At 67.2% G+C, this 54308-nt stretch carries 47 protein-coding genes, 2 tRNA genes and 1 other RNA gene; 30 read left to right on the top strand and 20 right to left on the bottom strand.

All coding sequences use genetic code 11. The features are described from left to right. From pgi to pyk, 3 genes are all read right to left on the bottom strand, one after another. On the bottom strand, nucleotides 1–1281 hold a 1281-nt coding region (gene pgi / locus OP498_RS15790; protein ID WP_280554337.1), incomplete at its 3' end, for a glucose-6-phosphate isomerase. Nucleotides 1282–1333: 52 nt separating this feature from the next. Next, nucleotides 1334–1810: a methylglyoxal synthase gene (locus OP498_RS15785; RefSeq protein ID WP_280554336.1), complete on the bottom strand. Its 477-nt coding sequence runs from the start codon at nucleotides 1808–1810 to the stop codon at nucleotides 1334–1336. Then, on the bottom strand, nucleotides 1803–3275 hold the full coding sequence (gene pyk, locus OP498_RS15780; protein ID WP_280554335.1) for a pyruvate kinase: 1473 nt from the start codon (nucleotides 3273–3275) through the stop codon (nucleotides 1803–1805). The genes OP498_RS15785 and pyk overlap by 8 nt, the downstream gene beginning before the upstream one ends. A gap of 379 nt (nucleotides 3276–3654) precedes the next feature. Here pyk and gap point away from each other — a divergent pair, with 379 nt between their 5' ends. Together gap and OP498_RS15770 are read left to right on the top strand one after the other, a co-directional pair. Then, on the top strand, nucleotides 3655–4677 hold the full coding sequence (gene gap, locus OP498_RS15775) for a type I glyceraldehyde-3-phosphate dehydrogenase (protein WP_280554333.1): 1023 nt from the start codon (nucleotides 3655–3657) through the stop codon (nucleotides 4675–4677). 113 nt (nucleotides 4678–4790) lie between these two features. Next, nucleotides 4791–5537 carry a sulfite exporter TauE/SafE family protein gene (locus OP498_RS15770; RefSeq protein WP_280548819.1) on the top strand — a complete coding sequence of 249 codons (747 nt, stop codon included), beginning with the start codon at nucleotides 4791–4793 and terminating at the stop codon, nucleotides 5535–5537. Between the two features lie 3 nt (nucleotides 5538–5540). Here OP498_RS15770 and OP498_RS15765 read toward each other — a convergent pair whose 3' ends face one another. The 5 genes from OP498_RS15765 to smpB form a co-directional block, all read right to left on the bottom strand. Then, the gene (locus OP498_RS15765; RefSeq protein ID WP_280554331.1) at nucleotides 5541–6836 is read right to left on the bottom strand and encodes an aspartate kinase; all 1296 of its coding nucleotides are present in this window, start codon (nucleotides 6834–6836) and stop codon (nucleotides 5541–5543) included. A gap of 13 nt (nucleotides 6837–6849) precedes the next feature. Further along, nucleotides 6850–8022 carry a carboxynorspermidine decarboxylase gene (gene nspC, locus OP498_RS15760; protein WP_280554329.1) on the bottom strand — a complete coding sequence of 391 codons (1173 nt, stop codon included), beginning with the start codon at nucleotides 8020–8022 and terminating at the stop codon, nucleotides 6850–6852. A 7-nt stretch (nucleotides 8023–8029) separates the two neighbouring features. Next, the gene (locus OP498_RS15755; RefSeq protein WP_280554328.1) at nucleotides 8030–9229 is read right to left on the bottom strand and encodes a saccharopine dehydrogenase family protein; all 1200 of its coding nucleotides are present in this window, start codon (nucleotides 9227–9229) and stop codon (nucleotides 8030–8032) included. Between the two features lie 310 nt (nucleotides 9230–9539). Continuing rightward, nucleotides 9540–9919: a transfer-messenger RNA gene (gene ssrA, locus OP498_RS15750) on the bottom strand. 40 nt (nucleotides 9920–9959) lie between these two features. Further along, entirely contained in the window at nucleotides 9960–10451 is a 492-nt protein-coding gene (gene smpB / locus OP498_RS15745) for an SsrA-binding protein SmpB (RefSeq protein WP_280548827.1), read from the bottom strand. Nucleotides 10452–10579: 128 nt separating this feature from the next. Between smpB and OP498_RS15740 the strand changes: the two genes are divergently transcribed. Together OP498_RS15740 and OP498_RS15735 are read left to right on the top strand one after the other, a co-directional pair. Beyond that, complete coding sequence (locus OP498_RS15740; protein WP_280548829.1) at nucleotides 10580–11014, top strand: type II toxin-antitoxin system RatA family toxin; 435 nt, start codon at nucleotides 10580–10582, stop codon at nucleotides 11012–11014. Beyond that, nucleotides 11004–11318 (top strand): RnfH family protein, encoded by a 315-nt coding sequence (locus OP498_RS15735; protein WP_280548831.1) that lies wholly within the window; start codon nucleotides 11004–11006, stop codon nucleotides 11316–11318. Before OP498_RS15740 ends, OP498_RS15735 begins: the two co-directional genes overlap by 11 nt. Nucleotides 11319–11375: 57 nt before the next feature. On the opposite strand, the gene OP498_RS15730 is transcribed toward OP498_RS15735, so the two are convergent. Next, nucleotides 11376–11804, bottom strand: coding sequence for an outer membrane protein assembly factor BamE (locus tag OP498_RS15730; RefSeq protein WP_280554325.1), 429 nt, complete (start codon nucleotides 11802–11804; stop codon nucleotides 11376–11378). A 72-nt stretch (nucleotides 11805–11876) separates the two neighbouring features. Here OP498_RS15730 and fur point away from each other — a divergent pair, with 72 nt between their 5' ends. After that, nucleotides 11877–12323, top strand: a complete 447-nt coding sequence (fur, locus tag OP498_RS15725; protein ID WP_280548834.1) for a ferric iron uptake transcriptional regulator — start codon at nucleotides 11877–11879, stop codon at nucleotides 12321–12323. Between the two features lie 110 nt (nucleotides 12324–12433). Here the strand turns inward: fur and recN are convergent, their stop codons facing one another. After that, complete coding sequence (recN, locus tag OP498_RS15720; protein WP_280548836.1) at nucleotides 12434–14107, bottom strand: DNA repair protein RecN; 1674 nt, start codon at nucleotides 14105–14107, stop codon at nucleotides 12434–12436. 283 nt (nucleotides 14108–14390) lie between these two features. On the opposite strand from recN, the gene grpE reads away from it, so the two are divergent. From grpE to dnaJ, 3 genes are all read left to right on the top strand, one after another. Continuing rightward, a complete protein-coding gene (gene grpE, locus OP498_RS15715) occupies nucleotides 14391–15032 on the top strand; it encodes a nucleotide exchange factor GrpE (RefSeq protein ID WP_280554324.1) in 642 nt (213 codons plus the stop codon). A 121-nt stretch (nucleotides 15033–15153) separates the two neighbouring features. Further along, nucleotides 15154–17085 (top strand): molecular chaperone DnaK, encoded by a 1932-nt coding sequence (dnaK, locus tag OP498_RS15710; protein ID WP_280548840.1) that lies wholly within the window; start codon nucleotides 15154–15156, stop codon nucleotides 17083–17085. A gap of 92 nt (nucleotides 17086–17177) precedes the next feature. Then, nucleotides 17178–18329, top strand: coding sequence for a molecular chaperone DnaJ (dnaJ, locus tag OP498_RS15705; protein ID WP_280554323.1), 1152 nt, complete (start codon nucleotides 17178–17180; stop codon nucleotides 18327–18329). Between the two features lie 146 nt (nucleotides 18330–18475). On the opposite strand, the gene corA is transcribed toward dnaJ, so the two are convergent. Then, nucleotides 18476–19441 carry a magnesium/cobalt transporter CorA gene (corA, locus tag OP498_RS15700; protein ID WP_280554321.1) on the bottom strand — a complete coding sequence of 322 codons (966 nt, stop codon included), beginning with the start codon at nucleotides 19439–19441 and terminating at the stop codon, nucleotides 18476–18478. Nucleotides 19442–19623: 182 nt separating this feature from the next. Between corA and OP498_RS15695 the strand changes: the two genes are divergently transcribed. The 7 genes from OP498_RS15695 to greA all read left to right on the top strand — a co-directional run bounded on the left by OP498_RS15695 (nucleotide 19624) and on the right by greA (nucleotide 27478). Next, nucleotides 19624–19902 (top strand): DUF2218 domain-containing protein, encoded by a 279-nt coding sequence (locus OP498_RS15695; protein ID WP_280554320.1) that lies wholly within the window; start codon nucleotides 19624–19626, stop codon nucleotides 19900–19902. Then, on the top strand, nucleotides 19899–20804 hold the full coding sequence (locus tag OP498_RS15690) for an EamA family transporter (RefSeq protein ID WP_280554319.1): 906 nt from the start codon (nucleotides 19899–19901) through the stop codon (nucleotides 20802–20804). Before OP498_RS15695 ends, OP498_RS15690 begins: the two co-directional genes overlap by 4 nt. 135 nt (nucleotides 20805–20939) lie before the next feature. Next, complete coding sequence (locus OP498_RS15685) at nucleotides 20940–21242, top strand: HigA family addiction module antitoxin (protein ID WP_280548859.1); 303 nt, start codon at nucleotides 20940–20942, stop codon at nucleotides 21240–21242. 56 nt (nucleotides 21243–21298) lie between these two features. Then, nucleotides 21299–22102, top strand: coding sequence for a 4-hydroxy-tetrahydrodipicolinate reductase (gene dapB, locus OP498_RS15680; RefSeq protein ID WP_280548861.1), 804 nt, complete (start codon nucleotides 21299–21301; stop codon nucleotides 22100–22102). A gap of 462 nt (nucleotides 22103–22564) precedes the next feature. After that, nucleotides 22565–23722, top strand: a complete 1158-nt coding sequence (carA, locus tag OP498_RS15675; protein ID WP_280554318.1) for a glutamine-hydrolyzing carbamoyl-phosphate synthase small subunit — start codon at nucleotides 22565–22567, stop codon at nucleotides 23720–23722. Nucleotides 23723–23774: 52 nt separating this feature from the next. Next, nucleotides 23775–27005 carry a carbamoyl-phosphate synthase large subunit gene (gene carB, locus OP498_RS15670; protein WP_280554317.1) on the top strand — a complete coding sequence of 1077 codons (3231 nt, stop codon included), beginning with the start codon at nucleotides 23775–23777 and terminating at the stop codon, nucleotides 27003–27005. Next, nucleotides 27002–27478, top strand: a complete 477-nt coding sequence (greA, locus tag OP498_RS15665) for a transcription elongation factor GreA (RefSeq protein WP_280548867.1) — start codon at nucleotides 27002–27004, stop codon at nucleotides 27476–27478. Before carB ends, greA begins: the two co-directional genes overlap by 4 nt. A gap of 129 nt (nucleotides 27479–27607) precedes the next feature. Here greA and yhbY read toward each other — a convergent pair whose 3' ends face one another. After that, the gene (gene yhbY, locus OP498_RS15660) at nucleotides 27608–27934 is read right to left on the bottom strand and encodes a ribosome assembly RNA-binding protein YhbY (RefSeq protein ID WP_280554316.1); all 327 of its coding nucleotides are present in this window, start codon (nucleotides 27932–27934) and stop codon (nucleotides 27608–27610) included. Nucleotides 27935–28127: 193 nt separating this feature from the next. Here yhbY and rlmE point away from each other — a divergent pair, with 193 nt between their 5' ends. The 15 genes from rlmE (at nucleotide 28128) to pnp (ending at nucleotide 43484) form a co-directional block, all read left to right on the top strand. After that, nucleotides 28128–28793, top strand: coding sequence for a 23S rRNA (uridine(2552)-2'-O)-methyltransferase RlmE (rlmE, locus tag OP498_RS15655; protein ID WP_280554315.1), 666 nt, complete (start codon nucleotides 28128–28130; stop codon nucleotides 28791–28793). A 199-nt stretch (nucleotides 28794–28992) separates the two neighbouring features. Continuing rightward, a complete protein-coding gene (ftsH, locus tag OP498_RS15650; RefSeq protein ID WP_280548873.1) occupies nucleotides 28993–30957 on the top strand; it encodes an ATP-dependent zinc metalloprotease FtsH in 1965 nt (654 codons plus the stop codon). A 134-nt stretch (nucleotides 30958–31091) separates the two neighbouring features. Next, nucleotides 31092–31886, top strand: a complete 795-nt coding sequence (folP, locus tag OP498_RS15645) for a dihydropteroate synthase (RefSeq protein WP_280548942.1) — start codon at nucleotides 31092–31094, stop codon at nucleotides 31884–31886. Further along, a complete protein-coding gene (gene glmM, locus OP498_RS15640; RefSeq protein WP_280548876.1) occupies nucleotides 31879–33228 on the top strand; it encodes a phosphoglucosamine mutase in 1350 nt (449 codons plus the stop codon). Before folP ends, glmM begins: the two co-directional genes overlap by 8 nt. Nucleotides 33229–33309: 81 nt before the next feature. Continuing rightward, complete coding sequence (gene tpiA, locus OP498_RS15635) at nucleotides 33310–34059, top strand: triose-phosphate isomerase (RefSeq protein ID WP_280548878.1); 750 nt, start codon at nucleotides 33310–33312, stop codon at nucleotides 34057–34059. Nucleotides 34060–34063: 4 nt separating this feature from the next. After that, the gene (secG, locus tag OP498_RS15630) at nucleotides 34064–34423 is read left to right on the top strand and encodes a preprotein translocase subunit SecG (protein WP_280554314.1); all 360 of its coding nucleotides are present in this window, start codon (nucleotides 34064–34066) and stop codon (nucleotides 34421–34423) included. 23 nt (nucleotides 34424–34446) lie between these two features. Then, a tRNA-Leu gene (locus tag OP498_RS15625) sits at nucleotides 34447–34533 on the top strand. A gap of 111 nt (nucleotides 34534–34644) precedes the next feature. Beyond that, nucleotides 34645–34721: transfer RNA gene (locus OP498_RS15620), tRNA-Met, on the top strand. A 216-nt stretch (nucleotides 34722–34937) separates the two neighbouring features. Next, entirely contained in the window at nucleotides 34938–35396 is a 459-nt protein-coding gene (rimP, locus tag OP498_RS15615) for a ribosome maturation factor RimP (protein ID WP_280548882.1), read from the top strand. Between the two features lie 43 nt (nucleotides 35397–35439). Continuing rightward, nucleotides 35440–36933: a transcription termination factor NusA gene (gene nusA / locus OP498_RS15610; protein ID WP_280548884.1), complete on the top strand. Its 1494-nt coding sequence runs from the start codon at nucleotides 35440–35442 to the stop codon at nucleotides 36931–36933. Nucleotides 36934–36960: 27 nt separating this feature from the next. Further along, complete coding sequence (gene infB, locus OP498_RS15605; protein ID WP_280548886.1) at nucleotides 36961–39489, top strand: translation initiation factor IF-2; 2529 nt, start codon at nucleotides 36961–36963, stop codon at nucleotides 39487–39489. 18 nt (nucleotides 39490–39507) lie between these two features. After that, nucleotides 39508–39924 carry a 30S ribosome-binding factor RbfA gene (gene rbfA / locus OP498_RS15600; protein ID WP_280548888.1) on the top strand — a complete coding sequence of 139 codons (417 nt, stop codon included), beginning with the start codon at nucleotides 39508–39510 and terminating at the stop codon, nucleotides 39922–39924. After that, nucleotides 39924–40841: a tRNA pseudouridine(55) synthase TruB gene (truB, locus tag OP498_RS15595; RefSeq protein WP_280554312.1), complete on the top strand. Its 918-nt coding sequence runs from the start codon at nucleotides 39924–39926 to the stop codon at nucleotides 40839–40841. Before rbfA ends, truB begins: the two co-directional genes overlap by 1 nt. A 79-nt stretch (nucleotides 40842–40920) precedes the next feature. After that, nucleotides 40921–41190, top strand: a complete 270-nt coding sequence (gene rpsO, locus OP498_RS15590) for a 30S ribosomal protein S15 (RefSeq protein WP_280554310.1) — start codon at nucleotides 40921–40923, stop codon at nucleotides 41188–41190. A gap of 161 nt (nucleotides 41191–41351) precedes the next feature. Further along, entirely contained in the window at nucleotides 41352–43484 is a 2133-nt protein-coding gene (gene pnp, locus OP498_RS15585; protein ID WP_280554308.1) for a polyribonucleotide nucleotidyltransferase, read from the top strand. A gap of 168 nt (nucleotides 43485–43652) precedes the next feature. Here the strand turns inward: pnp and OP498_RS15580 are convergent, their stop codons facing one another. From OP498_RS15580 to OP498_RS15545, 8 genes are all read right to left on the bottom strand, one after another. Beyond that, nucleotides 43653–44834, bottom strand: a complete 1182-nt coding sequence (locus tag OP498_RS15580) for an acetyl-CoA C-acetyltransferase (protein WP_280548896.1) — start codon at nucleotides 44832–44834, stop codon at nucleotides 43653–43655. Between the two features lie 209 nt (nucleotides 44835–45043). Beyond that, nucleotides 45044–45424 (bottom strand): aspartate 1-decarboxylase, encoded by a 381-nt coding sequence (panD, locus tag OP498_RS15575; protein WP_280548898.1) that lies wholly within the window; start codon nucleotides 45422–45424, stop codon nucleotides 45044–45046. A 36-nt stretch (nucleotides 45425–45460) separates the two neighbouring features. Continuing rightward, on the bottom strand, nucleotides 45461–46309 hold the full coding sequence (gene panC / locus OP498_RS15570) for a pantoate--beta-alanine ligase (RefSeq protein ID WP_280554307.1): 849 nt from the start codon (nucleotides 46307–46309) through the stop codon (nucleotides 45461–45463). A gap of 25 nt (nucleotides 46310–46334) precedes the next feature. After that, entirely contained in the window at nucleotides 46335–47126 is a 792-nt protein-coding gene (panB, locus tag OP498_RS15565; protein WP_280554306.1) for a 3-methyl-2-oxobutanoate hydroxymethyltransferase, read from the bottom strand. 115 nt (nucleotides 47127–47241) lie between these two features. Beyond that, nucleotides 47242–47739 (bottom strand): 2-amino-4-hydroxy-6-hydroxymethyldihydropteridine diphosphokinase, encoded by a 498-nt coding sequence (folK, locus tag OP498_RS15560; protein WP_280554304.1) that lies wholly within the window; start codon nucleotides 47737–47739, stop codon nucleotides 47242–47244. Continuing rightward, nucleotides 47736–49133, bottom strand: a complete 1398-nt coding sequence (gene pcnB / locus OP498_RS15555) for a polynucleotide adenylyltransferase PcnB (RefSeq protein ID WP_280554303.1) — start codon at nucleotides 49131–49133, stop codon at nucleotides 47736–47738. Before pcnB ends, folK begins: the two co-directional genes overlap by 4 nt. 827 nt (nucleotides 49134–49960) lie before the next feature. Then, nucleotides 49961–51349, bottom strand: a complete 1389-nt coding sequence (locus tag OP498_RS15550; RefSeq protein ID WP_280548909.1) for a sigma-54 dependent transcriptional regulator — start codon at nucleotides 51347–51349, stop codon at nucleotides 49961–49963. After that, nucleotides 51327–54062 (bottom strand): ATP-binding protein, encoded by a 2736-nt coding sequence (locus tag OP498_RS15545; protein ID WP_280554302.1) that lies wholly within the window; start codon nucleotides 54060–54062, stop codon nucleotides 51327–51329. Before OP498_RS15545 ends, OP498_RS15550 begins: the two co-directional genes overlap by 23 nt. Nucleotides 54063–54308 lie beyond the last annotated feature (246 nt).

Below are 54308 nucleotides of genomic sequence, written 5' to 3'. Positions count from 1 at the left end.
GTTGGCCTGGGCCAGCATGTTGGTGAGCAGCGCGAAGTGGTGCTCCTCCATGCCCGGCTCGGGCTTGAGCGAGGCGATGAAGTCGAGGGGCACGTAGCGGGTGCCCTGGTGAAGCAGCTGGAAGAAGGCGTGCTGGCCGTTGGAGCCGGTCTGGCCCCAGACGATGGGCCCGGTCTTGTAGTCCACCGGGTGGCCGAAGATGTCCACCGACTTGCCGTTGGACTCCATGTCGAGCTGCTGCAGGAAGGCCGGCAGCTGATGCAGCGCCTGATCATAGGGCACGATGGCCTGGGTCTCGGCGCCCTGGAAGTTGATGTGCCAGATGCCGATCAGCGCCATCAGCACCGGCATGTTCTCGGCGAAGGGCGCCGACAGGAAGTGCTGGTCCATGGCGTAGGCGCCCTCGAGCATCTCCATGAAGCCCTCGAAGCCGATGGACAGCGCGATGGGCAGGCCGATGGACGACCACATCGAGTAGCGTCCGCCGACCCAGGCCCAGAACTCGAAGACGTTCTCCTCGCGGATGCCGAAGGCCATGGCCGCCGCCTTGTTGGTGGAGGCGGCGATGAAGTGCGCCCCCACGTCGGCGTCCGGGCCGGCGTTGTCCAGGAACCAGCGGCGCGCGGTATGGGCGTTGAGCAGCGTCTCCTGGGTGGAGAAGGTCTTGGTGGAGACGATGAACAGGGTGGTGGCCGGGTCGAGGCGGCTGAGCACCTTCTGGATATGGGCGCCGTCGACGTTGGAGACGAAGTGGAAGCCGAGATCCGGATGGCGGTGCTTGAGCAGCGCCCGGCAGGCCATGTTGGGCCCCAGGTCCGAGCCGCCGATGCCGATGTTGACCACATCGGTGATGCGCTGGCCGCTGTAACCCGTCCACTCGCCGCTGCGCACCGCCTCGGAGAAGGTGCGGATCTGCTCGCGGGTGCGCTGGATCTCCGGCATCACGTCCTGGCCGTCGACCTTGAGCGGCCCCTTGCCGAGGTTGCGCAGGGCGGTATGGAGAACGGGCCGGTTCTCGGTGACGTTGATGATGTCGCCGGAGAACATCTGGGCGCGGCGCTGGACCAGCGCCGAGTGCTCGGCGAGCTCGATCAGCTTGGCCAGTACCGCCTCGGAGACCGGCTGCTTGGAGTAGTCGAGGAACAGCCCGCCGACGCGCAGGCTCATCTTCTCGAAGCGCTCGGGGTCGGCGGCGAAGTAGTCGCGGATGCGGTCGTTGGCGGTGGTCTCCTGCAGGCCCTTGAGGGCCTGCCAGGTGACGCTGCGGGTGAGCTGGAACATGGTCGACCTCTTGTGGGTTGGTATCGTTGTCGACGTCTTGGCAGGGGCGCGATCAGCCGGTACGGGAGGACATCCAGGCGCCGGCATCGGGGATGGACATCTCGTAGTCCTGGCCGAGCCAGGGCGAGCTGATCAGGAAGTCGGCGCTGGCGGGGTTGCAGGCCACCGGGATGTTCCACAGCGCCGCCAGGCGCAGCAGGGCCTTGACGTCGGGGTCGTGGGGCTGTGGCGCGAAGGGGTCCCAGAAGAAGATCAGCAGGTCGAGCCGCTGTTCGGCGATGCGCGCGCCGATCTGCTGGTCGCCCCCCAGCGGGCCGCTCATCAGGCCCTCCACCTCGAGGCCCAGCTGCTTGCCGATCCGGGTTGCGGTGGTGCCGGTGCCGACCAGCTGGTGCTGGGCCAGGGTGGTCTGCCAGCGCCCGGCCCATTCGAGCATCTCGTCCTTCTTGCCGTCGTGGGCGACCAGGGCGATGCGTTTGCGGGCCGGCAGGGTCCGCTGCACGTTGCGCGGTGGGCGGATGTCACTCATGGCCGGCTTCCACGGCGAGGATCTTCAGGGTATTGGTGCCGCCGTGGGCGTTCATCTCGTCGCCCCGGGTGAGGATCACGTGGTCGCCGGACTCGGCGATGCCCTGCTTGACGAGCAGCGCGAGGGCCCGGCCGTTGAGTTCCTCGACTCCCATCTCGCTGGTGTCGAAGGGCAGCGAGACCACCCCGCGATAGAGCGCCATGCGCCGCTGGGCCACCGGGCTGTGGGCCAGGCCGATGATGGGCAGCCCCGAGCTGATGCGCGAGGCGATCAGCGGCGTGTATCCGGAGGCGGTCATGCAGGCGATGGCGGCCACCCCGGAGAGGTGGTTGGCGGCGTACATGGCGGAAAGCGCGATGGTCTCGTCGACCTGGCTGAAGCCCTCGTGGATGCGGTGGCCGGACTCCTGGATGCGCCGTTCGCGCTCGGCGCCCAAACAGACCCGATCCATGGCCTCGACGGTCTCCACCGGGAAGTCGCCGGCGGCGGTCTCGGCGGAGAGCATCACCGCATCGGTGCCGTCGAGCACCGCGTTGGCGACGTCGAACACCTCGGCGCGGGTGGGCAGCGGCGAGTCGATCATCGATTCCATCATCTGGGTGGCGGTGATCACCGCGCGATTGAGCGTGCGAGCGTGCTTGATGATGCGCTTCTGAGTGCCGATCAGCGCCGCGTCGCCGATCTCCACGCCCAGGTCGCCGCGCGCCACCATCACCGCCTCGCTGGCGCGGATGATGGCGTCCAGGGTCTCGTCGTCGGCCACCGCCTCGGCGCGCTCGAGTTTGGCCACCAGGCCGATCTCCTTGCCGGCCTCGCCGAGCCGTTCGCGGGCCTCGGCCATGTCGGCGGCGCTGCGCGGGAAGGAGATCGCCAGGTAGTCGACGCCGATCGCCACGGCGGTCTCCAGGTCGGCCTTGTCCTTGTCGGTGAGAGCCGGGGCCGAGAGGCCGCCGCCCTGCTTGTTGATGCCCTTGTTGTTGGAGAGCGTGCCGCCCACCACCACGCTGGTGTGGATCAGGTGGTCGGCGACCCGGTTGACGTCGAGCACCAGCCGGCCGTCGTCGAGCAGCAGGCGGTCGCCGGGGCCGACGTCGTCGGCCAGGGTCTTGTAGTCGCAGCCGACGCGGCTGGCGTCGCCCTGGTCGCTGGCCAGGCCCATGTCGAGGATGAAGGACTGCCCCTCCTCGAGTTCCACGGCGCCCTCCTTGAAGCGGGCGATGCGGATCTTGGGACCCTGGAGGTCGCCCAGGGCGGCGACGCTGCGACCCAGGCGGTCGGCGATCTCGCGGACCCGTTCGAGGCGGCGACGATGGTCATCGGGGCTGCCGTGGGAGAAGTTGAGGCGCACCACGTCGACGCCGGCCTTGAGCATCGCCTCCAGAACGCCCTCCTGGTCGCTGGCCGGACCCAGGGTGGCGACGATCTTGGTGCGACGGATGGGGGTGTGCAGTGGGGTGGTCGACATGTCGGGCTCCTCCGATGGACACTGGTTATTATTGAATCACGATAACGTCTTTGAGGTAAGTTTACTACATTGTGGTCGGTGTGCGGGCTCTCCCTTCGATCTCGACACGAGGCCACTCTACGGGTGCATCCTATTGGATGCGTGTGACGAAGTGGTGTCGTCGGATGGCCAGGTGAAGAACCATATGTTGTAAAGTTACTAAAAAGTGCTTGAGCCCCGGACACGACTGGTCCACATTATGGGGCAGATAATACGTGGCCCATCGTGCAGGGATGAAGATCGCGCAGGCACGACTCGAGCCGGGCGCTCGCCAGGATTCTCTTGGCCATCGGCTCCGCCACGCCCCATAGAACGCTACTGGACCGAGGAGAACAACGCCATGACGCTCAAGATCGCCATCAACGGTTTCGGCCGCATCGGCCGCAACGTGCTGCGTGCCCTTTACGAGAACGGCTATCGCAATCGCGTGCAGGTGGTCGCCATCAACGACCTCGGCGACCCGTCCCTGAACGCGCACCTGCTGCGCCACGACACCGTGCACGGTCACTTCCCCTTTTCCGTCGAGCACGACGAGGAGAGCATGACCGTGGATGGCCAGCGCATCGCCATCCTCTCCGAACGGGACCCGGCGGCGCTGCCCTGGACGTCCCTGGGCGTGGACCTGGTGATGGAGTGCACTGGCCTGTTCACCAAGCGCGAGGCCGCCGCCAAGCACCTCGCGGCCGGCGCCGAGCGCGTGCTGATCTCGGCGCCGAGCCCCGACGCCGACGCCACCGTGGTGTATGGCGTCAACGAGGACGTGCTCACGCCCGAGCACAAGGTGGTCTCCAACGCCTCCTGCACCACCAACTGCCTGGCCCCGGTGGCCCAGGCGCTGCACGAGGCAGTGGGCATCGAGAACGGCCTGATGACCACGGTCCATGCCTACACCAATGACCAGAACCTCTCCGACGTCTACCACAAGGATCCCTACCGGGCGCGCAGCGCAACGCACTCGATGATCCCCACCAAGACCGGCGCCGCCGCGGCGGTGGGCCTGGTGCTGCCGGCGCTTGCGGGCAAGTTCGACGGTCTGGCCGTGCGCGTGCCGGTGATCAACGTCTCGCTGGTCGACCTGGTGTTCACCGCCGGTCGTGATACCACCAAGGAGGAGATCAACGAGATCGTGGCCAGCGCCGCCGAGGCCTCCCCGGTGCTGGCGGTCAACGCCCAGCCGCTGGTCTCCATCGACTTCAACCACGATGCACACTCCTCGACCTTCGATGCCAACCACACCCGGGTGAACGGCCGCCTGGTCAAGGTGATGGCCTGGTACGACAATGAGTGGGGCTTCTCCAACCGCATGCTGGATACCGCCCTGGCCATGCATGCGGCCGCCGGGCGCAAGCGCGACGCCGCCTGATGCCCGGCCGTCGCTGACGGCCACTCCCGCCCCGTGCGGTATCATGACGCCGGGCCACCACCGTGGCCCGGCGTCGTCTCGTGCCGAGGATGGATCAAACCCAAGGAAGGCCCATGTCGCTCCCCGACTACTCCTGGCTGGCCTGGACCCTCATCGTGGTATCCACCTACCTCACCGGTGTCTCCAAGGGCGGGTTCGCCGGCGGCTTCGGCACCCTTTCGGTGCCGCTGATGGCGCTCGCCATCGGCCCCATCGAGGCGGCCGGCCTGCTGCTGCCGTTGCTGCTGGTGATGGATGCCTTCACGGTGAAGGCCTGGTGGGGACACCACGACCGCGCCGAGGTGCGTCGCGTGCTCCCGGGGCTGGCCATCGGGGTGGTCATCGGCACCCTGCTGATCGGTCGCCTGGACGAGGACGGCGTGCGCCTGCTGCTGGGCGTGATCTCTCTGCTGTTCGCGGCCTACATGCTGTTCAAGCCTGCCGCGGGGCGTCCCATCGCACCCCGCTGGGCGCTGCCGGCCGGTGCCGGCTGCGGCTTCACCAGCTTCCTGGCCCATGCCGGGGCGCCGCCGCTCAACCTCTACCTGGTTCCCCGGCGGCTGAGCAAGGAAGCCTTCATCGCCACCAGCGCGATCCTCTTCGCCGCGGTCAACCTGATGAAGCTGCCGCCCTACCTGTGGCTCGGCGAGATCAACCTGACCAGCGCCTGGGCCTCGCTGGTGCTGGTGCCGGTGGCCTGGGCCGGGGTGCGCAGCGGCCTGTGGCTGCAGCACCGGGTCAGCGAGCGCCTCTTCTACCGACTGGTAATCCTGGCCATGGCCATCGTCGGCGTGCAGCTGCTGGTCCGGGCGCTGGGCTGAGCCTCAGCTCGGGATATGCCAGGTCCCCTGGCACTGGCTGCCGGGAAAGAGCCGCTGGGCGGTATCGGCGTTGCGCCGTTCGGCGAGGCTGTCGCGCCCGGCGCCCAGCGCCGCCAGCAGCGCGTCGTCGGCATGGCGCACGGTGAGCAGGGTCAGGTCGTCGCGACGCGCCACCGCATAGTCGTCGCACAGCGACGCGACCAGCGGCTCGAGGCGCTCGGGGTGGCCGTCCAGGCACAGCGAGAGGCGCATGGCGCCACTGTCGACCAGGCTGGCATGCAGCCCGGCCGCCACCAGTCGGCCGAGGATGTCGTGCTGGCGGGCTTCGTCCATGAAGGCGAAGTCCCGCGGGCGGATCTCCAGCAGCGTCTGCGCCTCGCGCAGGATCAGCGAGGGCGTCTGGGTGTCGAACCGGGTGTCGCGGCCGATGGTGCTGGGCGGTGCCTCGAGGTCCTCGAAGGAGCGCACCGTCAGCGGGATCGATTTCTGCTGCAGCGGCCCCAGGGTCTTGGGGTGGATCACCTTGGCGCCGTGCCAGGCCAGCTCAATGGCCTCGCCGTAGGAGATCTGCTCGAGCTGTACCGCGTTGTCGACGCGCCGCGGGTCGGCATTGAAGAGCCCCGGCACGTCCTTCCAGATGGTGACCTCCTCCGCCTCCAGGCAGTGGGCGAGGATCGCCGCGCTGAAGTCGGAGCCTTCGCGGCCCAGGGTGGTCGAGGCGCCCTCGGCGGTGCTGCCGATGAAGCCCTGGGTGACCCGGATCCTGCCGTCGTCTGCCACCAGTCCGCGCACCCGTTCGGCGGTGGCCTGCCAATCGACATTGGCTGCCTGGTGGCAATCGTCGGTGATCACCAGCTCCCGGGCGTCCCGCCACTCGGTCGCCATGCCGGCCGCGTCGAGCCAGGCACTGACGATGGTGGTGGAGAGCAGCTCGCCGAAGCCGACGGTCTGGTCATAGTGGAAGGGGCGCTCACGGCCCGCATGACGGCGATGGCGCCGGTCGAGCTCGGTGATCAGCGCCTCGACCCGTTCCGCCACGGGGCCGGCATTCGCGCCGAACAGGGCCTCGACCGTGGCCAGGTGGTCCCGGCGCAGGGACTCGAGGCGGTCGCGATAGTCGGCCGCCTCGCCATCCCGCGCCGCGGCCAGCAGCGCCTCCAGGGCATTGGTGGTCTTGCCCATGGCCGAGACCACCACGACCAGCGGGCGCGCCCGGAAGCGGGCCAGCAGCTCGCCCAGTCGACGGATGGCAGCGGCGTCCTGGATCGAGGCACCGCCGAACTTGAAGACCTGGGACATTGCTGGTTCTCCCTCAACTGAGTCGTTGCCGGTAATCCTCGTAGCCGAAGGTCTTTACCGTGCGCACCTCGCGGCTGGTCTCGTCGATCCGGCAGATCGACGGCAGGCGCATGCCGTTGAAGGTGGTGGTCTTCACCATGGTGTAGTGGGCCATGTCGGTGAACACCAGCCGGTCGCCGATCGAGAGCGGGGCGTCGAAGCTGTACTCGCCCACCACGTCGCCGGCCAGGCAGGTCAGCCCGCCCAGCCGGTAGGTGTGGGCCTTCTCGCCGGGCTCGCCGGCGCCGATGATCTCGGGCCGGTAGGGCATCTCCAGCACATCGGGCATGTGCGCCGTGGCCGAGGTGTCGAGGATGGCGATGGTGCCGTCGTTCTCGACGATGTCGAGCACTGTACAGACCAGGTAGCCGGTGTTGAGCGCGATCGCCTCGCCGGGCTCCAGGTAGACCTCGAGGTGCGGATGGCGCGCCTTGAAGTCGCGGATCACCCGCACCAGGCGCTCGATGTCGTAGTCCTCGCGGGTGATGTGGTGGCCGCCGCCGAAGTTCACCCACTTGCGGCCGGCGAGGTGCCGGCCGAAGCGCTCCTCGAAGGCGGCCAGGGTGTGCGCCAGGGCGTCGCTGTTCTGCTCGCACAGGGTGTGGAAATGCAGGCCCTCCAGGCCGGCGAGGTCCACGCCTTCCAGGTCCACCGCTCGGGTGCCGAGCCGTGAGCCCGGGGCGCAGGGGTCGTAGAGCGCCACCTTGCCCTCGGAATACTCCGGATTGACCCGCAGGCCGCAGGAGACCCGCCGTGGCGCCTGGGCCACCCGCTCGCGGAAACGCTGCCACTGGGCCGGCGAGTTGAAGCTGAGGTGGTCCGCGTACTGCAGCACCACCTGCATCTCGGCCTCGCTGAAGGCCGGCGAGTAGCAGTGCACCTCGCCGCCGAAGGTCTCCGCCCCCAGGCGCGCCTCGTCCTGGCCGCTGGCCGTGGTGCCCACCAGGTACTCGCGGATCAGCGGGAAGGTGTCCCACATGGCGAAGCCCTTCAGCGCCAGCAGGATGCGCGCGCCGCTCTGTTCCTGGACCTGGCGCAGCAGCTCCAGGTTACGGCGCAGCAGGGCATCGTCCACCACGTAGGCGGGCGAGGGGCAGGCCCCAATGTCGAAGGGGTAAGCATCGAACGGATAGGCGATCTGGCTCATCTCGGGCTCAGGCCAGCGGGTCGGCATCGGGGTCGAGCTCGACCATCTGCCAGGGCAGGCCCATGTCGCCGATGCGCGCCATGAAGGGGTCCGGGTCGAGCTGCTCGACGTTGAACACGCCGTCGCCCTTCCACAGGCCCTCGAGCATCAGCATGGCGCCCGTCACCGCGGGGACGCCGGTGGTGTAGGAGATCGCCTGGGACTGCACCTCGGCGTAGCACGCTTGGTGGTCGCAGATGTTGTAGAGGTGCACCTTGCGACGCTTGCCGTCCTTGATGCCGTCGAGGATCACGCCGATGTTGGTCTTGCCCTTGGTGCGCGGGCCGAGCGAGGCCGGGTCCGGCAGCACCGCCTTGAGGAACTGCAGCGGGGCGATCTCGCGGCCCTCGAACTCGATCGGCTCGATGCGGGTCATGCCGACGTTCTCGAGCACCTTGAGGTGGGTGATGTACGTCTCGGAGAAGGTCATCCAGAAGCGGATTCGCTTGAGGCCGCGGATATTCTGCGATAGGGACTCCATTTCCTCGTGGTAGAGCAGGTAGAGATCCTTCTCGCCGATCCCGTCGAAGTCGAAGCTGCGCTTCTCGGCCAGCGGCGCGGTCTCCTTCCACTCGCCCTCTTCCCAGTAGCGGCCGTTGGCGGTGATCTCGCGGATGTTGATCTCGGGATTGAAGTTGGTGGCGAACGGATAGCCATGGTCGCCGCCGTTGGCATCCAGGATGTCGATGCGATGGATCTCGTCGAACAGGTGCTTCTGGCCATAGGCGCAGTAGATGTTGGTCATGCCCGGGTCGAAGCCGCAGCCCAGGGTAGCCATGTTGCCGGCCTTGGCGTAGCGCTCCTGGAAGGCCCACTGCTCCTTGTACTCGAACTTGGCCTCGTCCGGGTGCTCGTAGTTAGCGGTGTCCAGGTAGGGCACGCCGGTGCGCAGGCAGGCCTCCATGATGGTCAGGTCCTGATAGGGCAGGGCGACGTGGATCAGCACGTCGGGCTGGAAGGACTCGATCAGCGCGACCAGCGCCTCGACGTCATCGGCATCCACCTCGGCGGTCTGGATGGGGCGCTCCAGCTGGGACGCGATGGCGCGGCACTTCGCCTGGTTGCGGCTCGCCAGGCAGATCTCGCTGAACACCTCGGGATGCTGGGCGCACTTGTGGGTGACGACACCGCCGACGCCGCCGGCGCCGATAATCAGGACTTTGCTCATGGGGGTTCGAATCCAGATCGGGAAAATATCAACAATGGTAGGGTCTTATCGGTAATTGGAGCACCTTGGCGCGTCCGGACCCGATGCCACCCCGGTCTCACTCTCGCCTGGCCGGTCGCATGGGCCGGCGAGTGGGCGCTGATAATGGCTCCCCCTGAGGCTGGTCGCAAGAGGTTTTCGCGTCAAGGCTAATACGAAAGTCGGGGGCAGCCCGTTTCACGAGCCGAGCGCAGGTCGACGGGCGAGCGAGGCGGAGACGGCAGGCCGGAAACGAAAAAAGCGCCCGTAGGCGCTTGATTCGTCGACTGTTTGGTGGAGGCGGCGGGAATTGAACCCGCGTCCGCCGGCACTCACCCATTGGCTCTACATGCTTAGTTTCGTCTTTTGATTTAACGCGACTGGCTCCGACGAGCAGGATCCAGCAACGCGATTCCTCTGAGTTTTAACGACCGGCGAGAGGACACCACCGATCGCGATCCCATCAGTCGTCGCTCGTATCCCCTCCGTGATGAATGGGCACATCACTTCGGGGCCGGGCTAGAAGCTAGCGGCGTTTAAGCTGCCAGCGCGCCCTGAGCGTAGTTGTCGTCGTTTGCGACTATTCAATCGTGATGTTGTATTTACGAGATACATCACGCTCTCGGCATGCACCTCAGGGATTGTCACCGGCGTCGAAACCGTGTCGCCCCCGTAATGCGCATCCTAACAGGATGTGTAGGTCTGTGACACCTCAGGCCTTGGTTTGTTCCCGCATGATGCGGCCCTTCTGCCGCTGCCAGTCGCGGTCCTTCTCGGTGGCCCGCTTGTCGTGCAGCTTCTTGCCGGTCACCAGGGCCAGCTCGCACTTCACCCGATTGTGCTTCCAGTAGAGCTTGAGCGGCACGCAGGTGTGGCCCTTCTCCTGGGTGCGCGAGAAGATCTTGGCGATCTCCTTGCGATGCAGCAGTAGCTTGCGGGTGCGCGTGGGATCCGCCACCTCGTGGGTGCTGGCGGTGTTGAGCGGCATGATGTGGCTGCCCAACAGCCAGGCCTCGCCGTTCTTGACCAGGATGTAGGTGTCGGTGAGCTGCGCCTTGCCGGCCCGCAGGCTCTTCACTTCCCAGCCGGCCAGCACCAGGCCGGCCTCGAAGGCCTCGTCGATGTGGTATTCGAAGCGTGCCTTCTTGTTCTGGGCGATGACGTTGCTGCTGGGCCCCTTGCTCTTGCCTTTCTTGTTGGCCATGAAACCTCGTGTCCTGTATCTGCCGGTGGCGCTGCCCCTTCGATGTGGGGGGAAGCGTGGTACCATTCAAGGCCTGAAATAACCGCTCATGATACGCCCTGGGCACTGTGAAGTCAGCGGAGAGCTCAATGCCAACGGTCAATCGGTCCGCCATGGTGCGGCACACCCCCAAGGACATGTTCGACCTGGTCAACGACTTCGAGCGCTATCCGGAGTTCCTGCCCGGGTGCCGACGCGCACGCCTGCTGGAGCGCGATGACTCGCACCTGATCGGCGAGATGACCCTGGGGCGGGCCGGGATCGAGCAGAGCTTTACCACCCGCAATGATCTGATCGAGCCCGAGCGCATCGAGATGTCGCTGGTCAGCGGCCCCTTCAAGCGCCTGCGGGGTCGCTGGCTGTTCCTGCCCATGGGTGAGCGGGCCTGCAAGATCAGCCTTGAGCTGGAGTTCGAGTTCGCCAACCGCCTGCTGGCGATGGCCTTCGGTAAGCTCTTCCAGCAGGTGGCCGGCCAGCTGGTGGACTCCTTCACCCGCCGGGCGGACAACCTCTATGGCCGCTAGCGCGCCCGCCACGCTCGATGTCGAGGTGGCCTTCGCGCTACCCGACCAGCAGCGCATCATCCCGCTCGTGGTGCCCGAGGGCACCACGGCGCACCAGGCGGTGGCGATGGCGGGGCTGGAGGCGGCGTTTCCCGAACTGCCCCCGGCCACCTTCCGGCAGGCCACCCTGGGCATCTTCGGCAAGCGGCTGCGCGACCCGGACGCGGTGCGGCTGCGCGCCGGGGATCGGGTCGAGGTCTATCGTCCGCTGCAGATCGATCCCAAGGCGGCGCGCAGCGAGCGGGCTGCCCGCGGCAAACACTGACGCCCCGGCCGGCGAGGGCCGGCACGGGGCGTCAACGAAGACCGCAGTGCGCTGATGTCAGGGGCGGTCCGGGGTGACGTTGTCGATGGGGGCTTCGCGGGCGGCCGAGGTGCCCTCGCTGTCGGGCCCGATGCCGCGATCATCGCTCAGCGGCGGGGCCTTCGAGAAGTTGCCCTCCCGCTCGACCTCCGCGACTCGCCCGCCGGCGAAGGTCAGGGTGACGCGGCGCTGCTCCACGCCGCCGTAGGCCTCGTCGAGGCGATAGACATAGTCCCACTGGCTGGCATCGAAGGGGGCCTCGAGCAGGGGGCTGCCCATCAGGTCGACCACTTGCTGTCGGCTCATGCCCGGCCGCAGCTGCTCGACCATGGCCTCGGTCACCAGGTTGCCCTGGGGCAGATCGCGCTTGTACACACCGAAGTAGCTGCAACCGCTGATCATCAGCAGGGCGACGGAAAGGGTGACGATTCTGGTCAGCTTTTGCATTTGCGCCTGTTCTTCACTATCGTGGATTCGGTCGATCATAACCGACCCTACCCGATACTGCGAAGAGCGACCATGGCCGACCAGAACCATGAATTGCGCAAGGCCGGTCTCAAAGTGACCCTGCCGCGCGTCAAGATCCTGCAAATCCTCGAGACTGCCTCCGAACAGCATCACCTGAGTGCCGAGGATGTCTACAAGACCCTGCTGGAAGCAGGCGAGGACGTGGGCCTGGCCACCGTCTATCGCGTGCTGACCCAGTTCGAGTCCGCCGGCCTGGTGATTCGCCACAACTTCGATGGCGGTCATGCGGTTTTCGAGCTCTCCCAGGAGGAGCACCACGACCACATGGTGTGCCTGGAGAGTGGCGAGATCATTGAATTCTTCGACGAGACCATCGAGCGTCGTCAGCAGGAGATCGCCGAGGAACACGGCTTCGAGCTGGTCGACCATGCCCTGGTGCTCTATGTGAGGCCCCGCGGCTCCCGCGCGACTCGCCAGGAAGGCATCCAGAAGAAGTGATCTCGCCCCGCTGAATCCGCCAGGGCAGACGACCGCGGCCCCGATCCCAGGATCGGGGCCGCACTGCGTTGGGGCAATCTAATCTTGAGTACGAGCCGCGTTCGGCGGGCTCAATGGTGGGCGCGCTGGCTGGCGTCGAGCATCTCCCGGGCATGGGCCAGGGTGCGGTCGGAGAGGTTCACCCCGCCCAGCATGCGCGCCAGCTCGCCGACCCGGCCGGCCTCGTCGAGCAGCGCCATGCGGGTCAGGGTGGAGGCCTCGCCGGCCTGCTTCTCGATGTGCAGGTGATGGTGCGCCTGGGCGGCCACCTGGGGCAGGTGGGTCACGGTCATCACCTGGCCGTTCTCGCCCAGCCGGCGCAGCAGCTGGCCGACGATCTCGGCGGTGGCGCCGGAGATGCCTACGTCCACCTCGTCGAACACCAGGCTGGCGATGGTCGAGTGCTGGGCCGCCACCACCTGGATCGCCAGGCTGATGCGCGAGAGCTCGCCGCCGGAGGCGACCTTGGCCAGCGGCCGGGCCGGCTGACCGGGGTTGGCGCTGATCAGCATGCGGGCGACCTCGAGCCCCTCGGCGGCCGGGGTCTCGCGGGTCTCCAGCTCGACCTCGAAGGTGGCCTTGTCCATGGCCAGGAAGGCCAGCTGCTCCTGCACGGCCTCTCCGAAGCGGCGGGCGGCCTGGTGGCGGGCTCGGGAGATTGCGGTGGCCTGCTCCTGCCAGTGGTTTTTCAGGGTATCGGCCTCGGCGGCCAGCGCCTCCAGGTCGCCGTCGCCGCCTTCCAGGCCTTCGAGCTCGTCGGCCAGCCGCCGGTGCAGGGCGAGGAGCTCCTCGGGCAGCACATGGTGCTTGCGGGCGATGCGATGCACTTCGCCGAGTCGCGCCTCGACCCAGGCCAGCCGCTCCGGGTCCAGCTCGACGCCGCCGGCGAAGTGGCCGAGCTCGCGGCTGGCCTCCTCGACCTGGATGCGCGCATCGCCGAGCATGCTGAGGGTGTCGGCCAGGCTGCCGCGGCCGCTGCCCGGCAGCGCCGAGAGATGCTGGATCGCCTGGTTGAGCAGCGACAGGGCGCCGCCCTCGTCGCCGTCGCAGCATTCGGCGGCGAACTGGGCCTCGCGTAGCCGCTCCTCGGCGTGGGCCAGCTCCTCCTGCTCCTTCTCGAGCCCCTTGAGCTCATTCTCGGCCAGGGCCAGCTGGTCGAGCTCCTCGACCTGGTAGCGCAGCAGCTGGCGGCGGGCGCGGATCTCGTCGCCGTCCTCGGTCAGGCGCTCGAGGCGGCGGCGGGTCGCCTGCCAGTCGCGGAAGGCCTGGCGCATCCCGGCCACCTGCTCACGGTGGCCGGCGAAGTCGTCGAGCAGGCGCAGGTGGGTCTCCTCCTTCAGCAGCGCCTGGTGGGCATGCTGACCATGGATCTCGATGAGGTGCTCGCCCAGGGCGCGTAGGTCGGCCACCGTGGCCGGCTGGCCGTTGATCCAGGCCTTGGAGCGCCCGGCCCGGGTGACCACCCGGCGCAGCAGGCAGTCGTCGCTGGGCAGTTCGCGGGCCTCGAGCCAGGCGCGGGCCGCGGGCAGCGCCTGGAGGTCGAAACGGGCGCTGAGGTCGGCGCGTTCGCGGCCTGGGCGCACGCTGGCGCTGTCGGCGCGCTCGCCCAGGCAGAGCCCCAGGGCACCCAGCAGGATGGACTTGCCGGCCCCCGTCTCGCCGGTGATGGCGGTCATGCCGCCGGAAAGCTCCAGCTCGAGGTGGTCGACGATAGCGAAGTCGCGAATGGCAAGCTCTGTCAGCATGGTGCCTCCCGGGGCCTGTCTGGGAATACTAAGTCAGTAACTGCCTGGGTCTGTAACGGCCTGGGTCTGTAACTGCCCAGCCTGTATCTACTGGTTATCCATACACGTATTGTGTGTTTATACAGTAGCCAAGGTTCGCCCACAATGCACGTTCGGCGTCGTCGCCCGATGACGCCTTGAGTTCGCCACGGCCAGCCCCATATACCCCGCAGACACGCACTCAAGTCATCATTCATGCCTTGCCAGCGGCTCCTGGCCGCTGATCGCCATTCAGGAGACCCACATGGCCAAAGACCCCCAGACCCCGCTGGACGACGAACTCGCTCGCGAGCTCGCTCGTGAGGAGCAGGACGCCGAGCCGCAAGCCGAGCCCGAGACCGTGGAGGGTGAGCTGGAGGACGCCATCGAGGGCGCCGAGCAGGCCGCCACCGAAGCCCAGGCCGCGGACAATCCCGAGGCCGAGGTGCTGGCGGCCCGGGTCGAGGAGCTCGAGCAGAGCGTCGCCGACGCCAAGGAGCAGCAGCTGCGTGCCGCCGCCGAGGCGCAGAACGTGCGTCGCCGGGCCGAGCAGGAGGCAGAGAAGGCACGCAAGTTCGCCCTCGAGAAGTTCGTCAAGGAGCTGCTGCCGGTGGTCGACAGCCTGGAAAAGGCGCTGGACGCCATGCAGGACGGCGCCAGCGAGACGCATCGCGAGGGCGTCTCCATGACCCTCAAGATGCAGCACGACGCGCTGGCCAAGTTCGGCGTCGAGGTGGTGGAGCCCCACGGCGAGCCCTTCGACCCGCAATACCACGAGGCCATGGCCATGGTGCCCAACCCCGAGATGGAGCCCAACACCGTCATGGAGGTGATGCAGAAGGGCTACTTGCTCAACGGACGCCTGGTGCGCCCGGCCATGGTGGTGGTCAGCCAGGCCGCCGGCTGAGGCCGGACCATACAAAAGCGGTCCTCGGGTCTTGAAAAGGTCTCGAGGGCCCCCAGATAGACGGCAACCCCGCGGTGAAAGCCGCAGACGACGAATTCAACTGTAATTTCGAGGATTTCCTATGGGACGCATCATCGGTATTGATCTGGGGACCACCAACTCTTGTGTCGCCGTGCTCGACGGTGACCAGGCCAAGGTGATCGAGAACGCCGAAGGCGCACGTACCACGCCCTCCATCATCGCCTACACGGAAGACGGCGAGATCCTGGTGGGCCAGGCGGCCAAGCGCCAGGCGGTGACCAACCCGCATAACACCGTCTACGCCATCAAGCGCCTGATCGGCCGTCGCTTCAAGGACGATGTCGTCCAGAAGGACATCAAGATGGTGCCCTACACCATCGCCGAGGCCGACAACGGTGACGCCTGGGTGGAAGTGAAGGGCAAGAAGCTTGCTCCGCCGCAGGTCAGCGCCGAAGTGCTGAAGAAGATGAAGAAGACCGCGGAAGACTACCTGGGTGAAGAAGTCACCGAGGCGGTCATCACCGTGCCGGCCTACTTCAATGACAGCCAGCGCCAGGCCACCAAGGACGCCGGCCGTATCGCCGGTCTCGAGGTCAAGCGCATCATCAACGAGCCGACCGCGGCGGCGCTGGCCTATGGCATGGACAAGGCGCGCGGTGACAAGACCATCGCGGTCTATGACCTGGGCGGTGGTACCTTCGACATCTCCATCATCGAGGTGGCGGACGTCGACGGCGAGACCCAGTTCGAGGTGCTGGCCACCAACGGCGACACCTTCCTGGGCGGCGAGGACTTCGACCTGGCACTGATCAACTACCTGGTCGACCAGTTCAAGTCCGATAGCGGCATCGACCTCTCCGGCGACAACCTGGCCATGCAGCGCCTCAAGGAAGCCGCCGAGAAGGCCAAGATCGAGCTCTCCAGCGCCCAGCAGACCGATGTCAACCTGCCGTACATCACGGCCGACAACACCGGGCCCAAGCACCTCAATGTCAAGGTGACCCGCGCCAAACTGGAGTCGCTGGTCGAGGCCTTGATCAAGCGTTCCATGGAGCCGTGCAAGACCGCGCTCAAGGATGCTGGCCTGTCCGCCTCCGAGATCGACGACGTCATCCTGGTCGGCGGCCAGACCCGCATGCCCATGGTGCAGAAGTCCGTGGCCGACTTCTTCGGCAAGGACGCCCGCAAGGACGTCAACCCCGACGAGGCCGTGGCCGTGGGTGCTGCCATCCAGGGCGGCGTGCTGGGCGGCGACGTCAAGGACGTGCTGCTGCTCGACGTCACCCCGCTGACGCTGGGTATCGAGACCCTTGGCGGCGTGATGACCCCGCTGATCGAGAAGAACACCACCATCCCGACCAAGAAGACCCAGACCTTCTCGACCGCGGATGACAACCAGACCGCCGTGACCATTCACGTGCAGCAGGGCGAGCGCAAGCAGTCCAGCGGCAACAAGTCGCTGGGTCGCTTCGACCTCAGCGACATTCCGCCGGCGCCGCGCGGCGTGCCGCAGATCGAGGTCGCCTTCGACCTGGACGCCAACGGCATCCTGCATGTCTCCGCCAAGGACAAGGCCACCGGTAAGGAGCAGTCGATCGTCATCAAGGCCTCCAGCGGTCTCTCCGAGGAAGAGGTCGAGCAGATGATGCAGGATGCCGAGGCTCACGCCGACGAGGACAAGAAGTTCGAGGAGCTGGTGCAGCTGCGCAATCAGGCTGACGGCATGGTCCACGCCGCCCGCAAGACCCTCGAGGAGGCCGGCGACAAGGCCAGCGACGAGGAGAAGCAGGCCATCGAGAGCGCCGCCAGCGAGCTCGAGGAGGCGATCAAGGGTGACGACAAGGACGACATCCAGGCCAAGCTGGACAAGCTGACCGAGGCGTCCGGCAACCTTGCCCAGAAGATGTACGCCGAGCAGAGCGATGCTGCCCAGCAGGCTGATGAAGCCGGCGACGAGGCTGGCGCCAAGAAGGAAGATGACGTGGTCGACGCCGAGTACGAAGAAGTCAACGACGACCAGAAAAAGCAGTAAACCACGACATCTGAACCACGGATGACGCCAGCGCGGGGGCCAGACTCCCGCGTTGGTGTTTCCGCTGAGTCCCTACGGAGGCGGACAGACTCATGTCCAAGCGTGATTACTACGAAGTACTGGGCGTCGAGCGCGGGGCCGACCAGAAGGACATCAAGAAGGCCTACCGACGCCTCGCCCAGAAATTTCATCCGGACCGCAATCCGGAAGATGACACCGCGGCGGAGAAGTTTCGCGAGGTTTCGGAGGCCTATGAGGTCCTGAGCGACAGCGAGAAGCGCGCCGCCTATGACCAGTTCGGCCATGCCGGTGTCGACGAGCAGGCCGGTGGCTTCGGCGGAGGCGGCTTCGGCGGTGCCGGGGCCGGCGGCTTCAGCGATATCTTCGGCGACGTGTTCGGCGACATCTTCGGCGGCGGGGGCGGCCGGCGCCATCCCAACGCCCCGGCCCGCGGCAGCGACCTGCGCTACAACCTCGAGCTCGACCTCGAGGACGCCGTGGCCGGCACCAGCGTGGATATCCGCGTGCCGCGCCACATCGAATGCGAGCGCTGCGACGGCGACGGTGCCGAGCCGGGCTCCAGCAAGGAGACCTGCCCGACCTGTAACGGCATGGGCCAGGTGCGCATGCAGCAGGGCTTCTTCGCCGTGCAGCAGACCTGCCCGACCTGCCACGGCAGCGGCCAGCACATCAAGGTGCCGTGCCACAAGTGCAACGGCGAGGGACGGGTGCGCGAGACCCGCACCCTCTCGGTGAAGATTCCGGCTGGGGTGGATATCGGCGACCGCATCCGCCTCAACGGCGAGGGCGAGGCCGGCATCAACGGCGGCCCGCCCGGGGATCTCTACGTCCAGGTGGCGATCAAGCCGCACCACATCTTCCAGCGCGACGGCCGCCACCTGCAGTGTGAGGTGCCGATCAACTTCGTTGACGCCGCACTCGGCGGTGAGCTGGAGGTGCCGACCCTGGACGGCCGGGTCAAGCTGAAGATCCCGCCCGAGACCCAGACCGGCAAGCTGTTCCGCCTGCGCGGCAAGGGCGTCAAGCCGGTGCGTGGCGGCCCGCCGGGCGACCTGCTGTGCAAGGTCGTGGTCGAGACCCCGGTCAAGCTCAACGAGGAGCAGAAGGACCTGCTGCGCACCTTCCAGGACAGCCTGGGCGGCAGCAACGGCCATCACCACTCGCCGAAGAAGTCGAGCTTCTTCGACGGGGTGAAGAAGTTCTTCGAGGACATGAAGCCGTAAGGGCAGTCCCGCGGAAATCGACAAGGCCCCGCGCTCCGAAAGGAGACGGGGCCTTGTCGTGTCCGGGCCGTGCATATCAGCGCTGCAGGTGGTCCAGCCGCCAGGCCAGGCCTTCTTCGTGGGGATGGCGCCGTGTCATGCCGTGCTTACAGCCACCCGGCGCGGCGGAAGCGCCAGTAGAGCGTGCCGCAGGCACTGCCCATCACCAACAGGGCCAGGGGGTAGCCCAGGCGCCAGTCCAGCTCGGGCATGTGGGCGAAGTTCATGCCCCAGATGCCGGCAAGGATGGTGGCCACCGCGAAGATGGCGGCCCAGGCTGCCAGCCGCTTGTGGACCTCGCCCTCGTCGATCGCCACCATCGAGAGGTTTACCTGGATCGCGGTGATGGTCATCTCGCGGATGGTATCTACCGCTGACTCGATGCGATGCAGATGGTCGTAGACGTCGCGGAAATACTCCCGGGTCTTGCGGCACAGCGCCGGGACCCGGCCGCCGAACAGGTGGCTCGCGGCCTCGCCCAAGGGCATGGCCGCATGCTTGAGCCGCATGGTCTGGCGCTTGAGCTGGTAGAGGCGCTCCAGGCTCTGGCGGGCCGTTCCCCTGACGAAGATCTGGTCCTCGATGCTCTCGAGCTCGGCCTGCAGGGCCTCGACCACCGGGAAGTAGCGGTCGACGATGGTGTCCATCAGGGCATAGATCACGAAGGCGGGGCCGTGTCGGAGCAGCTTCGGTTCGTGCTCGCAGCGCTGGCGGACCTCGGTGAAGCCCCGGCCCGGGTGCAGGCGCACCGACAGCACGTACCCCGGGCCGGCGAACACCGCCACCTGGCCGGTCTCCAGCTGGTCGTCGCGCATGGTGACCATGTGCATGATCACGAACAGCGCTTCGTCGTACTCCTCGAACTTGGGGCGCTGGTGCCCGTTCAGGGCGTCCTCCACGGCCAGTTCGTGCAGGCCGAAGACCGCCTGGAAGCGGGCCATCTCCTTCTCGTCGGGCTCATGCAGTGCCACCCATACGAAACGGTCAGGTTGCCCCAGGTAGTCGCCGATCTCGTCGCTCTGGATGTCGCGCAGGCGATGTCCCTTTTCGTAGGCCACGCAGTTGATGATCATTGCCGAGCTCTCCCGATGAGTGGTGGTGCCCTGTGCCACAGCATAGTGCCTGGAGGTGAGCACCTGTCACCCCCGCCAGCGTGAGGGCAAATGTCATGAGGCGGGGCATCGGGGGAGGGGGTGGCGTTCATGGGGGCGTCGTCATAGGCTGAGGATTCACCCAACGAGACGCGGAGGCCGCCATGCCGATTTCACGAGCCGAGATTCCCGCCGAGGATGCCAAGGGGCTGGTCGAGCGCCTGTGCCGGGACTGGGCCGATGCCCGGCCGATCGATCGCGAAGAGACCCAGGCGCGGGTGATCTTCGACGAGGGCAGCTGCCTGCTCCAGGCAGAGCCGGATCGGTTGATCGTGGCCGTCGAGACGCTGGATGACGAGACCCTGGACCGGCTCGAGGGCAAGGTGAACGCCGCGCTCGAGGGGCTGACGGGCGTGACCCTGGCGATCGTCTGGGAGAATTGAACGACGGCGTCTCGCCCCGCGCCGCCCACCTCGGCATGCTGCTGTGGGCGGTGCTGGTGGGGCTGTCGTTTCCCGCGGTAGGGGCAATGAGCGAGCTGCCGCCGTTCTCGCTCACCGCGCTGCGCTTCGTCATCGCCTGCTGTGGCCTGTGGTGGTTGGCCCGGTGCTCGCCGGATTTTCTGCCTGCCTGGCGGCGGCTACCGCTCTATGCCCTGATGGGGCTCTGCCTGGCCGGCTTCTTCGGCGCCATGTTCTGGGCGGCGCACCATGCCACGGCGCTCTCCATGGCCACCCTCTTCGTCACGGTGCCGTTGCTGGCCTTCCTGCTGGGGCTGGGCTTCGGCGTGGAACGGCTGGCCTGGCGCTTGCCGGCGATCCTGGCGCTGGGGGCGGCGGGGGCGCTGGGCCTGGCGTTTGCGGAGTCGCTGGCGAAGGGCGGGCGCCTGCAGTTCGGCATCGGCGAGGCGGTGTTCTTCCTGGGCTGCCTCTCCACGGCGCTCTATCCGGTGCTCAGCAAGTGGGGGCTGGCGACCGGGCGCCTGCCGGGGTCGGCGGCGGTGCGCACCTTCTGGAGCCTGGGCCTGGGCGCGGTGCTGATCGGGCTGCTAGGGCTCGCCATCGAGCCGGTGGGCCGCCTGGCGACCATGACCGGCCCTGACCTGCTGCTGCTGGTCTACCTGGGGCTCTTCTCCAGTGCCCTGACCTTCTGGCTGCTGCAGCGCGCCACCTCGGCGCTCACGCCCGGCGCGGTCACCGCCTACAGCTACCTGGTGCCCTTCGTCTCCATGCTGCTGCTGTTCGTCCGGGAGCCCGAGCGGGTCGGCTGGGTCTGGCTGCCGGGCAGCGCCCTGGTACTGCTGGCGATCGCGCTGCTGCTGCGCAGCGGGCGCGCCGGCGGCTAGCCGGTCTCATCCTTCCCCGCGCGCTCGCCGGGAAAGGCCAGGCGGCTCGAGGCCTTGTGGGTGATCTCGATGCGCTCGCCTTCGGTGTCGAAATCGTGGATTATCACTGACCTCTGTCGAGCAGGAGTTGCCATCATGATCAAGAACGGCATGCGGCCTATCCATCCTGGCGAGGTGCTGCGGGAGGACTATCTCGATCCGCTGGGGATGAGCGTCAACGCCCTGGCGCGTGAGCTGCGCGTGCCCGCGACCCGTCTACATGAGATCGTCAAGGAGCGTCGCGCGATCTCGGCGGATACGGCTCTGAGGCTGGCGCGTTATTTCGGCGGTGATGCGCAGTCGTGGCTGAACCTCCAGGCAGCCTATGACCTCAAGCGAGTCGAGCTCGACCATGGCGAGGAAATCGAGCGCAGCGTATCGCCACGAGATGCCGCTTGAGGCTCTGATATACTCTCGCCCATTCTCGAATCGCTACCGCTTCTACAGGAGTCCACATGACCCGTATCGCCATCGTCGGTGTCGCCGGCCGCATGGGTAGCACCCTGGTCAACGCCGTGCAGCAGGATGCCGGGGCCACCCTGGCCGGCGGCATCGTCGAGCCGGGCAGCTCGCTCGTGGGGGCCGACATCGGCGAGCTGGCGGGCGTCGGCAAGCTGGGTGTGGCCGCCGTGGATTCGCTCGAGGCCATCGCCGACGACGTCGACGTGCTGATCGACTTCACCGCGCCGCAGGTGACCCTGGCGAATCTGGCCTTCTGCGCCGAGCACGGCAAGCGCATCGTCATCGGCACCACCGGCCTTGACGACGAGGAGCTCGCCGCCCTGGACGCCTTCCGCGACCGGGTGCCGATGGTCTTCGCGCCGAACATGAGCGTGGGGGTGAACCTGACGCTGAAGCTGCTCGAGACGGCGGCGAAGGCACTGGGCGACGAGGGCTACGACATCGAGGTGATCGAGGCCCATCACCGCCACAAGGTGGATGCCCCCTCCGGCACGGCGCTGAAGATGGGCGAGGTGGTGGCCGAGAGCCTGGGCCGCAGCCTCAAGGAGCACGGCGTCTTCGCCCGCGAGGGCCAGTGCGGGCCGCGCAGTGACAAGGAGATCGGTTTCGCCACCGTGCGCGCCGGCGATATCGTCGGTGAGCACACGGTGATGTTTGCCACCGAAGGCGAGCGCATCGAGATTACCCACAAGGCCTCGAGCCGCATGACCTTCGCCAAGGGCGCGGTGCGTGCTGCGCGCTGGGTGGCCGGCCAGGGCAACGGCCGCTACTCGATGCAGGACGTACTCGGGCTTTGATTCCGGAGATTGTGCCGATGGCGGGAGCTCGGGGCTGCTCCGTCGACAAGCCTGCGGGGAGGCGCTGTAAATACCTCCCTGTACGCTACCGACGCCTTCCCTGGCGTAGGACCTCCCCTGCGGCTTGTCCCCGGCGCCCCTCGCTATCGAGCTCTGCGGCGGAAGCGCCCACGATCTTCCGGGGGCTAGCCGCGAGGCGCCATTTCCTGTAATATCCCCAAGATTTTGGCCGGGCGCGCGGGCAAATAGCCCTCTCGAGCGCTTGTTGCTTCGGCCCCCAGTGTGCTGATGATCTGAGCGAATCAGTTCCGAGCGAATGACAACAAGCGGGATGAAACCGGTCTTACATCGGGTTTCGTCCCGCTTTTTTGCGGGGCGGCCATCCGCGGGGCGGCCATCCGGGGCTCGAAGGCCCGGCCATGGCCCCGCAGTATTCCTAGATAAGCATGGGAGGACGTTGCATTGAACAGACCCGCGATACTGGCCCTGGAAGACGGAAGTGTATTCCACGGCACGGCCATCGGTGCCGATGGACAGACCAGCGGTGAGGTGGTGTTCAATACGGCCATGACCGGCTACCAGGAAATCCTGACCGATCCCTCCTACACCCGACAGATCGTCACCCTCACCTATCCGCATATCGGCAACACCGGCGTCAACGCCGAGGACGTCGAGTCCGGCGCCATCGCCGCCGCTGGCCTGGTGATCCGTGACCTCCCCCTGCTGGCCAGCAGCTTTCGCTGCGAACAGACGCTCTCCGACTACCTCAAGGGCCAGAACGTGCTAGGCATCGCCGACATCGATACCCGCCGCCTGACCCGCATCCTGCGCGACAAGGGCGCCCAGAATGGCGCGATCCTGGCCGGTGCCGATGCCGAGGGTGACGACGCCGTCGAGCGCGCCCTGGCCTCGGCCCGTGCCTTCCCGGGCCTCAAGGGCATGGACCTGGCCAAGGTGGTCTCCTGCCAGACCCCCTATGAGTGGAGCGAGGGCGAGTGGGCCCTGGGTGCGGGCTATGCCGATGCGTCCGGCCCGGATGGAAAGGCAGAGCGTCCTTTCCATGTCGTTGCCTACGACTACGGGATCAAGCGCAACATCCTGCGCATGCTCGCCTCACGCGGCTGCCGGCTGACTGTGGTGCCGGCCCAGACACCGGCCGCCGAGGTGCTGGCCATGGCCCCCGACGGCGTCTTCCTGGCCAACGGGCCTGGCGACCCCGAGCCCTGCGACTATGCCATCACGGCGATCCGGGAGATCCTCGAGACCGAGCTCCCCGTGTTCGGTATCTGCCTGGGCCACCAGCTGCTGGCGCTGGCCTCTGGTGCCAAGACGGTGAAGATGAAGTTTGGTCACCACGGCGCCAACCACCCGGTGCAGGACCTCGACAGCGGCCGGGTGATGATCACCAGCCAGAACCACGGCTTCGCCGCCGACGAGGGGAGCCTGCCGGCCAACCTGCGAGCCACCCACCGCTCGCTGTTCGATGGCTCCCTGCAGGGCGTCGAGCGCACCGACCGCCCGGCCTTCAGCTTTCAGGGCCACCCCGAGGCCAGCCCGGGGCCGCGCGACGTGTCGCCGCTGTTCGACCGTTTCGTCGAGATGATGAAGTCCCGCCGCTAGGCCGGCCCTTCGAATCGTCGCCCTTCGTCACCCTTATTCTGTGGGAAGCACCATGCCCAAGCGTACCGACATCCAGAGCATCCTGATCATTGGCGCCGGCCCCATCGTCATCGGCCAGGCGTGCGAATTCGACTACTCCGGCGCCCAGGCCTGCAAGGCGCTGCGTGAGGAGGGCTACCGGGTCATCCTGGTCAACTCCAACCCGGCCACCATCATGACCGACCCGGTGATGGCCGACGCCACCTACATCGAGCCGATCACGTGGCAGACGGTGGAGAAGATCATCGAGGCCGAGCGTCCCGATGCCATGCTGCCGACCATGGGCGGCCAGACGGCGCTCAACTGTGCGCTGGACCTGGACAAGCACGGCGTGCTGGCGAAGTACGGCGTGGAGATGATCGGTGCCAACGCCGATGCCATCAACATGGCCGAGGATCGCGACCTCTTCGACCAGGCCATGAAGCGCATCGGCCTGGAGTGCCCCAAGGCCGAGGTGGCCCACAGCATGGAGGAGGCCTGGCGCATCCAGGCGCAGTTCGGCTTCCCGGTGATCATCCGCCCTTCCTACACCATGGGCGGCTCCGGCGGCGGCGTAGCCTATAACAAGGAGGAGTTCGAAGAGATCTGCACCCGCGGCTTCGAACTCTCCAACAACCATGAGCTGCTGATCGACGAGTCGCTGCTGGGCTGGAAGGAGTACGAGATGGAGGTCGTTCGCGACAAGAACGACAACTGCATCATCGTCTGTGCCATCGAGAACTTCGACCCCATGGGCGTGCACACCGGCGACTCCATCACCGTGGCCCCGGCTCAGACGCTGACCGACAAGGAATACCAGATCATGCGCGACGCCTCGCTGGCGGTGCTGCGCGAGATCGGCGTCGAGACCGGTGGATCCAACGTGCAGTTCGGCGTCGATCCCAACACCGGGCGCGTGGTGGTCATCGAGATGAATCCGCGGGTGTCGCGTTCCTCGGCGCTGGCCTCCAAGGCCACCGGTTTCCCGATCGCCAAGATCGCCGCCAAGCTGGCGGTGGGCTATACCCTCGACGAGCTGCAGAACGACATCACCGGCGGGCGCACTCCGGCCTCCTTCGAGCCGTCCATCGACTATGTGGTCACCAAGATCCCGCGCTTCACCTTCGAGAAGTTCCCCCAGGCCAACGACCGCCTGACCACCCAGATGAAGTCGGTCGGGGAGGTGATGGCCATTGGCCGCACCTTCCAGGAGTCGCTGCACAAGGCGCTGCGTGGCCTGGAAACCGGCAACGACGGCCTGGACCCCAAGGTGACCCGCTTCGACGCCGATGGGCTGGCGCATATCAAGGGCGAGCTGCAGGCCGCCGGTGCCGAGCGCATCTTCTTCATCGCCGACGCCATGCGCGCCGGGATGAGCGTCGACGAGATCTTCGCGCTGACCAACATCGATCGCTGGTACCTGGTGCAGATCGAAGATCTGGTGAAGGCCGAGCAGGCGGTGGCGAAGCGCTCGCTCTCCGAGCTCACTCCCCGCGAGCTGTTCGCCCTCAAGCGCAAGGGCTTCAGTGACGCCCGCCTGGCGAGCCTGCTGGGGGTCGCCGAGAAGGAGTTTCGCAAGACCCGCCAGCAGGCCGGCATCCGCCCGGTCTACAAGCGGGTGGATACGTGCGCGGCCGAGTTCGCCTCGGACACCGCCTACATGTACTCCACCTACGAGGAGGAGTGCGAGGCGGAGGTCTCCGACCGCCGGAAGATCATGGTGCTGGGTGGCGGGCCCAATCGTATCGGCCAGGGCATCGAGTTCGACTACTGCTGCGTCCATGCGGCCTTCGCCATGCACGACGACGGCTATGAGACCATCATGGTCAACTGCAACCCGGAGACCGTCTCCACCGACTATGACACCAGTGACCGCCTCTACTTCGAGCCGGTGACCCTGGAGGACGTGCTGGAGATCGCCGACAAGGAGCAGCCGGTCGGCGTGATCGTGCAGTTCGGCGGCCAGACCCCGCTGAAGCTCGCCCGCGAGCTCGAGGCCGCCGGCGTGCCGATCATCGGCACCACCCCGGACGCCATCGACCGCGCCGAGGACCGCGAGCGCTTCCAGCAGATGATCGACAAGCTGGGCCTCAAGCAGCCGCCCAACGCCACCGCGCGCAGTTTCGAGGAGGCCTTCGCCAAGGCCGAGGCGATCGGCTACCCGCTGGTGGTGCGCCCCAGCTACGTGCTCGGCGGGCGCGCCATGGAGATCGTCTATGACGCCTCCGAGCTCGAGAACTACATGACCCACGCGGTCAAGGTCTCCAACGACTCCCCGGTGCTGCTCGACCACTTCCTCAATGCCGCCATCGAGATCGACATCGATGCGGTCAGCGACGGGAGCGAGGTGGTGATCGGCGGCATCATGCAGCACATCGAGCAGGCCGGCGTGCACTCCGGCGACTCCGCCTGCTCGCTGCCGCCCTACTCGCTGCCCGCCGAGGTGCAGGACGCGATGCGCGACCAGGTCAAGCAGATGGCCGTGGAACTCGGCGTCAAGGGCCTGATGAACGTGCAACTGGCCTGGCAGGACGGCGAGATCTACGTCATCGAGGTCAACCCGCGCGCCTCGCGCACCGTGCCCTTCGTCTCCAAGTGCATCGGCACGTCGCTTGCCCAGGTCGCCGCGCGCTGCATGGCCGGCACCACCCTGGCCGAGCAGGGCTTCACCCGCGAGATCGTGCCGCACTTCTTCAGCGTCAAGGAGGCGGTCTTCCCGTTCAACAAGTTCCCCGGGGTCGACCCGATCCTCTCGCCGGAGATGAAGTCCACCGGCGAGGTGATGGGCAGTGGCGATACCTTCGCCGAGGCTTTCTACAAGGCGCAGCTCGGCGCCGGCGAGGCGATCCCGCCCCTCGAGGGCGACCGCAAGGCGTTCCTCTCGGTGCGTGACCCGGACAAGGCGGGAGTTATCGAGGTGGCGCGTTCTCTGGTAACCTTGGGGTTCACTCTGTGTGCGACCCGTGGCACGGCGGAGGCCCTCGAGGCCGCCGACCTGCCGGTGGAGATCGTCAACAAGGTCTATGAGGGCCGTCCGCATATCGTCGATCTGCTCAAGAACGACGAGGTCGCCTATATCGTCAACACCACCGAGGGCCGCCAGGCCATCAACGACTCCTCGGTGATCCGCCGCACCGCACTCGCCCGCAAGGTCCCCTATGCCACTACCCTGGCAGGGGCCAATGCTGTTTGCATGGCGCTCGAGTACGGCAATGCCATTACCGTGCGGCGGCTACAGGAACTGCATGCAGGAGCTACACAATGAACAAGGTCCCGATGACCGTCGCCGGTGAGAAGCGGCTTCGCAAGGAGCTCGAGGAGCTCAAGGGCGAGGCGCGGCCGAGGGTGATTGCCGCCATCGCCGAGGCTCGCGAGCACGGCGACCTGAAGGAGAATGCCGAGTACCATGCGGCCCGCGAGCAACAGGGCTTCATCGAGGGGCGTATCCAGGAGATCGAGGGCAAGCTCGGGAGCGCCCAGGTGATCGATGTCACCAAGCTACCGCAGACCGGCAAGGTGATCTTCGGCGTGACCGTGGGGCTGATCAACCTGGAGACCGACGACGAGGTGACCTATCGCATCGTTGGCGAAGACGAGGCCAACATCAAGGAAGGCCGCATCTCGGTCACCTCGCCCATCGCCCGTGCCCTGATCGGCAAGGAGGAGGGCGACGTGGTGGTGGTGCGCACCCCCGGCGGCGAGGTCGAGTACGAGATCTCGAGCGTCGAGCATCTGTAACCCTAGCTGTAAGCTTGAAGCCGTAAGCTGTAAGTCAGAACCCAAACACCCCCCAAGGTAGCGCCCTGAGCGGGGTGTTTTCTTACAGCTTAAAGCTTATGGCTTACAGCTCGCGCGAAGCGCGGTGGCTCAGCGCCGCCCGTGGTGGTTCTCGAAGCGCGTGATGTTGGAGAGCTTCGGGTTGACCCGGGGGTTGTGGCGGTAGAGCAGGGCCATCTTGCCGATCTTCTGGACCAGCTCGGCACCGCTCGCCGCGACCAGCTCGTCGAGCATGGCGGTGCGGTCATCACGGTCGGGCAGGGCGAGCTTGACCTTGACCAGCTCATGGTCGGAGAGGGCGCGGTCGAGCTCGGCCAGCACGCCTTCGGAGGCCCCGTTCTCGGAGACGGTGACCACGGGGTCGAGGTGGTGGCCGATGCTGCGGAATGCTTTCTTTTGTGCCTGTGACAAGCTCATGGTATCTTGCTTCTTCCCGGTTGGCGCGCAGCGCACATGGTACGGCGAAACGCCGCGCGGCGAAAGCTCGCCGCCGTGTCCCCGCATGTTTCCTCCGGCCGGGCCCGCAGGTCAGCACCCCGTCGTACCTCCATCAGGTCTTCCCGGAATCCGCTCGACTGCCTGTCATTCATGGTCATTCACAGGTGATGCCGTGGCACGTTCCAACGCTTCTCGCTCCAAGGGCGCCGCCGGCAAGGCGCCGCCCAGCAAGACCAGCAAGGACTGGTTGAAGGAGCACTTCGACGACCGCTTCGTTCAGCAGCGCTGGCAGGACGGCTATCGCAGCCGCGCCAGTTACAAGCTGCTGGCGCTGGATGAGAAGGACCGCCTGCTGCGGCGCGGGATGACGGTGATCGACCTGGGCGCCGCGCCCGGCGGCTGGAGCCAAGTGGCCGCCGAGAAGGTCGGCTCCGAGGGGGTGGTGATCGCCTCCGACATCCTCGAGATGGATGCCCTGGCGGATGTCGACTTCATCCAGGGCGACTTCACCGAGGAGAGCGTGCTCGAGGCGATCCTTGGCCGGCTCGGCGATCGGCCGGTGGACCTGGTGATGTCCGACATGGCCCCCAACATGAGCGGCATGGCGGCTATCGACCAGCCCCAGGCGATGGCCCTTGTCGAGCTGGCGCTGGACCTGGCGCGCCAGACGCTCTCGCCCGGCGGCACCTTCCTGGCCAAGATGTTCCAGGGCGAGGGGTTCGACGCATTTCTCAAGGAGCTGCGCGGCAGCTTCACGCGGGTGGTGACCCGCAAGCCGGAGGCCTCCCGGGCGCGTTCTCGCGAGGTCTACCTGCTGGCAGAAGGGTTTCGCGGCTGAGGCATGCCCACGGCCGCACAACAGCGCTGCCACGATAGGCAGCGCCTAACGGGCCGATGGCCGGACACGGCGTCGCGACTGTGTCACAGTGGCGGTTGTTTCCCGCTCCGGCCGGAGGCTGGCTGAACATGTGCCGCTCATGTAGTGTCGAAAGACTAGGCATTTTCGGCCGACAGATTCTTGCAATGAGGGTAGTCCCTTGAACGATATGGCGAAGAACCTGATTCTGTGGTTGGTCATCGCGGCAGTGTTGCTGACGGTGTTCAACAACTTCAGCGTCGACACCTCACCGCAGGCGATGAACTATTCCCAGTTCGTCCAGCAGGTGCAGAACGAGAAGATCCGCAACGTGACCATCGATGGCTACACCATCACCGGTGAGCGTACCGACGGTTCCCAGTTCCGGACCATCCGCCCGTCGGCGGAGGATCCCAAGCTGATGGACGACCTGCTCTCCAACAACGTCACCGTGGTGGGCAAGGAGCCCGAGCAGCAGAGCCTGTGGATGCGCCTGCTGATTGCCAGCTTCCCGATCTTGCTGATCCTGGCGATCTTCATGTTCTTCATGCGCCAGATGCAGGGCGGTGGTGCCGGCAAGGGCGGCCCGATGAGCTTCGGCAAGTCCAAGGCCAAGCTGCTCTCCCAGGACCAGATCAAGACCACCTTCTCCGATGTCGCCGGCTGCGACGAGGCCAAGGAGGAGGTCGAGGAGCTGGTCGACTTCCTGCGTGACCCGACCAAGTTCCAGCGCCTGGGCGGCACCATTCCCCGCGGCGTGCTGATGGTGGGTCCGCCGGGGACCGGCAAGACGCTGCTCGCCAAGTCCATCGCCGGCGAGGCCAAGGTGCCGTTCTTCTCGATTTCCGGCTCCGACTTCGTCGAGATGTTCGTGGGTGTCGGCGCGTCCCGCGTGCGTGACATGTTCGAGCAGGCCAAGAAGCAGGCGCCCTGCATCATCTTCATCGACGAGATCGACGCCGTGGGCCGCTCGCGTGGCGCCGGCATGGGTGGCGGCAACGACGAGCGCGAGCAGACCCTCAACCAGCTGCTGGTCGAGATGGACGGCTTCGAGCCCAACGAGGGCATCATCGTCATCGCCGCCACCAACCGTCCCGACGTGCTCGACCCGGCGCTGCTGCGCCCGGGCCGCTTCGACCGCCAGGTGGTGGTGCCGCTGCCGGACATCCGCGGTCGCGAGCACATCCTCAACGTGCACCTGCGCAAGGTGCCGCTGGCCGACGACGTCAAGCCGTCGCTGATCGCCCGCGGCACCCCGGGCTTCTCCGGCGCCGACCTGGCCAACCTGGTCAACGAGGCCGCGCTGTTCGCCGCACGCCGCAACAAGCGCCTGGTGAGCATGGAAGAGCTCGACATGGCCAAGGACAAGATCATGATGGGCGCCGAGCGCAAGTCCATGGTCATGACCGACAAGGAGAAGCTCAATACCGCCTACCACGAGTCGGGCCATGCCATCATCGGCCTGGTGATGCCGGAGCACGACCCGGTCTACAAGGTGACCATCATCCCCCGCGGCCGGGCGCTGGGCGTGACCATGTTCCTGCCGGAGGAGGATCGCTACAGCCTCTCTCGCCAGCAGATCATCAGCCAGATCTGCTCGCTGTTCGGTGGCCGCATCGCCGAGGAGATGACGCTGGGGCCGAACGGCGTCACCACCGGTGCCTCCAACGATATCAAGCGGGCCACCGAGCTGGCGCACAACATGGTCGCCAAGTGGGGCCTCTCCGAGGAGATGGGGCCGATCATGTACGACGAGGACGAGTCCCACCAGTTCCTCGGCGGGCCCGGCCAGGGCGCCAAGCTCAAGTCCGGCGAGACCACCTCCAGGCTGGACAAGGAGGTGCGCAAGATCATCGACGGTTGCTACGAGCAGGCGAAGAAGATCCTCGAGGAGAACCGCGACAAGCTCGATGCCATGGCCGAGGCGCTGATGAAGTACGAGACCATCGACTCCTATCAGCTCAAGGACATCATGGACGGACGTGATCCGAACCCCCCCGAGGGCTGGGACGATCCAGGCAGCGGGGCGCCCTCCGGCGGCGAGCCGCGCGCCGACTCCACCCCGGAGTCGAGCGATGATGCCGAGGACGATGAGACGCCCAGGCGTCGGCCCTCCGATCCGCTCGGTGGCCCGGCCGGCAGCTGAGGCCGTCCGCCAGCGACCACAGGCGCCCTGCGGGGCGCCTTTGCCGTTCGACCAACAGGAAGATGATGGATACCCGTACACCGATGTATCTGCCGTGTGGCCGGCACCGGCTCGACCTCTCCTTTCCCCACATCATGGGGATCCTCAACGTCACCCCCGACTCCTTCTCCGACGGCGGCCGCCATGCGGTGCCGGATGACGCCCTGCGTCATGCCGAACGGATGCTGGCCGAGGGGGCCTCAATCATCGACGTGGGCGGCGAGTCCACGCGTCCCGGTGCCGAGCCGGTCTCGGTCCAGCAGGAGCTGGATCGGGTGGTGCCGGTGGTGGAGGCCCTGGTGTGCGAGTTCGATGCCCTGGTCTCGGTGGACACCAGCACGCCCGAGGTGATGCAGGCGACGGGGCAGGCTGGCGCCGGCATGATCAACGATGTGCGCAACCTGCGCCGCGAGGGCGCCCTCTCGGCGGCGGTCGCCAGCGGGTTGCCGGTATGCCTGATGCACATGCTCGGCGAGCCCGGCGACATGCAGGACGACCCGCGCTACGATCGGCCGGTAGAGGAGGCCGTGGCCGCCTTCCTGGCCCAGCGAGTAGCGGCCTGCGAGGCCGCCGGGTTGCGTCGCGAGCGTATGCTGCTCGACCCGGGCTTCGGCTTCGCCAAGTCGGTGGAACATAACTTGCGGCTGCTCAAGCACATGGACCGCCTGGGGGAGCTCGGGCTGCCGCTGCTGGTGGGCATGTCGCGCAAGAGCATGATCGGCAAGGTGTTGGGGCGGCCGGTGGAGGAGCGCCTCTCCGGCGGCCTGGCGCTCTCCGCCCTGGCGGTGGAGCGTGGCGCCCGTATCCTGCGCGTCCACGACGTGGGGCCCCACGTGGACGCGGTGAACATGACCTGGGCCGTACTCGAGGAAGGCAGTCCGCATGACTAGACGCTATTTCGGCACCGACGGCATCCGCGGCACCGTGGGGGAGCCCCCCATCACGGCCGATTTCATGCTCAAGCTGGGCTGGGCCACTGGCCGGGTGCTGACCCGGGACAAGGGGCGTCCCCGGGTGATGATCGGCAAGGACACGCGGATCTCGGGCTACATGTTCGAGTCGGCCCTGGAGGCGGGCCTCTCCGCCGCCGGTGTCGACGTGATGCTGCTGGGGCCCATGCCGACCCCGGCGATTGCCTACCTGACGCGTACCTTCCGCGCCGACGCGGGCATCGTCATCTCGGCCTCCCACAACCCCTTCCAGGACAACGGCATCAAGTTCTTCTCCGCCGCCGGCACCAAGCTGGCCGACGAAGTCGAGGCGCGCATCGAGGCCATGCTCGAGGAGGCGCTGACCACCGTGGCGCCGGACCGCCTGGGCAAGGCGATGCGGGTCGATGATGCCCCCGGTCGCTACATCGAGTTCTGCAAGTCGACCATCCCCGATCGGGTCAGCCTGCACGGGCTGAAGATGGTCCTCGACTGCGCCCACGGCGCCACCTACCATATCGCGCCCAGCGTGTTCCGCGAGCTGGGCGCCCAGGTCAGCCTGATCGGGGCCACCCCGGACGGCCTGAACATCAACCAGGAGGTGGGCTCGACCCACCCCGCCGCGCTGAGGGCGGCGGTGATCCAGCAAGGGGCCGACCTCGGCGTCGCCTTCGACGGCGACGGCGACCGGGTGCTGCTGGTGGATGCCGACGGCCGCGAGATCGACGGCGACGACATCCTCTACCTGATCGCCAGGGATCGCCATGCCCGGGGCGAGCTGGGTGGTGGCGTGGTGGGTACCCTGATGTCCAACTTCGGCCTGGCGGCCGCCATGGGCGAGCTCGACATCCCCTTCGAGCGTGCCCGGGTCGGGGACCGCTACGTCATGGAGCGGCTGGCCGCCAACGGCTGGCAGCTCGGCGGCGAGTCCTCCGGCCATATCGTCTGCGGCCATGTGCAGACCACCGGCGACGGCATCGTCTCGGCGCTGCAGGTGCTGGCGATCATGGTCCGCGAGCAGCAGTCGCTGGGTCGCCTGCTCGCCGGCCTGCAGAAGGCGCCCCAGGCGCTGGTCAACGTGCGCCTGACGCCGGGCAGCGATGCCAAGGCCCTGCTGGGGCGGGCCTCCCTCAAGCAGGCGGTGGGCAGCCTGGAGACGGAACTGGGCGACCAGGGGCGCGTGCTGCTGCGGGCCTCGGGCACCGAGCCGCTGATCCGCGTGATGGTCGAGGGCCGCCCCCACCTGGACGTCGACGCCCTGGCGCGTCGCCTGGCCGGCGACGTCGAAGCGTTGCTCGGCTGAGCGGGGCAGGCGGCCCGGGGCCGGTTGTCTTGAATGGGCGCCTCCTATACCATTTCGCACCACCTTGAAAGAGGAACCCCCATGCGCATGCCGCTGATCGCCGGAAACTGGAAGATGAACGGCTCCCTGGCCCTGGTCGAGGCGTTCGGCCGGGCCTTCGCCGATGGCGCCCTGCCCGTCAACGTCGAGGTGGCACTGATGGTGCCCTTCCCTTTTCTGGAAGCGGCGGGCCGGGCGCTGGGCGAGACGTCGGTGACGGTCGGCGCCCAGACGCTTAGCGACCGCCCCTCGGGGGCCTTCACCGGCGAGGTCAGTGCGGCGATGCTGCGCGAGTGCGGGGCCCGGCTGGTGCTGGTCGGCCACTCGGAGCGACGCACCCTGTTCGGCGAGGACGATGCCGCGGTCCTGGCGCGCGTCAAGGCGGCCCTGGCCGAGCGGCTTACGCCGGTGCTGTGCGTCGGCGAGACCCTCGAGGAGCGCGAGGCCGAGCGTACCGAGGCGGTGGTGCTGGGCCAGGTCGAGGCGGTGTTCGACGCCCTCGACGAGTCCGAGCGCGCTCGCCTGGAGGTCGCCTATGAGCCCGTCTGGGCCATCGGCACCGGGCGCACCGCGAGCCCCGAGCAGGCCCAGGTGGTGCACGCGGCCATCCGCGGCTGCCTGGCGCGCTACGACCAGGCGCTGGCCGGCGGCATGCGTCTGCTGTACGGCGGCAGCATGAAGGCGGATAATGCCGCCGAGCTGCTCGCCCAGCCCGATATCGACGGCGGCCTGGTGGGCGGTGCTTCGCTCAAGGTCGACGATTTCCTAGCCATTTGTCAGTCAGCAGGTTGAATCCATGCAAGTTGCCATTCTCATGACCCATGTGGCGATCGCCATCGCCCTGGTCGTCCTGATCCTGCTGCAGCAGGGCAAGGGCGCCGAAGCCGGTGCCGCCTTCGGTGGCGGTGCCTCCCAGACCGTGTTCGGCTCGCAGGGCAGCGGCAGCTTCCTGGCGAAGTTTACCGGGCTGCTGGCGGTGGCCTTCTTCGCCACCTCCCTGACCCTGGCCTGGTTCGCCTCCCAGGCCGGCGAGGCGCCCGAGGCCGGCATTCCCGATGCCGAGATGATCGAGCAGCAGAATGCCGTGCCGACTCTTGACGATACTGGCCGCAATGTGGATAATGCGGCGCCAGTGCTGGAGGAAAGCGGCGGCTGATGTCGTCATCCAGTCTCCCCGATGCCGAAGTGGTGGAATTGGTAGACACGCTATCTTGAGGGGGTAGTGGCCTTATGGCCGTGCGGGTTCAAGTCCCGCCTTCGGCACCAACGACGAAGTGGTCGAGGCAATTTTCGGGACTTCGAAGCAGGATTGGCAGTATGCGGTGTTGCCGCTTGACGAAGCCGTCATGCGGGCTTACAATCACCGGCCTAGATTGATGCGGGGTGGAGCAGTCTGGTAGCTCGTCGGGCTCATAACCCGAAGGTCATCGGTTCAAATCCGGTCCCCGCTACCATCTTCTTGGCAGGCATGCAGATGTTGAGGGGCATGCCAGAGAGCCGAAGTGGTATACAGGTTTCTTGTGAAAGCCCCTTCCTGTGAAGGGGCTTTTTGTTAGCAGCTTGCCAGCCGGAGACGGCGGCGCTGTTCCGGGCAACGCCAATCAGCCACCTGACTCTTCTCTTCACTCCCGGCCAGGTGCCTGATGCAACGGCTGTAGGAGCTTTCTTCCGTGGCAATCAAGGATGCTGCGCTGCATGCGCTGATCGAACCGGTGGTCTCCGCCATGGGGTTCGAGCTATGGGGCATCGATCATCTGTCCCAGGGCAAACATTCTCGTCTGGTGATCTACATCGATCACCAGGACGGGGTGAGCGTGGACGATTGCGCCGATGTCAGCCGCCAGGTCAGTGCGGTGCTCGATGTCGAGGACCCTGTGCCCGGCGAGTATCGGCTGGAAGTCTCCTCGCCGGGCATGGACCGGCCGCTGTTCACCCTCGAGCAGTTCGCGCGCTACGCCGGTCATGTGGTGGCCGTGAAGCTGCGCCTGCCCTTCGACGGGCGGCGCAAGTTCCAGGGGCTGCTGGCCGGGGTCGAGAGTGACGAGGTGCTGCTGCAGATCGACGGCGAGGAATATTGCTTTCCCATCGAGGGCATCGATCAGGCGCGGGTCGTCCCGCAGTTCACGTGATGAGCTCGGTGCATAAGGACAGGTTCACTGGCGAGGCTAAGGCATGAGTAAAGAAATTCTGGCGGTCGTCGACGCGATCTCCAACGAAAAGGGGGTCCCCCGCGAGGTGATCTTCGAGGCCGTCGAGGCGGCCCTGGCCAGTGCATCGCGCAAGCGCTTCGAGGACGTGGAAGCCAGCGTGCGCGTGCACATCGACCGTGATACCGGCGACTACGAGACGTTCCGTCGCTGGGAGGTGGTCGAGGACGATGACTTCGACGGGCCCGATGCCCAGATCAAGCTCTCCTTCGCCGAACGCCGTGACCCGCCGCTGGGGCTGGGTGACGTGGTCGAGGAACGCATCGAGAACGCCTCCTTCGGCCGGATCGCCGCCCAGACCGCTAAGCAGGTCATCGTGCAGAAGGTGCGCGAGGCCGAGCGGGCCGAGGTGGTGCGCCAGTATGCCGAGCGCGAGGGTGAACTGGTCGCCGGCATCGTCAAGAAGACGACACGCGACGGCCTGATCATCGATCTCGGCGAGAATGCTGAAGCCTTCCTGCCGCGCAGCGAGATGATCCCCGGCGAGCGCTACCGCATGAACGAGCGGGTCCGCGCGCTGCTGGTCAAGGTCGATCCCGAGGCGCGCGGCGCCCAGCTGATCCTGTCGCGTACCTGCCCGGAGCTGATCATCGAGCTGTTCAGCATCGAGGTGCCGGAGATCGCCGAGCAGCTCATCGAGATCAAGGGCGCGGCACGCGACCCGGGCTCGCGGGCCAAGATCGCGGTCAAGACCAACGACCGGCGCATCGATCCCGTGGGGGCCTGCGTGGGCATGCGCGGTTCCCGGGTGCAGGCGGTGTCCTCGGAGCTGCAGAACGAGCGCGTCGACATCGTGTTGTGGGACGACAATCCGGCCCAGCTGGTGATCAACGCCATGGCGCCGGCAGATGTCGCCTCGATCCTCGTCGACGAGGAGTCCCATGCCATGGATGTGGCCGTCGCCGAGGACAACCTGGCCCAGGCCATCGGCCGCAGTGGCCAGAACGTGCGCCTGGCCTCGGAGCTCACCGGATGGCGTCTCAACGTCATGACCGAGGATGAGGCCGAGGATAAGCGCGATCAGGAGATCGATAGCCTGGTCGAGCATTTCATCCAGCACCTGGACATCGACGAGGACGTGGCGCGCCTGCTGGTGGAGGAGGGCTTCACCTCCCTGGAGGAGGTCGCCTACGTGCCGGTCGAGGAGATGCTGGAGATCGAGGAGTTCGACGAGGAGACCATCGAGGAGCTGCGCGCTCGTGCCAAGGATGAACTACTGAACCTGGCCATCGCCTCCGAGGAGGAGCTCGATGGCGCCCAGCCGGCCGACGACCTGCTGGAGATGGACGGTATGGAGCGCCACCTGGCCTTCATCCTGGCCAGCCAGGGCATTGTCACCATGGAGGACCTGGCCGAGCAGTCCGTCGATGACCTGCTGGACATCGAGGGGATAGACGAGGAGCGCGCCGCGGCACTGATCATGACTGCCCGTGCGCCATGGTTCGAGAACGAACAGTAAACGGGTCACGGGCTGAGGAGGGTCGTAATGTCAGAAATGACCGTTAAGGATTTTGCAGCGAAGGTGGGGCGCGATGTGCCTCGCCTGCTGGAGCAGATGAAGGAAGCCGGGCTTGGTCAGAAGGCCGAGAGTGACGCCGTGTCCGAGGAGGACAAGCGTCAGCTACTCGACTATCTCACCAAGAGCCATGGCGGCAGCGGCGCGGGGGCGAAGAACCGCATCACCCTGACGCGCAAGACGCGCAGCCGCATCAAGACCGGTGAGCGCGGCAAGAGCATCGAGGTGCAGGTGCGCAAGAAGCGCACCTACGTCAAGCGTGCCGAGGAAGAGACCACGCCGGAGCCGGTGGAAGACGCCGGGCCGCGCCAGCTGGTGGGCGACATGGCCGATTCCCAGCAGGCCCAGGCCGCCAAGGATGCTCGCGAGGCCGAGGAAGCCAAGGCGCGTGCCGCCGAGGAGTCCGCCCGCGAGGCCGCGGCCAAGCTCGAGGCCGAGAAGGCTGCCGTCGAACCCGAGATTCCGGTGCCGGAGCTCGACACCACCCCGCCCGCGGAGGAGCCCCCGGCCCCGCCCAAGGAGGGACGTCCCGAGTCGCGCCGCGCCGCCGTCAAGAAGGCCACCACCAAGGCCGGCACCGGCAAGAAGGGCCGTGGCGAGCGTGACGAAGAGGATCGTGGTGATCGCGAGGAGCGTCGCCGTGGCGGCAAGAAGGCCAAGCGCGCCGAGCGTCGTGGCGGCCGCCGCGGTGGCCCCAGCCAGGGCGGTGGCGGCAAGCACGGCTTCCAGAAGCCGACCCAGCCGATCGTCCGCGAGGTCTCCATCCCCGAGTCGATCAGCGTCGCCGACCTGGCCGACAAGATGTCGATCAAGGCGAACGAGGTCATCAAGGCCATGTTCAACATGGGTGCGGCGGTGACCATCAACCAGACCATCGACCAGGACACCGCGGCCATCGTGGTCGAGGAGATGGGCCACAAGCCCAAGCTGGTCAAGGACGATGCGCTGGAGACCGAGGTCCTCGAGGGCATCTCCTACGAGGGCGAGGAGATCACCCGCTCGCCGGTGGTCACGGTCATGGGTCACGTCGACCACGGCAAGACCTCGCTGCTCGACTACATCCGCAAGGCCAAGGTGGCCACCGGTGAAGCCGGCGGCATCACCCAGCACATCGGTGCCTACCATGTGGAGGATGATCACGGTGGCGTGACCTTCCTGGATACCCCGGGCCACGCGGCGTTCACCGCCATGCGTGCCCGCGGTGCCAAGGCCACCGACGTGGTCGTGCTGGTGGTGGCCGCCGATGATGGCGTCATGCCCCAGACCATCGAGGCGATTGAGCACTCGCGCGCTGCCGAGGTGCCGATGGTGGTCGCGGTCAACAAGATCGACAAGCCGGGTATCGACCTGGACCGGATCAAGAACGAGCTCTCCCAGCATGGTGTCATCTCCGAACAGTGGGGTGGCGACACCCAGTTCGTGTATGTCTCCGCGCACACCGGCGAGGGCATCGAGGAGCTGCTGGAATCCATCCAGCTGGTCTCCGAGGTGCTCGAGCTCAAGGCCGTCCCCGAGGCGCCCGGCAAGGGCGTGGTGGTCGAGTCGCGCCTGGACAAGGGGCGCGGTCCGGTGGCCACGGTGCTGGTCCAGAACGGTACCCTGAAGAAGGGCGACATCGTGCTGGCCGGCCTGCACTACGGCCGTGTCCGTGCGCTGACCAACGAGCTGGGCAAGCAGGTCGACGAGGCCGGTCCGTCCAGCCCGGTGGAGATCCAGGGCCTGGGCGGCACGCCCGAGGCGGGTGACGACTTCATGGTGCTGGCCGACGAGAAGAAGGCCCGCGAGGTCGCCAACTTCCGTCAGGGCAAGTACCGCGAGGTGCGCCTGGCGCGTCAGCAGAAGGCCAAGCTGGAGAACATGTTCAGCCAGATGGGCAAGGACGTTGCTGCCAAGCTCAACATCGTGCTCAAGGCCGACGTCCAGGGTTCCCTGGAAGCCATCAAGGGCGCCCTGGAAGAGCTCTCTACCGACGAGGTGGAAGTGGCCGTGGTCTCTTCTGGCGTGGGTGGCATCACCGGTACCGACGCCAACCTGGCGCTGGCCAGTGACGCCATCGTGGTCGGCTTCAACGTGCGTGCCGATGCCGCTGCCCGCGAGATCATCGAGCGTGAAGGCCTGGACCTGCGCTACTACAGCGTCATCTACCAGCTGATCGACGAGGTCAAGCAGGCCATGAGCGGCATGCTGGCACCGGAGTGGAAGGAAGAGATCGTCGGCGTGGCCGAGGTTCGTGATGTCTTCCGTGCACCCAAGATCGGTGCCGTGGCCGGCTGCATGGTGGTCGAGGGCACCGTTCACCGCAACAAGAAGATCCGTGTGCTGCGCGACAACGTGGTCATCTACGAAGGCGAGCTCGAGTCGCTGCGCCGCTTCAAGGACGACGTCCAGGAAGTGCGCAACGGCATGGAGTGCGGCATCGGCGTGAAGAACTACAACGATGTCCAGGTCGGCGACAAGATCGAGGTCTTCGATCAGGTCAAGGTCGAGCGGACCCTCTAAGGCCCCTAGGAGTCGACCATGCGGGAATTCAAGCGTACCGACCGGGTTGCCGACCAGCTCCAGAAGGAGCTGGCGGTGCTCATCCAGCGCGAGGTCAAGGATCCACGGCTGGGCATGGTTACCGTCAGCGGCGTCGAGGTCAGCCGTGACCTTGGCTATGCCGACGTCCACGTGACTCTGCTGGGCGAGCAGACCCCGGAGCGCATCAAGGAGAACCTGGCGGTGCTCAAGCGGGCCGCCGGTTTCCTGCGCAGCCAGATCGCCCGGCGGATCAAGCTGCGCCATGTGCCGGAACTGCGCTTCCACTACGACGAGAGCGTGGTGCGCGGCCAACGGCTGTCGTCGCTGATCGACGAGGCTGTCGCCAGCGACCGCGACCTGCATGACGAGGCGTCGGAGGACGACGCCTCCGAGGGCGGGAGCGAGCGCGACTGATGGCACGGCGACGTCGCGGACTGCCGGTGAACGGTGTGCTGCTGCTGGACAAGCCTGCAGGGGCGTCCAGCAACCATGTCCTGCAGCGGGCGAGGCGCCTGTTCCAGGCCCAGAAGGCAGGCCATACGGGAACCCTGGATCCCATGGCCACCGGCTTGCTGCCGATGTGTTTCGGTGAGGCGACCAAGTTCTCCGCCCACCTGCTGGAGGCCGACAAGGTCTACCGCACCCGGGTGGAGCTCGGCGTGATCACCGACACCGGTGATGCCGAGGGCGAGGTGGTCGAGCGCCGCGAGGTGCCCCGCCTGACCGAGGCCGATGTGGCGGGCGTGGTCGCGCGCTTCCGCGGTGAGATCGATCAGGTGCCGCCGATGTACTCGGCACTCAAGCACCAGGGGCGCAAGCTCTACGAGCTGGCCCGCGAGGGCAAGTCGATCGAGCGTGCAGCCAGGCGCGTGACGGTGTATGATGCGCGCCTTCTTGCCCATGCCGACACCGCCTTCGAACTCGAAGTGCGCGTCAGCAAGGGCACTTATATCCGTACCCTGGCCGAGGACATCGGCCAGGCCCTGGGCTGCGGAGCGCACATCAGCATGCTGCGCCGCCTGGCGACGGGCCCCTTCACGAGCGAGGGCATGCTGACCCTCGACGCGCTGGAGGCCTTGCCCGGCCAGGCCGAGCGCGAGGCGGTGCTACTGCCCGTCGACGTGTTGGTCGACCACCTGCCGCGGCTCGAGGTCGATGCCGCGGCGGCCAGCCGACTGACCCATGGCCAGTCGGCTCGGGTCGAGGCCGGCGAGCTGGCTGGGGGCGAGACGGCAAGACTCTACTGCGACGGGGCCTTCCTAGGTCTCGGCGTGGTGGCGGGGCCACAGGAGATGGCGCCGAAACGGCTGCTGAGCAGCGCAGCCGATTGAAGGAAAAGACGCCCGAGACTGCAAATATGCGTGGTCTCACACACTTATCATTCAGGCATATTGATTACTGGAGAGACAGATGGCACTGACAGCCGAGCAGAAGTCCACAATCGTCAGCGAGTACGGCCGTGTCGAGAACGACACCGGTTCCCCCGAAGTGCAGGTGGCCCTGCTGAGCGCCAACATCGATGGCCTGCAGGATCACTTCAAGACCAACAAGCAGGATCACCACTCCCGTCGTGGCCTGATTCGCATGGTCAACCAGCGCCGCAAGCTGCTGGACTACCTGAAGCGCAAAGATTTCGAGCGCTATCAGTCGCTTATCCAGAGACTGGGCCTGCGTCGCTAAGCGACGCATCCCACGCGGTAACGAAACGGGCAGCCTTCGGGCTGCCCGTTTCGCGTCAAGGGGCGGAAATCTCGCTAACCGGTGGCCGCTGCGGGCGTCAACCCCTAAAATGGTCGCCGAGTCAAAACGAACCAAACATCGAAAAGTTGAAGGAAGTCGCCGTGAATCCGGTCAAGAAAACGTTTCAGTACGGTCGCAGCACCGTCACCCTGGAAACCGGGCGCATCGCCCGCCAGGCCACCGGTGCCGTGATGGTCACCATGGACGACACTGTGGTGCTGTGCACCGTGGTGGCCAAGAAAGAGGCCAATCCTGCTCAGCCCTTCTTCCCGCTGGGGGTGTTCTATCAGGAGAAGACCTACGCGGTCGGCAAGATTCCCGGCGGCTTCTTCAAGCGCGAGGGGCGTCCCACCGAGAAGGAGACCCTCACCTCGCGGCTGATCGATCGCCCGATCCGTCCGCTCTTCCCCAAGGGCTTCATGAACGAGGTGCAGGTGGTCTGCTCGGTGCTCTCCACCGACCGCAACCATGACCCGGACATCGCCGCGATGCTCGGCACCTCCGCCGCCCTGGCCATCTCCGGCGTGCCCTTCAGCGGGCCGATCGGCGGCGCGCGCGTGGGCTTCACCGAGGACAATGGCTACTTCCTCAACCCCACCGTCGAGGAGCTGACCGGCTCCGAGCTCAACATGGTGGTCGCCGGAACCGAGAAGGCGGTGCTGATGGTCGAGTCTGAGGCCAACGAGCTGCTCGAGGACGAGATGCTCGGCGCCGTGCTCTATGCCCATCAGGAGATGCAGGTGGCCATCCAGGCCATCAATGAGCTGACCGCCGAGGCCGGCAAGCCGAAGTGGGACTGGCAGCCCCCCGCCGAGAACGCCGCACTCAAGGGTGCCATGGTCGATGCCTTCGAACAGAAGGTCGGCGAGGCCTATCGCATCACCGACAAGATGGCCCGCCAGGATGCCCTCGCCGCCCTCAAGGAGCAGGCGGTCGGGCAGTTCGCCGGCGAGGAAGAGGGCAAGCACGACGCGGACGAGGTCAAGGGCGCCTTCGCCGGCCTGGAGAAGCGCGTGGTGCGTTCGCGGGTGGTCAAGGGCGAGCCGCGCATCGACGGGCGCGACCACAAGACCGTGCGTCCGCTGGATATTGAGGTCGGCACCCTGCCCAAGACCCATGGCTCGGCGATCTTCACCCGCGGCGAGACCCAGGCGATCGTCATCGCTACGCTGGGCACCCTGCGCGACGCCCAGCTGATCGAGTCGCTGGAGGGCGAGCGCAAGGACCGCTTCCTGCTGCACTACAACTTCCCCCCCTACAGCGTGGGCGAGACTGGCTTCATGGGCGGTCCCAAGCGCCGCGAGATCGGCCACGGCCGCCTGGCGCGCCGCGGTGTGCAGGCGATGCTGCCCGACGCCGCCGACTTCCCCTACACCATTCGCGTGGTTTCCGAGATCACCGAGTCCAACGGCTCGAGCTCCATGGCCTCCGTGTGTGGCGCGTCGCTGGCGCTGATGGACGCTGGCGTGCCGATGAAGGCCCCGGTGGCCGGCATCGCCATGGGCCTGGTCAAGGATGAGGACGGCTTCGCGGTGTTGACCGACATCCTGGGTGACGAGGACCACCTCGGCGATATGGACTTCAAGGTGGCCGGCTCCGCCGCCGGCGTCACCGCGTTGCAGATGGACATCAAGATCGAGGGCATCAACGAGGAGATCATGGAGGTGGCCCTGCAGCAGGCCTATGACGCCCGCCAGCAGATCCTCGAGCAGATGAGCGCGGTGATCGCCCAGAGCCGTGCCGAGGTCTCCGAGAACGCGCCTTCCATGGCGACCATCAAGATCGACCCGGAGAAGATCCGCGACGTCATCGGCAAGGGCGGCGCCACCATCCGCAAGATCTGCGAGGAAACCGGCGCCTCCATCGACCTGGACGACGACGGCACCGTGCGCATCTACGCCGAGGACAAGTCGGCGGCCAAGGCGGCCATCGACACCGTGCTGGCGATCACTGCCGAGCCCGAGATCGGCAAGCTCTACCGCGGCAAGGTGGTGCGCATCGCCGACTTCGGCGCCTTCGTCAACATCATGCCGGGCACCGACGGCCTGGTGCACATCTCCCAGATCGTGCCGGAGCGGGTCAACGACGTGCGCGACTTCCTCAACGAGGGTGACGAGCCCATCGTCAAGGTGCTCGACATCGACAACCGCAACCGGGTGAAGCTCACCATCAAGGAGATGACCCCGGAAGAGAAGGCGGCGTTCGAAGCCGCTGAGGCGGAGCCTCAGCTTTGAGCTGTAAGCCTTAAGCCGTAAGAAAAACCCTCCATGGTCCAGCCGTGGAGGGTTTTCCAATTGAGGGTGGCAAACCAAGGAGAAGCCCTTGTGGAACTCGTCCACACGGGCTTCTCAATAGTGCTTACAGCTTACAGCTTACAGCTTACAGCTCGCGCGCAGCGCGGCTTAGCGCTCGATGGCCAGCGCCACGCCCTGGCCGCCGCCGATGCACAGCGTCGCCAGGCCCTTCTTGGCATCGCGGGCGATCATCTCGTGGACCAGGGTCACCAGGATGCGGCAGCCGGAGGCGCCGATGGGATGGCCGATGGCGATGGCGCCACCGTTGACGTTGATCTTGCTGACATCCCAACCCAGCTCCTTGTTGACGGCGAGGGCCTGGGCGGCGAAGGCCTCGTTGGCCTCGACCAGGTCCAGATCGTCCAGGCTCCAGCCGGCCTTCTCGAGGCAGCGCCGAGTCGCCGGGGCCGGGCCGATGCCCATGATCGAGGGGTCGACGCCGGCATTGCTGTAGGCCTTGATGCGGGCCAGCGGCTCGAGGCCCAGCGCCTTGGCCTTGTCGGCGGAGCAGAGCATCACCACGGCGGCCCCGTCGTTGATGGAGGAGGCGTTGCCGGCGGTGACGGTGCCGTCCTTCTTGAAGGCCGGACGCATGGTGCCGAGCTTCTCGGCGCTCACGTCACGCGGGCCCTCGTCGGTGTCGAAGACCAGCGGGTCGCCCTTGCGCTGGGGGATCTCCACCGGGACGATCTGGCCCTTGAACTTGCCCTCCTTGATGGCCGCGCTGGCCTTCTGCTGGGAGCCGGCGGCGAACTCGTCCATCGCCTCGCGGGTGATGCCGTACTTCTCCGCCAGGTTCTCGGCCGTGATGCCCATATGGTAGTTGTTGAAGGCATCCCACAGGCCGTCGTGGACCATGGTGTCGATGGCCTTCCAGTCACCCATGCGCTGGCCGGTACGCGAGTTGGGCAGTACGTGGGGCGAGGCGGACATGTTCTCCTGGCCGCCGGCGAGGATCAGCTCGGCATCGCCGCAGCGGATCGCCTGGGTGGCCAGGTGCAGGGCCTTGAGGCCCGATCCGCAGACCTTGTTGATGGTCATGGCCGGCACGGCATCCGGCAGGCCGGCCTTGATGGAGGCCTGGCGGGCGGGGTTCTGGCCGACCCCGGCGGTGAGCACCTGGCCGAGCAGTACCTCGTCGACCTGGTCCCCGGCGACGCCGGTGGTGGACAGGATGTCCTTGATGACATGGGCACCCAGGTCGCTGGCGGGAATGCCGGCCAGGGAGCCACCGAAGGTGCCGACGGCGGTGCGGCGAGCGGCAACGATTACCACGTCTTGGTCTTGCATGGGCTGAGCCTCCTGAGCGTGTTATACGGCATCGCGGTCGTGTCGGAAAACGGCCGGCGTCGGGCCGGTTTTCCACCAAGGCCGGAGACCCAGCATAGGGGAGGCTTGTGCGTCGCGGCAATGTTTCCATGGCCGAATGCGCGGGGAGGCGCCGGGGAGAGGGCAAGGCGGGCAGTGCGGCACCCCGCGGGGTGCCTGGCAGGCGGGTGTCAGGCCAGCTGTACGGGGATGGCGTTGCTGGTGTGGCTGATGACATTGCCTTCCTGGAGGTAGACCAGGGCCGGCGCGTGCGCCTCGAGTTCCGCGTCGCTGTAGTGGGCATAGCTGCAGATGATCACGCGCTGCCCTTCACTCGCCAGGTGAGCCGCGGCACCGTTCACCGAGATGATCCTCGAGCCCTCTTCCGCGCGGATGGCGTAGGTGGTGAAGCGTTGCCCATTCTCGACGTTGTAGAGCTGGATCTGCTCGTTCTCGCGGATACCGGACAAGTCGAGCAACTCGCCGTCGATGGCGCAGGAGCCCTCGTAGTTGAGCACGGCATGTGTGACACGGGCCATGTGCAGCTTGGCCTTGAGCATGATGGTCTGCATGAAGCGAAGGTTCCTCTGTGTGACGGCGCCAGGCCCTCAGCGTGGCAGGGTCAGGCTCAGGTTATCGATCAGTCGGGTCGGGCCCAGGCGCGCCGCGGCGAGTAGCACGGCGTCGCGGGTGATCGCGGTGACCGGCTCCAGGTCGGTGGTGCGAAGCTCCAGATAGTCCGGCGCGAAGCCGGCCTCCCTCAGCCGGGCGAGGCCGTCGGCCAGGGTGTCGTCGCTGTCGGCGCCGGCCTCCAGGGCATCGCGTAGCGTGCACAGGGTGCGGTAGAGCGCCGGGGCAGTGGCGCGCTGGGCGGCATCCAGGTAGCCGTTGCGCGAGGAGAGGGCCAGGCCGTCTGCGGCGCGCACGATGGGCACGCCGACGATCTCCACGGGGACGTGAAGGTCGGCCACCAGGCGGCGGATCACCGCCAGCTGCTGGTAGTCCTTCTCGCCGAAGCAGGCCACATCGGGCTGCACCAGGTGGAAGAGCATGGTGACGATGGTAGCGACGCCATCGAAGTGCCCGGGCCGGTCGCCACCGCAGAGCCCCTCGCTGACCTCGGGCACGCAGACCCGGGTCTGGGCCGCCAGGCTACGCGGGTAGACGGCCGTCGTCGCGGGGGCGAACAGCAGGTCGCAGCCGGCCGCCTCGAGCTGCGCCTGGTCCTCGGCGAGGGTGCGCGGGTAGGCGTCCAGGTCCTCGCCGGCACCGAACTGCAGCGGGTTGACGAAGATGGTCGCCACCACCACGTCGCCTCGGCGACGCGCCTGTGCCACCAGGGCCAGGTGGCCGTCGTGCAGGTTGCCCATGGTCGGCACCAGGGCGACGCGCTGGCCGCGGCGCCGGCACTCGTTCAGGGCCTCGCGCAGGGGCGGAATCTCTCGCAGGGTACGCATCACGGCGAGCTCCTCGAAACGCGGCTTAGAAGCAGTGTGCTTGGGCGGGGAAGCGACGGGCCTTGACGTCCTCGTGGTAGCGGCGGAAGGCGCCCGGGATATCGTCGGCATCCACCATGAAGTTCTTGACGAAGCGCGGCGTGCGGCCGTGGGTCACCCCCAGCACGTCGTGCATCACCAGAATCTGGCCATCCGTGTCGGGGCCGGCGCCGATGCCGATCACCGGCACCTCCAGCGCCGCGCTCACCGCGCGGCCCAGGCTTGCCGGCACGCACTCCAGCAGGATCACCGAGGCGCCGGCCTCGACCAGCGCGCGGGCATCCTCGAGGATCCGGGTCGCCTGCTCGGCCTCGCGGCCCTGCACCTTGTAGCCGCCCAGCCGATAGACCGACTGGGGCGTCAGGCCGAGGTGGGCGCAGACCGGCACGCCACGCCGGGTCAGCTCGCGGATGCCGTCGGCCATCCAGGCCTCGCCCTCGACCTTGACCAGCTCGGCCCCGGCGCGCATCAGCTCGCCGGCATCCTGGAGCAGGCGCTCGGTGCTCGAGTTGCTCATGAAGGGCAGGTCGACCATCAGCAGGCTCGCGCCCTTGCCGCGGGCCACGCAGCGGGTGTGGTAGCAGACCTCGTCGAGGGTCACCGGCAGGGTGCTGGCGTGGCCCTGCAGGACCATGCCCAGGGAGTCGCCCACCAGCAGCACCTCGATGCCCGCCTCTCCGGCCGCCCGGGCGAAGGAGGCGTCGTAGGCGGTCAGGCAGCTGAACGGCTCACCGGCGCGCTTGAAGGCCTGCAGCGTGCTCAGGGTGACGGTTTTCATGGCGTGCTCTCATCGTCGGGTCGTGGGAGGCCTCTGGCGGGCCTGCCTCGGTGTAACCTGAGATTGTTACCCGAATCATGCCGAGGTGTCGATAGGTAACAGTGCGGAGTGTTCCTCAGTCCTGCGGTAACACCGGCCGCAGGTTTCGGGTGTCGAGCCCGGCGGCCAGTTTCGCCAGGGGCTGACCGTCGAATACCAGGCTCGGGGCCAGCTCGGCCAGCGGGACCAGCACGAAGGCGCGCCGGGCCATCTCCGGGTGGGGCAGCGTCAGCCGTGGCAGCGTGACCCGCTGGTCATCGAAGAGTAGCAGGTCCAGGTCCAGGGTCCGGGGGCCCCAGCGCCGGCGGCGTACGCGGCCATGGCGCTGTTCCAGGGCCTGCAGCTGGTCGAGCAGGGCGAGCGGCGAGAGCCGCGTCGCCAGGAGTGCCACGGCATTGATGTAGTCGGGCTGGTCGGCGGGTCCCAGCGGCGCGCTGGCATAGAGCCGCGAGGCGGCGATGCGACGGGTCAGGGGGAGGCGGTCGAGCTCGCCAAGGGCGCGCTCGACATGCGCCCGCGGGACGTCGAGGTTGCTGCCCAGGCCGATCCAGGCATGCTGCCGCGGCGGGCTCATGTGTCGCTCGCGGGGCCCCGTGGCTTGCGGCGGCGACGCCGGCGCTTGCGTGGCTGGCCGCTGCCCGCCGGGTCGGCGCCGACCTTGCCCAGCAGGCGGCGCTGCTCGTGCTCGTCGGCCTGCTGGAAGGCGGTCCACCAGTCACCCAGGCCGGGTTCGAGCTCGCCGGCGCCTTCGCGCAGCAGCAGGAAGTCGTAGGCGGCCCGGAAGCGCGGGTGCTCGCGGGTCTGGAAGACGCGCTTGCCGCGGCGTAGCGGCAGCCGCTGCTGCAGGTCCCAGATGTCGCGCATCGGCAGGCTGAAGCGCTTGGGGATGGAGATGTGCTGGAGCTGGCGCGAGACCACCTGCTGGGACGCCGCCTGGAGTGCGGGGATGGGCGGCATGCCATCGGCCTCGAGGATCGCTTGGCGCTGCTGGACGGGGGCCCAGAGCAGGGCGGCGAACAGGAAGGCCGGGGTCACCGGGCGGTCCTCGGCGATGCGCCGATCGGTGCTCTCCAGCGCCAGCTCGACCAGGCGCTCGGCCCAGGGCAGCTCCTCCATGGCCTCGTCGGCCTCGGGGAAGAGCATCGCGAACAGGCCGTAGCGGCGCAGCAGCTGGAAGGTGACGACCCCGTGGCCGGCCATGAACAGCTTGAGGATCTCGTCGAACAGCCGGGCCGGCGGAATCTGCAGCAGCAGCGGCGCGGCGTCGTGGATCGGCGCCTCGGTGGCCGGGTCGAGGTGGAAGTCGAGCTTGGCGGCGAAGCGCACCGCCCTGAGCATCCTCACCGGGTCCTCGCGATAGCGGGTGGCCGGGTCGCCGATCAGCCGCAGGGTGCGGGCCTCGATGTCGTGCACGCCGTCGGCGAAGTCGTGGATCGAGAAGTCGGCGATGCTGTAATAGAGGGCATTGACGGTGAAGTCGCGGCGCAGGGCGTCTTCCGCGATGTTGCCCCAGACATTGTCGCGCAGTAGCAGGCCATCGTCCGACTGCTGGGAGATATGGTCGGCATGGTCATCGCCCGGCTTGCCCCGGAAGGTGGTGACCTCGATCACCTCGCGACCGAAGCGGACATGCACGATGCGGAAGCGCCGGCCGATGATGCGCGAGTTGCGGAACAGGTCCTTGACCTGCTCCGGCGTGGCATCCGTGGCGACATCGAAGTCCTTGGGCATGTGGCCGAGCAGCGCATCGCGGATACACCCGCCCACCAGGAAGGCCTGGAAGCCTGCATTGTGAAGCCGGTAGAGCACCTTGAGGGCGGCGTCGCTGAAGTGCTGACGCGAGACAGGGTGTTCCTGGCGGGGAATGATGCGCGGCCCGGTGCTGCCGGCCGGCGCATCCTGAGGGCCGAATAGCGACTTGATGCGCTCGCCCGGACTCTGCAAAAAGCGGGTAAAACCTTTGATCATGCGACGATATCGACTCGCGGGACGCGGAAAGCGTTGAGTGTAGCGGACCACTGACACCTTGCAAAGCGCGACACGGTGGCGGGGAGCTTACGGAAAGCAGAAAGGGGAGGCCATTGGCCTCCCCTGTAAGCAGGATGCAGCATCCCTGCTGCTGATTCTTCTTCGTGATGGCGCATCGCCCTGAATACGCACCACAGTCACCAAGGAGTGTTCAGGCAAGCGGTGTTGTTATGTTTGTTGGTGCTCCTGACGGCGACCGTCTCGTATTCAAAACAATAGTCCAACCACGACGGCATGGAATATGCCTCCTCCCGGCTTGTTGATGTTGTTGCCGAGAGTGCACCTCGACGGCCATTTGTCATTGTTGGTCGGCCGTGCCCGGGTGCGTCGCGTCCTGATGGCTCCGGTGCTTCGAGCAACTTGTTGTTGTTGGGGCCCGAAGGCCTCGCGCCGTGCCGATGCTGTTCTTGTTGTCGGCAAGCGCCGAAGTCGTAGGGGCCCGGGTGTCTTGTTGTTGGCGGGTCGGGCCCTGTCACGCCTGGCTGCCCTGTTGTTGTTGTTGGCAGTGGGTGACGTCCGGATTTGTTTTTCTTGCCCTAGATGTAGCAGGCCGCGTGCCAAAGATTAACAATCTGTTGAAAAACAGATGGTTATTAACAAGTCAAAAAGTTCGCGTCCTGGCGAGGGAGTGGAGTGTTACCCGATTGGCCCCGTCGCGGAGCACTGGCTGTGTGGGAAGGTAACAAAGGGTGCAAGCGGGGTGGCGGGAAGGCAGGCCCGCGGACCATGCCGCGGGTGCTTGCGCCATGGTCGCATGGCCAGGCGCCTCAGCCCGTGCTGCGGCGTGGGCTCTTCTTGCGGGGGATGCCCAGGCGCTGGCGGCGCTCCCACAGGCACTTGCGGCTGATGCCGAGCTTCTGGGCGAGTTCGGTCTCGCTCATCTGGTCCTGGTGCTCCAGCACGAAGTGCTGGAAGTAGTCCTCCAGGGAGAGGTCCTCCACGTCGCCGGCCTCCGGTTCCTCTTGGCCGGTGAGGGCCGGCGCGGGGGCCGGGGACCTGCCCGGCGGCTGGGGCGTCGGCGCGAGCCCCAGGTCGTCGGGATGGATGAGGTGCCCCTCGGCGAGGATCACACCGCGCTCCAGGGCATTCTCCAGCTCGCGCACGTTGCCGGGCCAGGGATAGTCGCGGATGGTGCGCCGGGCGGCCCGCGAGAGTCGCAGCCCGTCGCGCGCGTGGCGCCGGCAGGCCTTCTCCAGCAGGACGTCGGCGATCTCGAGGACATCGTCCTCGCGCTCGCGCAGGGCCGGCAGGTCGATCTGCATCACGTTGAGGCGGTAGTAGAGGTCGAGGCGGAACTCGCCGGTCTTCGACAGGCTCTGCAGGTCGCGGTGGGTGGCGGCGATCAGCCGCACGTCGACATGGCGGGTCTCCACCGAGCCGATCTTGCGGATCTCGCCCTCCTGCAGTACCCGCAGCAGGCGCGCCTGGGCGTCGAGCGGCAGCTCGCCGATCTCGTCGAGGAAGAGGGTGCCGCCATCGGCGGCCTCGACCAGCCCGGTACGCGAGGCACTGGCCCCCGTGAAGGCGCCCTTCTCGTGGCCGAACAGCTCCGACTCGATCAGCGTCTCGGGGATGGCCGCGCAGTTGACGCAGATCAGCGGCGCCTGGGCGCGGTGGCTCTGCTGGTGCAGGGCGCGGGCGACCAGCTCCTTGCCGGTGCCCGACTCGCCCTGGATCAGCACGGTGACATCGGCCGGTGCCGCCTTGCGGATGCGCGTGTAGACCACCTGCATGGCGAGGCAGTTGCCGATCATCGGCTGGCGGGTGCCGCCGGGTTCGGTGATGTCGGGCGGCTCGCCCTGCTGCGAGGCCTGCCGGTGCAGTACCCGGGCCACGGTCTCGAGCAGCTCGTCGTGGTCGAAGGGCTTGGCCACATAGTCCACGGCCCCGAGCTTCAGCGCCTCCACCGCGGAGCGCATGCTGGCGTAGCTGGTCATGATCAGCACCGGCACGGGGGCGGCGTGGGCGATCAGCTCGGTGCCGGGCTCGCCGGGCAACCGCAGGTCGCTGATCACCAGGTCGAAGCCCTGGGGCTCGAGTGCCAGGGCCTCGGCCACCGAGCCGGCCTCGCTGACCCGGTGCTCGTGGCGCTCCAGCAGCCGCTTCAGGGCGCTGCGGATGATGGCTTCGTCTTCAACGATCAGGATCCGGCTCATCGGCGCGTTCACCATGTTCTGGGTTGAGGGGCAGCCACAGGTGGATGCGGGTGCCGTTGGCCTGCCCGGGGGGCGGGGAGTCGATATCGATCTGGCCGCCGTGCTCGGCGATGATGCTGTAGACCAGCGGCAGGCCGAGTCCCGTGCCTTCGCCGGGAGGCTTGGTGGTGGTGAAGGGCTCGAACAGGTGGTCGCGCACCCGCTCGTCGATGCCATGGCCCCGGTCGGTGACGGTCACGTGAAGCCATGCACCCTCGGGGGCGGCATCGATGGTCACCTCGCCCCCGGGGGCGCTGGCGTCGCGGGCGTTGCCGAGCAGGTTGACCATGACCTGCAACAGCCGCTGGGCATCGCCCTCGACCTCGAGGCCGGCCGGGCAGCGGTTATGGTAGCGGATATCCTCCCCCGAGCGGGCGAGGTGGATCAAGTGCAGGGCCTCGTCGGTCAGCGTGTCCAGCGACACCGGGGCGAAGGGCCGGCCGGTCACGTGGCGGCCACCATGGGCGAAGCCCACCAGCGACTCGACGATGCGCGAGATGCGGTCGGTGAGCTGCTGGATCTGGGTGGCGGTCTCCAGCACCTCCGGGTCGTCGGTGTCGTAGCGCAGGTTCTGGGCCAGCGACGAGATCCCGGTGACGGGGTTGCCGATCTCGTGGGCCACGCCCGCCGCCAGCTGGCCGATGGAGGCCAGGCGGGCGGCATGCACCAGCTCGTCCTCCAGCCACTTCATCTCGCTGTGGTCCTCCACCAGGACCACGGTGCCGCCGCGCATCTCCTCATCGGCCGCGAGCTCGGCCTTGTGCAGGCTCAGGTAGCGGGTGGTGCCGTCCAGCGTCACCGCTTGCTTGTAGAGGTGGTCGTGATGCTCGAGGAGCACGCGTCCCAGCAGCGCCCCCCAGGGTGGCGGCAGGCCATCGCGGCGCGAGCCGACCACGCTGCTGCCCTCGATGCCGGAGAGCTCGGCGAGGGCGGCGTTCCACATCAGCAGCTCGTCGTCGACGCCGAAGGCACACAGCCCCACCGGCAGCCGGGTGAGGATGCGGCGGTGGTAGCGGCGCAGGCCGTCGAGCTCCCGGGCAAGGCCGGTCAGCCGGGTGCGATAGGCCTCCAGGCGGCTCTCGACGAAGTGGATGTCGTCATTGGGCTCCAGCCCGCCGCGGCGATAGGGCAGGTGGCGGTCGACGATGTCCTGGGCCACCGAGGGGCCCATCAGCCCCGAGAGGTTGGCCTGGATGCGGTCGCGTAGCCGGCGCAACGCATAGGGGCGGCCATCCAGCGGCGACAGGCCAAGGTCGGTCAGGGCGCGGTCGACCTCGCGACCGGCGACCTCCTCGCCCAAGGCGCGGGCCAGGTGGTGCTTGAACTCCTCGCCGTTGCCGGCCACCAGCGGCAGGCGCTTGGGGCGGATCACCGCATCCACCGAACAGGCCTCGGCGGCGGCCCGCTCGCCGGCGGAGGTCGGTGTGACCAGCGAGACCAGGATGAGGGTCAGGATGTTGGCCGCCAGCGAGGCCAGGGTCACCACGTACCAGACCGGCTCGCCGGCCAGTGCCTCGAGGCCCGGCGGCAGCAGCACCAGGGCCGGGAAATCGGTCAGCAGGGGCACCCAGGTACCGGCGAGCCACACCAGCACCCCCGCCGTCAGCCCGCTGACCATGCCCTTGCGGTTGGCGCCCGGCCAGTAGAGCAGCGCGAGCATGCCCGGCAGGCACTGGGCCATGCCGATGAAGGCGGCCAGCCCCAGGGTGGTGAGGTCGTGGTTCACCCCCACCAGGCGGTAGAAAAGCCAGCCGCCGAGGATCACCGCCACGATCAGGGCGCGGCGCAGCCAGCGCAGCCAACGATAGAGGTCGGGCTGGTCCAGCGGGCGGTGGGCGACCAGCACCAGGTGGTTGAGGATCATGCCCGACAGCGCCAGGGAAATGATGATCATGGTGCCGCTGGTTGCCGCCAGGCCGGCGATGAACACCAGCCCCTGGAGCCACAGCGACTCGGAGAGCCCGTAGGCCAGGTAGGCGGTGCCCAGTCCGCCGGCATCGACCCCCAGGCGCTGGGCGGCCCACAGGATCAGCGGCACCGGCAGCGCCATCAGCAGCAGGAACAGCGGCAGCGTCCAGGCGGCCTGCAGCAGGGTGCGCCGCGAGAGGGTCTCGGCGAAGGTGATGTGGAACATGTGTGGCATCAGGAAGGCCGCGGCGAAGAACAGCAACAGCAGGGTGCGCCACTGGGCCGGGTCGAGGTGGGCGACACTGGCCTGGGCCGCGCGCCCCGGGCCGTCCAGCCAGGCCTGGAGGTCCGCGGGGCCATCGAAGACCACGAACAGCGCGAAGGCCCCCAGTGCCAGCATGGCGATGAGCTTGACCAGCGACTCCAGGGCGATCACCGCGAGCAGGGTGTCGTGGCGGGCGTGGAGCCGGGTGTGGCGGGCGCCGAAGAGGATCGCGAACAGCGCGATCAGCGCGCAGAACAGCAATGCCAGCAGGGCCGGCGAGGCGGTGCCGGTCATCAGGTAGATGGTGTCGCCCAGGGTCTGCACCTGGAGGGCCAGCAGCGGCAGCACGGCCAGCAGGCTGATCAGGGTGATCAGGGTGCCGACCCAGCGTGAGCGGAAGCGGAAGGCGAAGAGGTCGGCCAGCGAGGCCAGCTGGTAGGTACGGGTCATGCGCTGGATCGGCACCAGCAGGACCGGGGCGAGCAGGAAGGCGCCCGCCACCCCCAGGTAGTAGGCGAGGTAGCCGTAGCCGGCATTGCCGGCCAGCTCCAGGCTGCCGTAGATCGCCCAGGCGCTGGCGTAGACCCCCAGCGCCAGGGTGTAGACCGCCGGATGGCGCGCGATGCGCGTGGGGATCGTAAGCGCTCCACAAACCCCATCTTATGCAGCTGAATAACGTCCGTCAGACTGGTGTCACCCAATCCTAAGGAGGACACCATGAACGAGCTGACTTCGACGCAGGCCTAC

It is taken from the genome of Halomonas sp. 25-S5 (assembly GCF_029889845.1).
Taxonomy (GTDB): Bacteria; Pseudomonadota; Gammaproteobacteria; order Pseudomonadales; family Halomonadaceae; genus Halomonas.
This window is presented reverse-complemented; position numbering and strand designations above follow the sequence as displayed.

Coding starts and splice junctions, on each gene's coding strand:
- OP498_RS15765 (WP_280554331.1), bottom strand. CDS start 6,836: ATGTCCCAGGTCTTCAAGTTCGGCGGTGCCTCGATCCAGGACGCCGCT.
- glmM (WP_280548876.1), top strand. CDS start 31,879: ATGACTAGACGCTATTTCGGCACCGACGGCATCCGCGGCACCGTGGGG.
- OP498_RS15785 (WP_280554336.1), bottom strand. CDS start 1,810: ATGAGTGACATCCGCCCACCGCGCAACGTGCAGCGGACCCTGCCGGCC.
- OP498_RS15755 (WP_280554328.1), bottom strand. CDS start 9,229: ATGAGCAAAGTCCTGATTATCGGCGCCGGCGGCGTCGGCGGTGTCGTC.
- OP498_RS15695 (WP_280554320.1), top strand. CDS start 19,624: ATGCCGATTTCACGAGCCGAGATTCCCGCCGAGGATGCCAAGGGGCTG.
- nusA (WP_280548884.1), top strand. CDS start 35,440: ATGAGTAAAGAAATTCTGGCGGTCGTCGACGCGATCTCCAACGAAAAG.
- truB (WP_280554312.1), top strand. CDS start 39,924: ATGGCACGGCGACGTCGCGGACTGCCGGTGAACGGTGTGCTGCTGCTG.
- dnaJ (WP_280554323.1), top strand. CDS start 17,178: ATGTCCAAGCGTGATTACTACGAAGTACTGGGCGTCGAGCGCGGGGCC.
- panD (WP_280548898.1), bottom strand. CDS start 45,424: ATGCAGACCATCATGCTCAAGGCCAAGCTGCACATGGCCCGTGTCACA.
- tpiA (WP_280548878.1), top strand. CDS start 33,310: ATGCGCATGCCGCTGATCGCCGGAAACTGGAAGATGAACGGCTCCCTG.
- OP498_RS15730 (WP_280554325.1), bottom strand. CDS start 11,804: ATGCAAAAGCTGACCAGAATCGTCACCCTTTCCGTCGCCCTGCTGATG.
- recN (WP_280548836.1), bottom strand. CDS start 14,107: ATGCTGACAGAGCTTGCCATTCGCGACTTCGCTATCGTCGACCACCTC.
- OP498_RS15740 (WP_280548829.1), top strand. CDS start 10,580: ATGCCAACGGTCAATCGGTCCGCCATGGTGCGGCACACCCCCAAGGAC.
- panC (WP_280554307.1), bottom strand. CDS start 46,309: ATGCGTACCCTGCGAGAGATTCCGCCCCTGCGCGAGGCCCTGAACGAG.
- OP498_RS15770 (WP_280548819.1), top strand. CDS start 4,791: ATGTCGCTCCCCGACTACTCCTGGCTGGCCTGGACCCTCATCGTGGTA.
- pcnB (WP_280554303.1), bottom strand. CDS start 49,133: ATGATCAAAGGTTTTACCCGCTTTTTGCAGAGTCCGGGCGAGCGCATC.
- greA (WP_280548867.1), top strand. CDS start 27,002: ATGAACAAGGTCCCGATGACCGTCGCCGGTGAGAAGCGGCTTCGCAAG.
- carB (WP_280554317.1), top strand. CDS start 23,775: ATGCCCAAGCGTACCGACATCCAGAGCATCCTGATCATTGGCGCCGGC.
- OP498_RS15550 (WP_280548909.1), bottom strand. CDS start 51,349: ATGAGCCGGATCCTGATCGTTGAAGACGAAGCCATCATCCGCAGCGCC.
- secG (WP_280554314.1), top strand. CDS start 34,064: ATGCAAGTTGCCATTCTCATGACCCATGTGGCGATCGCCATCGCCCTG.
- yhbY (WP_280554316.1), bottom strand. CDS start 27,934: ATGAGCTTGTCACAGGCACAAAAGAAAGCATTCCGCAGCATCGGCCAC.
- dnaK (WP_280548840.1), top strand. CDS start 15,154: ATGGGACGCATCATCGGTATTGATCTGGGGACCACCAACTCTTGTGTC.
- OP498_RS15735 (WP_280548831.1), top strand. CDS start 11,004: ATGGCCGCTAGCGCGCCCGCCACGCTCGATGTCGAGGTGGCCTTCGCG.
- pyk (WP_280554335.1), bottom strand. CDS start 3,275: ATGTCGACCACCCCACTGCACACCCCCATCCGTCGCACCAAGATCGTC.
- corA (WP_280554321.1), bottom strand. CDS start 19,441: ATGATCATCAACTGCGTGGCCTACGAAAAGGGACATCGCCTGCGCGAC.
- grpE (WP_280554324.1), top strand. CDS start 14,391: ATGGCCAAAGACCCCCAGACCCCGCTGGACGACGAACTCGCTCGCGAG.
- folK (WP_280554304.1), bottom strand. CDS start 47,739: ATGAGCCCGCCGCGGCAGCATGCCTGGATCGGCCTGGGCAGCAACCTC.
- OP498_RS15685 (WP_280548859.1), top strand. CDS start 20,940: ATGATCAAGAACGGCATGCGGCCTATCCATCCTGGCGAGGTGCTGCGG.
- rbfA (WP_280548888.1), top strand. CDS start 39,508: ATGCGGGAATTCAAGCGTACCGACCGGGTTGCCGACCAGCTCCAGAAG.
- nspC (WP_280554329.1), bottom strand. CDS start 8,022: ATGAGCCAGATCGCCTATCCGTTCGATGCTTACCCCTTCGACATTGGG.
- gap (WP_280554333.1), top strand. CDS start 3,655: ATGACGCTCAAGATCGCCATCAACGGTTTCGGCCGCATCGGCCGCAAC.
- infB (WP_280548886.1), top strand. CDS start 36,961: ATGTCAGAAATGACCGTTAAGGATTTTGCAGCGAAGGTGGGGCGCGAT.
- folP (WP_280548942.1), top strand. CDS start 31,092: ATGGGGATCCTCAACGTCACCCCCGACTCCTTCTCCGACGGCGGCCGC.
- smpB (WP_280548827.1), bottom strand. CDS start 10,451: ATGGCCAACAAGAAAGGCAAGAGCAAGGGGCCCAGCAGCAACGTCATC.
- dapB (WP_280548861.1), top strand. CDS start 21,299: ATGACCCGTATCGCCATCGTCGGTGTCGCCGGCCGCATGGGTAGCACC.
- rpsO (WP_280554310.1), top strand. CDS start 40,921: ATGGCACTGACAGCCGAGCAGAAGTCCACAATCGTCAGCGAGTACGGC.
- OP498_RS15580 (WP_280548896.1), bottom strand. CDS start 44,834: ATGCAAGACCAAGACGTGGTAATCGTTGCCGCTCGCCGCACCGCCGTC.
- fur (WP_280548834.1), top strand. CDS start 11,877: ATGGCCGACCAGAACCATGAATTGCGCAAGGCCGGTCTCAAAGTGACC.
- panB (WP_280554306.1), bottom strand. CDS start 47,126: ATGAAAACCGTCACCCTGAGCACGCTGCAGGCCTTCAAGCGCGCCGGT.